This window comes from Vibrio anguillarum (assembly GCF_001989995.2).
Lineage (GTDB): Bacteria > Pseudomonadota > Gammaproteobacteria > Enterobacterales > Vibrionaceae > Vibrio > Vibrio anguillarum.
Genome location: NZ_JAHGUP010000102.1, coordinates 1 through 42,134 on the forward strand (window position 1 = coordinate 1; position 42,134 = coordinate 42,134).

Annotated in this window: 38 protein-coding genes; 25 read left to right on the forward strand and 13 right to left on the reverse strand. The window is 45.8% G+C overall.

Annotation, left to right across the window (positions count from 1 at the left end; genetic code table 11):
• The first annotated feature begins 393 nt into the window (after positions 1 to 393).
• The 8 genes from PL85_RS16715 (at position 394) to luxS (ending at position 10,236) form a co-directional block, all read left to right on the forward strand.
• Positions 394 to 648: an oxaloacetate decarboxylase subunit gamma gene (locus PL85_RS16715; protein ID WP_029388148.1), complete on the forward strand. Its 255-nt coding sequence runs from the start codon at positions 394 to 396 to the stop codon at positions 646 to 648.
• A gap of 30 nt (positions 649 to 678) precedes the next feature.
• Complete coding sequence (gene oadA, locus PL85_RS16720; RefSeq protein WP_115339505.1) at positions 679 to 2,457, forward strand: sodium-extruding oxaloacetate decarboxylase subunit alpha; 1,779 nt, start codon at positions 679 to 681, stop codon at positions 2,455 to 2,457.
• Between the two features lie 9 nt (positions 2,458 to 2,466).
• The gene (locus PL85_RS16725) at positions 2,467 to 3,597 is read left to right on the forward strand and encodes a sodium ion-translocating decarboxylase subunit beta (protein WP_013857700.1); all 1,131 of its coding nucleotides are present in this window, start codon (positions 2,467 to 2,469) and stop codon (positions 3,595 to 3,597) included.
• 117 nt (positions 3,598 to 3,714) lie between these two features.
• On the forward strand, positions 3,715 to 4,665 hold the full coding sequence (locus PL85_RS16730; RefSeq protein WP_115339506.1) for an NADP-dependent oxidoreductase: 951 nt from the start codon (positions 3,715 to 3,717) through the stop codon (positions 4,663 to 4,665).
• Complete coding sequence (locus tag PL85_RS16735) at positions 4,659 to 5,120, forward strand: YqaA family protein (protein ID WP_115339507.1); 462 nt, start codon at positions 4,659 to 4,661, stop codon at positions 5,118 to 5,120. The genes PL85_RS16730 and PL85_RS16735 overlap by 7 nt, the downstream gene beginning before the upstream one ends.
• 9 nt (positions 5,121 to 5,129) lie before the next feature.
• On the forward strand, positions 5,130 to 7,985 hold the full coding sequence (locus PL85_RS16740; RefSeq protein ID WP_115339508.1) for a M16 family metallopeptidase: 2,856 nt from the start codon (positions 5,130 to 5,132) through the stop codon (positions 7,983 to 7,985).
• Positions 7,986 to 8,087: 102 nt separating this feature from the next.
• Positions 8,088 to 9,653: a glutamate--cysteine ligase gene (gene gshA / locus PL85_RS16745; protein WP_115339906.1), complete on the forward strand. Its 1,566-nt coding sequence runs from the start codon at positions 8,088 to 8,090 to the stop codon at positions 9,651 to 9,653.
• A 64-nt stretch (positions 9,654 to 9,717) separates the two neighbouring features.
• Complete coding sequence (luxS, locus tag PL85_RS16750; RefSeq protein ID WP_010319518.1) at positions 9,718 to 10,236, forward strand: S-ribosylhomocysteine lyase; 519 nt, start codon at positions 9,718 to 9,720, stop codon at positions 10,234 to 10,236.
• 83 nt (positions 10,237 to 10,319) lie between these two features.
• On the opposite strand, the gene PL85_RS16755 is transcribed toward luxS, so the two are convergent.
• Positions 10,320 to 11,594: an HlyC/CorC family transporter gene (locus PL85_RS16755; protein WP_017046996.1), complete on the reverse strand. Its 1,275-nt coding sequence runs from the start codon at positions 11,592 to 11,594 to the stop codon at positions 10,320 to 10,322.
• 84 nt (positions 11,595 to 11,678) lie between these two features.
• Positions 11,679 to 12,473 (reverse strand): cytochrome C assembly family protein, encoded by a 795-nt coding sequence (locus PL85_RS16760; protein ID WP_026027563.1) that lies wholly within the window; start codon positions 12,471 to 12,473, stop codon positions 11,679 to 11,681.
• 305 nt (positions 12,474 to 12,778) lie between these two features.
• Between PL85_RS16760 and ffh the strand changes: the two genes are divergently transcribed.
• The 5 genes from ffh to rplS all read left to right on the forward strand — a co-directional run bounded on the left by ffh (position 12,779) and on the right by rplS (position 16,377).
• Entirely contained in the window at positions 12,779 to 14,161 is a 1,383-nt protein-coding gene (gene ffh / locus PL85_RS16765) for a signal recognition particle protein (RefSeq protein WP_019281904.1), read from the forward strand.
• 214 nt (positions 14,162 to 14,375) lie between these two features.
• Entirely contained in the window at positions 14,376 to 14,624 is a 249-nt protein-coding gene (gene rpsP / locus PL85_RS16770) for a 30S ribosomal protein S16 (protein ID WP_010319522.1), read from the forward strand.
• A gap of 29 nt (positions 14,625 to 14,653) precedes the next feature.
• Positions 14,654 to 15,208, forward strand: a complete 555-nt coding sequence (gene rimM / locus PL85_RS16775; protein ID WP_013857691.1) for a ribosome maturation factor RimM — start codon at positions 14,654 to 14,656, stop codon at positions 15,206 to 15,208.
• Positions 15,209 to 15,235: 27 nt separating this feature from the next.
• Complete coding sequence (gene trmD, locus PL85_RS16780; RefSeq protein ID WP_010319524.1) at positions 15,236 to 15,982, forward strand: tRNA (guanosine(37)-N1)-methyltransferase TrmD; 747 nt, start codon at positions 15,236 to 15,238, stop codon at positions 15,980 to 15,982.
• 41 nt (positions 15,983 to 16,023) lie between these two features.
• Entirely contained in the window at positions 16,024 to 16,377 is a 354-nt protein-coding gene (rplS, locus tag PL85_RS16785) for a 50S ribosomal protein L19 (RefSeq protein WP_010319525.1), read from the forward strand.
• A 69-nt stretch (positions 16,378 to 16,446) separates the two neighbouring features.
• On the opposite strand, the gene yacG is transcribed toward rplS, so the two are convergent.
• The 8 genes from yacG to nadC all read right to left on the reverse strand — a co-directional run bounded on the left by yacG (position 16,447) and on the right by nadC (position 23,591).
• Positions 16,447 to 16,644, reverse strand: a complete 198-nt coding sequence (yacG, locus tag PL85_RS16790) for a DNA gyrase inhibitor YacG (RefSeq protein WP_010319526.1) — start codon at positions 16,642 to 16,644, stop codon at positions 16,447 to 16,449.
• Between the two features lie 89 nt (positions 16,645 to 16,733).
• A complete protein-coding gene (gene zapD, locus PL85_RS16795; protein WP_013857689.1) occupies positions 16,734 to 17,474 on the reverse strand; it encodes a cell division protein ZapD in 741 nt (246 codons plus the stop codon).
• Positions 17,475 to 17,506: 32 nt separating this feature from the next.
• The gene (gene coaE / locus PL85_RS16800; RefSeq protein ID WP_115339509.1) at positions 17,507 to 18,115 is read right to left on the reverse strand and encodes a dephospho-CoA kinase; all 609 of its coding nucleotides are present in this window, start codon (positions 18,113 to 18,115) and stop codon (positions 17,507 to 17,509) included.
• A complete protein-coding gene (locus PL85_RS16805; protein ID WP_019281902.1) occupies positions 18,106 to 18,987 on the reverse strand; it encodes a prepilin peptidase in 882 nt (293 codons plus the stop codon). The genes coaE and PL85_RS16805 overlap by 10 nt, the downstream gene beginning before the upstream one ends.
• A 38-nt stretch (positions 18,988 to 19,025) precedes the next feature.
• Positions 19,026 to 20,252, reverse strand: a complete 1,227-nt coding sequence (locus PL85_RS16810) for a type II secretion system F family protein (protein ID WP_115339510.1) — start codon at positions 20,250 to 20,252, stop codon at positions 19,026 to 19,028.
• Between the two features lie 42 nt (positions 20,253 to 20,294).
• Positions 20,295 to 21,983: a type IV-A pilus assembly ATPase PilB gene (pilB, locus tag PL85_RS16815; RefSeq protein WP_115339511.1), complete on the reverse strand. Its 1,689-nt coding sequence runs from the start codon at positions 21,981 to 21,983 to the stop codon at positions 20,295 to 20,297.
• A complete protein-coding gene (locus tag PL85_RS16820) occupies positions 21,984 to 22,445 on the reverse strand; it encodes a pilin (protein WP_115339512.1) in 462 nt (153 codons plus the stop codon). It abuts the gene before it with no gap.
• A 258-nt stretch (positions 22,446 to 22,703) separates the two neighbouring features.
• Positions 22,704 to 23,591, reverse strand: a complete 888-nt coding sequence (gene nadC, locus PL85_RS16825) for a carboxylating nicotinate-nucleotide diphosphorylase (RefSeq protein WP_115339513.1) — start codon at positions 23,589 to 23,591, stop codon at positions 22,704 to 22,706.
• Positions 23,592 to 23,715: 124 nt separating this feature from the next.
• On the opposite strand from nadC, the gene ampD reads away from it, so the two are divergent.
• Positions 23,716 to 24,267: a 1,6-anhydro-N-acetylmuramyl-L-alanine amidase AmpD gene (gene ampD / locus PL85_RS16830; protein ID WP_234826552.1), complete on the forward strand. Its 552-nt coding sequence runs from the start codon at positions 23,716 to 23,718 to the stop codon at positions 24,265 to 24,267.
• 7 nt (positions 24,268 to 24,274) lie between these two features.
• On the opposite strand, the gene fldB is transcribed toward ampD, so the two are convergent.
• Positions 24,275 to 24,793, reverse strand: a complete 519-nt coding sequence (gene fldB / locus PL85_RS16835) for a flavodoxin FldB (RefSeq protein ID WP_115339514.1) — start codon at positions 24,791 to 24,793, stop codon at positions 24,275 to 24,277.
• Positions 24,794 to 24,945: 152 nt separating this feature from the next.
• Between fldB and xerD the strand changes: the two genes are divergently transcribed.
• The 7 genes from xerD to lpdA all read left to right on the forward strand — a co-directional run bounded on the left by xerD (position 24,946) and on the right by lpdA (position 35,932).
• Positions 24,946 to 25,854: a site-specific tyrosine recombinase XerD gene (gene xerD / locus PL85_RS16840; RefSeq protein ID WP_013857679.1), complete on the forward strand. Its 909-nt coding sequence runs from the start codon at positions 24,946 to 24,948 to the stop codon at positions 25,852 to 25,854.
• 13 nt (positions 25,855 to 25,867) lie between these two features.
• The gene (locus PL85_RS16845) at positions 25,868 to 26,641 is read left to right on the forward strand and encodes a thioredoxin fold domain-containing protein (RefSeq protein ID WP_013857678.1); all 774 of its coding nucleotides are present in this window, start codon (positions 25,868 to 25,870) and stop codon (positions 26,639 to 26,641) included.
• Positions 26,642 to 26,682: 41 nt separating this feature from the next.
• The gene (gene recJ / locus PL85_RS16850) at positions 26,683 to 28,422 is read left to right on the forward strand and encodes a single-stranded-DNA-specific exonuclease RecJ (protein WP_115339515.1); all 1,740 of its coding nucleotides are present in this window, start codon (positions 26,683 to 26,685) and stop codon (positions 28,420 to 28,422) included.
• A 383-nt stretch (positions 28,423 to 28,805) separates the two neighbouring features.
• Positions 28,806 to 29,573 (forward strand): pyruvate dehydrogenase complex transcriptional repressor PdhR, encoded by a 768-nt coding sequence (gene pdhR / locus PL85_RS16855; RefSeq protein WP_115339516.1) that lies wholly within the window; start codon positions 28,806 to 28,808, stop codon positions 29,571 to 29,573.
• A gap of 53 nt (positions 29,574 to 29,626) precedes the next feature.
• Entirely contained in the window at positions 29,627 to 32,302 is a 2,676-nt protein-coding gene (aceE, locus tag PL85_RS16860; protein WP_013857675.1) for a pyruvate dehydrogenase (acetyl-transferring), homodimeric type, read from the forward strand.
• Positions 32,303 to 32,320: 18 nt separating this feature from the next.
• The gene (aceF, locus tag PL85_RS16865) at positions 32,321 to 34,204 is read left to right on the forward strand and encodes a pyruvate dehydrogenase complex dihydrolipoyllysine-residue acetyltransferase (RefSeq protein WP_088731724.1); all 1,884 of its coding nucleotides are present in this window, start codon (positions 32,321 to 32,323) and stop codon (positions 34,202 to 34,204) included.
• 300 nt (positions 34,205 to 34,504) lie between these two features.
• On the forward strand, positions 34,505 to 35,932 hold the full coding sequence (gene lpdA / locus PL85_RS16870; RefSeq protein WP_013857673.1) for a dihydrolipoyl dehydrogenase: 1,428 nt from the start codon (positions 34,505 to 34,507) through the stop codon (positions 35,930 to 35,932).
• 117 nt (positions 35,933 to 36,049) lie between these two features.
• Here lpdA and PL85_RS16875 read toward each other — a convergent pair whose 3' ends face one another.
• Positions 36,050 to 36,667: a LuxR/HapR/OpaR family quorum-sensing transcriptional regulator gene (locus tag PL85_RS16875; RefSeq protein WP_115339517.1), complete on the reverse strand. Its 618-nt coding sequence runs from the start codon at positions 36,665 to 36,667 to the stop codon at positions 36,050 to 36,052.
• A 371-nt stretch (positions 36,668 to 37,038) separates the two neighbouring features.
• Here PL85_RS16875 and hpt point away from each other — a divergent pair, with 371 nt between their 5' ends.
• Positions 37,039 to 37,569 carry a hypoxanthine phosphoribosyltransferase gene (hpt, locus tag PL85_RS16880; RefSeq protein ID WP_010319544.1) on the forward strand — a complete coding sequence of 177 codons (531 nt, stop codon included), beginning with the start codon at positions 37,039 to 37,041 and terminating at the stop codon, positions 37,567 to 37,569.
• 84 nt (positions 37,570 to 37,653) lie between these two features.
• Here hpt and can read toward each other — a convergent pair whose 3' ends face one another.
• Positions 37,654 to 38,322 carry a carbonate dehydratase gene (gene can / locus PL85_RS16885; protein WP_013857670.1) on the reverse strand — a complete coding sequence of 223 codons (669 nt, stop codon included), beginning with the start codon at positions 38,320 to 38,322 and terminating at the stop codon, positions 37,654 to 37,656.
• 250 nt (positions 38,323 to 38,572) lie between these two features.
• Here can and PL85_RS16890 point away from each other — a divergent pair, with 250 nt between their 5' ends.
• The 3 genes from PL85_RS16890 (at position 38,573) to PL85_RS16900 (ending at position 42,078) form a co-directional block, all read left to right on the forward strand.
• The gene (locus PL85_RS16890) at positions 38,573 to 40,240 is read left to right on the forward strand and encodes a SulP family inorganic anion transporter (RefSeq protein WP_115339518.1); all 1,668 of its coding nucleotides are present in this window, start codon (positions 38,573 to 38,575) and stop codon (positions 40,238 to 40,240) included.
• 141 nt (positions 40,241 to 40,381) lie between these two features.
• Entirely contained in the window at positions 40,382 to 41,302 is a 921-nt protein-coding gene (locus PL85_RS16895; protein WP_026027559.1) for an ABC transporter ATP-binding protein, read from the forward strand.
• Positions 41,303 to 41,307: 5 nt separating this feature from the next.
• Positions 41,308 to 42,078, forward strand: coding sequence for an ABC transporter permease (locus PL85_RS16900; protein WP_010319547.1), 771 nt, complete (start codon positions 41,308 to 41,310; stop codon positions 42,076 to 42,078).
• Positions 42,079 to 42,134: the final 56 nt, after the last annotated feature.

The window sequence follows — 42,134 nt, forward strand, 5'->3', positions numbered from 1 at the left end:
GAATCCTCCTGAGCGCGCCATTTATTAAGAAGCCTCGCATTGTGCGGGGCTTTTTTTATGTTGGTTTTTTGTTGCTATTTTGTTAAATTGAAAATGGCAACTATTTGTTTTATCTTGTTAATCTGCAATGTTTTAACTCCCTCTCAGTATCTGCATCATTTTTTGATTAACGTAGCCGTATTGGCTAGTTAAATGCCCTTCTTAATAGAGAAAATTCAGAGTTTTGTGATTTGTGTGAGTAATTGTTCGCCGATTTTGTGTGTTATCTACAAGAGTCCCTTAAACAAAATTGACAATTATTAACCAATCGAGATAATCCTAGTCCACTTGCCAAGATCGCACTTGTAAAAATGCGTAGCAATTGTTGTCAGGATGACACAGAAAGGAAGCAACATGACTACTATTGGAAGCCTATTAGTTGACGCCGCCACCCTTATGATTACGGGGATGGCTGTAGTCTTTATTTTTCTAACTATTCTCGTTTATCTCGTTCGGTTAATGTCAACCTTGGTACCGGAAGAAGTACCACAACCGATCGCAGCGCCGATTCAACATCGAAAAGTTCAACCAAACCCTTCAGCTGTGAGCCCGCAAATTGTGGCGGCAATTTCTGCAGCAGTGCATCAGCACCGCGCATTAGCTAAATAGCATAGAAAGGATGAAAAGGAGTTTATGAGCATGTCTAACCCACTAGCTATTACGGATGTGGTCCTTCGTGATGCCCATCAGTCACTATTTGCCACGCGCATGCGTATCGAAGACATGCTGCCTATTGCAGCAGAGCTCGATAAGATCGGTTATTGGTCACTGGAAACTTGGGGAGGAGCAACGTTTGATGCTTGCATCCGTTTTCTCGGTGAAGATCCATGGGAGCGTTTACGTTCGCTTAAGCAAGCGATGCCCAACACCCCAATGCAAATGTTGCTACGCGGCCAGAATTTACTAGGCTATCGCCACTATGCCGATGATGTTGTTGAAAAGTTTGTCGAACGAGCTCACGCGAATGGGATGGATGTTTTCCGTATTTTTGATGCGATGAATGATGTTCGCAATTTTGAAAAAGCGGTCAAAGCGACAATTGATGTTGGCGCACACGCGCAGGGCACACTGTCTTACACCACTAGCCCTGTTCATAATTCAGATACTTGGGTTGATCTTGCCAAGCGGTTGGAAGATCTCGGTTGCCACTCTTTGTGTATTAAAGATATGTCAGGGTTGCTCAAGCCGTATGAAGCTGAAGATCTGATCACCCGTATTAAATCCTCTTGTGCCGTACCTTTAGCACTGCACAGCCATGCAACGACTGGTCTTTCAGCGGCAACAGCCGTTAAAGCGGTAGAAGCTGGTATCGATATTTTGGATACTGCTATCTCTTCAATGAGCCAAACTTATGGCCACACACCAACCGAAACAGTGGTCGCTATGCTTGAAGGAACCGAGCGTGATACGGGCTTGAGCCTGACACAGCTTGAACCGATTGCCACTTATTTTCGTGAAGTGCGTAAGAAATACGCTAAATGGGAAGGACAGTTAAAAGGTGTCGATTCTCGTATTCTTATTGCGCAGGTTCCTGGTGGTATGTTGACTAATATGGAAGGTCAACTAAAAGAACAAGGAGCGGCCGATCGCCTTGATGAGGTTCTTGAAGAGATCCCTCGTGTGCGAAAAGATTTAGGTTTCATTCCCCTTGTGACTCCAACATCTCAAATCGTGGGAACACAAGCGGTGATCAACGTTCTGACTGGTGAGCGCTATAAGAGCATCACGAAAGAAACTGCAGGGGTATTAAAAGGTGAATACGGTGCCACGCCTGCGCCAGTGAATACTGAGTTGCAAGCCAAGGTGTTGGGTAATCTTACGCCGATCACTTGCCGTCCAGCCGATTTGTTGGATGCAGAAATGGCCGTGTTGACCACTGAATTGCTTGAAAAGGCAAAAGCAGAGGGAATTTCATTAGCTACAGATACGGTGGATGATGTTCTGACTTATGCATTGTTTCCACAAGTCGGTTTGAAGTTCTTGAAAAATCGTCACAATCCGGATGCATTTGAGCCTGCGCCAACCTTGGAGTCAGCCAAACCTACACCTGCCACCGTTGTGACAAAAGGTGGTATTGAAACCTACAGTGTTAAAGTGGATGGGCAAATTTACACGGTTGAAGTGGGACCACAAGGCCAGCTTAGCTCAATTGCTGCCAGCCAGTCTCAAGCAGCACAGTCATCAAGCGTGCCGGCAAGTAACAATGCAGAAGCGGTTCCTTCACCACTCGCTGGCAACATTTTTAAAGTGAATGTTCAAGCCGGTTCTGAGGTGTTAGAAGGGGATGTGTTAGTGATTCTGGAAGCGATGAAGATGGAAACTGAGATCCGTGCGGCACGTGGCGGTATTGTTCAAGATCTTCATGTCAAAGAGGGTGATGCTGTGACTGTTGGTGCACCATTGCTGAGCTTAGCGTAAGGGAGAACCATGGACGGATTATTGACCTTATGGTCTGAAACAGGGATCGCTAATTTTCAGCTAGGCCAAATCTGCATGATTTTGGTCGGTTGTTTACTGCTGTTTTTGGCTATTCGCAAAGGCTTTGAGCCACTGCTGTTATTGCCGATCGGCTTTGGTGCGATTTTAGCGAATATTCCGAATGCGGGTTTTACCGAACCCGGCGGTCTGCTTTATTACGTTTATCATGTTGGTATTGAGACGGGCGTTTTTCCACTGCTGATTTTTATGGGCGTGGGCGCGATGACCGATTTCGGGGCGCTGATTGCAAACCCTAAAACGTTATGGCTAGGTGCGGCCGCTCAGTTTGGTATTTTCGCCACCCTGTTTGGTGCGATATTACTCAACTATGTACCGGGTATGGAATTTACCATGGCCGATGCTGCGTCCATCGCCATCATTGGTGGAGCCGATGGCCCAACCGCTATTTTCCTTGCCAGTAAATTATCGCCGGATTTATTAGGTGCAATCGCTGTGGCGGCTTATAGCTATATGGCATTAGTTCCTATCATTCAGCCACCAATTATGAAGGCACTTACAACACCTGAAGAGCGAAAAATCAAAATGGCTCAGCTACGCCACGTTGGGAAGACAGAAAAAATACTGTTTCCTTTGGCGGTGCTATTGATGACGATTCTATTTTTACCGTCAGCAACGCCATTAGTGGGTATGTTCTGTCTAGGTAATTTAATGCGTGAATCGGGTGTGGTTGAGCGTCTATCCAAGACAGCGCAAAATGAACTGATCAACATCGTTACTATCTTCTTAGGCTTAGGCGTTGGTTCTAAACTGCAGGCTGATAAGTTTTTGAACTTGGAAACATTAGGTATTTTGGCGCTCGGTGCTATTGCTTTCAGTATTGGTACGGCTGGTGGTGTGTTGATGGCGAAAGTGCTTAATAAATTCTCGAAAGAGGATATTAACCCTCTTATTGGTGCTGCTGGTGTGTCTGCGGTACCGATGGCGGCGCGAGTAGTGAACAAAGTGGGGCTTGAAGCTAATCCACAGAACTTCTTACTGATGCACGCCATGGGGCCAAATGTAGCAGGTGTACTGGGCTCTGCTGTTGCAGCAGGCGTTTTGCTTGCTCTTGTTGGCTAAGCCTAGACGAGCCGATGGTTATTTTGCGAGCTAAAGATTAACTAGAAGCAATAAAATGGTATATATTCAAAGGGATGCTGAGGCATCCCTTTCTTTTTATCAATAGGGAAGTTTGACATGGATAATAAACAGATCGCAATTACTGAGTTTGGTGGACCAGAGGTGCTCGTTATTCAAACCAGTGACGTTCCTCAACCTAAAGCTGGCGAAGTGTTAATAAAAGTGGCGTTTGCTGGTGTAAACCCTATTGATGTAAAAACTCGGGCTGGTCTGGGGTGGGCTGCAGCGCAAAACAAAGATAAACTGCCATGGGTGCCAGGTTACGATATTTCTGGACAAGTTGTTGAGGTAGGGGAAGATAATCGCCGCTTTCAAATTGGAGATAATGTGGCGGGCTTTGTTGGGTTTCCGTTGCGTGGCGGCGGTTACAGCCAATACCTGTGTGTGGCAGAAAGCGAACTCAGCCTTGTTCCTGATGCTGTGACCTTAGAAGCAGCAGCAGTGCTGCCACTGGCAGGGCAAACGGCGGCGCAAGCCCTAAATAAAGCGCAAGTGAAAGAGGGGGATCGCGTATTGATCCTCGCGGGCGCTGGTGGTGTCGGGCACTTAGCGGTACAAATTGCTTTAGCAGCAAAAGCCGAAGTGTATACCACGTGCAGCGAACAAAATTTGGATTATTTAGCGACTCTTGGTGCTCATGCGATTAATTACAATTTTGCTCCTGCTTCACAGCGTTTAGAAGAAGTGGATGTGCTGATTGATTTAGTCGGGGGTGATGCGGCTCTCGATGCTTTGAAATGCTTGAAAGATCATGCGCGTGTCGTTACTGTTCCTACTCTAAGTGCTGAGCTTATTTGTGAAAAAGCAAAATTACTTGGTTTTGAAGCCACAGGCATGTTGGTTGATCCTAATCCTGAACAGCTTGATACCATGCTTTATATGGTCAGCGTTGGCTTATTGAAAACGGAAATTCAAGCTGTTTATCCGATGGCGGAAGTGGCTGCGGCTCATCAACAGATTGAAACAGGCCATACTCGAGGCAAAGTTCTTCTTGATATGAAATGTTAGACATTTTTAGCACCTATTTGGAACCGCTCTCATATTGGTTTGCTGGCTCTGCGCTGTGGGTGCTTTTTTTTAGTGGTTTTCTCAGTGCTACCTTATTACCGGGAAGCTCAGAAGCGAGTTTATTCGCCACATTAAGCCTGAATCAATTTCCCGTATTTTGGGTTATCGCCGTTGCAAGCGCTGGCAATACCCTCGGCGGTCTGACCAACTATTGGCTCGGTATCTGCTTGCCTAATCGAACTGAAAGCGAAAAGCACGGTCATAAAGCGTTAGCTTGGCTCAATAAATATGGTTATTGGGTCCTCTTATTCAGTTGGCTACCTGTGGTGGGTGATGTGCTTTGTTTGGCCGCAGGTTGGCTACGCATGAAATTTTTACCTACTTTTGTCATTATTTTGATCGGCAAAGCACTGCGTTACATCATGCTTGCCGCTGTATTCTATGGTTTTTTCTAAGGAGCTGTTATGAGAAAAATTTGGCTAGGTGCCCTTTCTCTTATTGCCATTTATGGCTGTTCATCAACGGTCGCACCTATCGCTTTTTTTTCATCATTACCGAAAGGGGTTACGCTGATTGAGCAAGTGGATGCTCAACCAGAAAAAGTGATGATCCCTTATGCAAAATATCAGCTCGATAATGGTCTTACTGTCGTGCTATCACCGGATCACTCAGATCCTTTAGTGCATGTCGATGTCACTTATCATGTGGGTTCGGCACGTGAAGAGGTTGGAAAATCAGGGTTTGCTCATTTCTTTGAACACATGATGTTTCAAGGAACGGAGCACGTTGGCGATCAAGAACATTTTCGTTTGATCACCGAAGCGGGAGGAACCATGAATGGGAGTACTAACCGTGACCGTACTAATTATTACCAAACAGTGCCTTCAAATCAGCTAGAAAAAGTGTTGTGGCTCGAATCTGATCGGATGGGATTTTTACTCAACGCGGTTTCTCAACGTAAATTTGAGATCCAACGTGACACAGTAAAAAACGAACGTGCACAAAACTACGACAACCGCCCCTATGGCTTGATGTGGGAAAAAATGGCGGAGGCGATGTATGCCGAAGGACACCCTTATTCATGGCAAACCATTGGTTATGTCGAAGATCTTGACCGAGTGGACGTCAACGATCTTAAAGCGTTTTTCTTACGTTGGTATGGGCCGAATAATGCGGTGCTGACCATTGGTGGCGATATTGATGTTCAGCAAACACTTGAATGGGTTAATCAATATTTTGGCACCATACCGGCAGGCCCAGCCGTTGATAACGCACCTAAACAGCCGGCCCAGTTGGCGCAGGATCGTTTCATTACCTTGGAAGATCGCATTCAGCAACCCATGGTTGTGGTGGGCTGGCCGACAGAATATCGCGGTGCTCAAAGTCAAGCCTCGTTAGATGCGCTTGCCAAAGTGTTAGGCAGCGGTACCAATAGTTATCTCTACCAAGCGTTGGTCAAAACTCAAAAAGCCGTCAATGCGGGTGCATTCCAAGATTGCGCCGAATTGGCTTGTACCTTCTATGTTTATGCCATGGCCCCTTCGGGTGAAAAGGCTCAGCTTGCTCCTTTGTATCGAGAGTTAATGCAAACGCTCAGTCAGTTTGAACAGCAAGGGGTAGATCAGAGTCGACTTGATCAAATTACCGGTATGGCGGAAGCGAATGCGGTCTTTGCGCTGCAAAGCGTATCTGGAAAAGTGACGCAGCTTGCGTCCAACGAAACGTTTTATGGGCAGCCTGATCGCCTAGAGCAGCAATTAGCTCAGATTCATGCGGTCACCCCAGAGTCAATTCAACAGGCTTATCAGCGCTTCATTGCTCATCAACATAAGGTTACCTTAAGTGTTGTGCCTAAACATAAAGCCGATCTTGCCGTTCAAAAAGCCAATTTCGTACCCCCTAAAAGAGTGCTGCCCGAGCATCAAACGATAACCGAAGATCAATTGGCTTATCGCCAGGTTGAAGATCAATTTGATCGCTCAATCATGCCTTCTGTAGCAAAAGGTGTGAAAGCACAAATGCCGACACTGTATGAACTCTATTTTGATAACGGTATTGAGTTATTAGCCACACAAACCAGCGAAACGCCGACCGTGCTAATTAATATCAATTTACCAGCAGGAGAGCGACATGCCGCGCGTGGCAAAGAAGGGTTAGCTAATTTAACCGCGGCGCTACTTGAAGAAGGCTCAACTCGACGCTCAGTGGAAGCGATTCAAGCTCAACTCGACACGTTAGGTTCGACTATCAGTGTTACTGCCAATGAGTATTCGACCAGTATTATGGTCTCTAGTTTGAAGAAGAATGTTGCAGCAACATTGGATGTGGTTGAAGAAGTTTTATTTCATCCTGCTTTCAAAGAGAGTGATTTTACACGGCTGAAGCAGCAGATGCTGGAAGGGTTGGTTTATCAGCATCAAACACCGGGATGGCTTGCTTCACAAGCTACTCGTCAAGTACTGTTTGGCAACTCTATTTTTGCGCGTTCAAGTGAAGGCACTGAGCAATCACTAAACGATTTAACATTAGAAGATGTAAAACGCTTTTATGCGAAACATTACACGCCACATGGTACGCAAATCGTTGTCGTTGGCGACATTTCCAAAAAAGAGGTCGCTAAACAGTTAACCTTTTTAGGGCAGTGGCGCGGTGAAGCTTCTCCTTTGTTACGTCCCCAAGTGGTGAACTCACTGACAGAGCGGAAGATATATCTGGTTGATAAGCCTGATGCGCCGCAGAGCATCGTCCGTTTTGTGCGAAAAGGGTTGCCTTTCGATGCCACTGGCGAGCTTTTTCTCAGCCAACTGGCTAACTTCAATTTAGCGGGCAACTTTAACAGCCGCATTAATCAGAATTTGCGTGAAGATAAAGGCTACACCTATGGCGCTGGGAGTTATTTCGCGAGCAATCGAGAAGTGGGCGCTATCGTTTTCAATGCTCAAGTGCGTGCTGATGCCACTGTAGCTTCAATCGTTGAAATAGAAAAAGAGATGGCAACATTCAGTCAAAGTGGCTTAACCGACCAAGAGCTAAAATTTATGCGCCTTGCTGTCGGCCAACAAGATGCACTGACGTATGAAACACCATCACAAAAAGCGCAGTTGCTTAGTAATATTTTGACCTATAGTTTGGATGAAGATTACCTACAGCAACGAAATGAACTGGTAGAAAACGTAAAAAAATCAACGCTCAATAAACTCGCCGCTAAATGGTTTGCACCACAAGAGTATCAAATTATCGTGGTGGGTGATGCGAAAACGTTGAAGCTACAACTTGAAAAATTAGATATTCCCGTAGAAGAGCTTGAAATCATCCGCTAGAGTACACATTTATAGGGGGCAGATTGTTTGCCTCCATTCTACTCTCTTGTTGAGTTAGAGCCGCTTTCATTCGGATCATTCACCTATAAGCGAATCATTATTTTGACTAATTTTGCCGCACGACTTGAACAAGTCACTAAAAAATCAGAAGTGTTTAAGCAGTTTGGCCGAGGCGTTGAGCGTGAAACGTTACGCTATACCCCAGAAGGCTCGTTAGCTCTGACTCCTCATCCAGAAGCACTCGGCAGCGCATTAACCAACCGTTGGATCACCACTGATTTTGCGGAGTCATTGCTTGAATTTATTACACCAGTCTCTCATGACGTGCCGACTTTACTCTCACAACTGGCGGATATTCACCATTTTGCTCAAACCAAATTGGGTGACGAAAAACTGTGGCCGCTTTCTATGCCTTGTTATGTTGGCAGCGAAGATGATATCGAACTGGCGCAATATGGTTCATCGAATACGGGTAAAATGAAAACCCTTTATCGAGAAGGCTTAAAGCGTCGTTACGGCAGCTTAATGCAGATCATTTCTGGCGTGCATTTCAATTTTTCATTTCCAGAATCATTTTGGGATGCCTTGCATGGCGAGCAAACTGAATCCCAGCGTACTGAGACAAAATCTGAAGCCTATTTTGGTGTGATTCGTAATTACTACCGTTTTGGCTGGCTTATTCCCTATTTCTTTGGCGCATCACCTGCGTTATGTTCATCGTTTGTGCGCGGACGTGAAAGCCATCTGCCATTTGAAAATATTGGTAAAACGCTTTATTTGCCTCATGCTACCTCGTTGCGCCTCAGTGATTTGGGTTATACCAATAGCGCGCAAAGTGGCTTGCAAATTGGTTTTAATAGCTTGGATCAATATTTAGAAGGGTTGAATCAGGCGATCCGCACTCCATCAAAAGAGTTTGCAGAACTAGGCGTGTATGTCGATGGTGAACATCGCCAGCTCAACAGCAATGTTTTGCAGATAGAAAACGAACTCTATGCGCCGATCCGTCCTAAACGTGTGGCCAAAAATGACGAAAAGCCGTCACAAGCGTTAGAGAGAGGTGGAGTCGAATACATCGAAGTGCGTTCGTTAGACGTAAACCCGTTTAGCCCGATTGGTATTACTGAAGATCAAGTGCGTTTTCTCGATCTGTTCCTCACTTGGACAGCTCTTTCAGATTCAGATCCGATGGACAATTGTGAGCTGGCATGTTGGCGAGATAACTGGAACAAAGTGATTTTAGAAGGTCGTAAACCGGGTTTAGAGTTACAAATTGGCTGTCGCGGTGAGAAACTGACGCTGCAAGCGTGGGCGCATAATGTATTCGATGACTTACGCAAAATAGCGCAAGTAATGGATAGCGCTTGTGGTGGCAACGCATACCAAGCCGTATGCGAGAAACTAAGCTCGTGGATTGATAATCCAGAATTAACCTTTTCCGCTCAACTACTTGAACAGACTAAACAGTTTGGCGGACTCGGTAAGGTAGGTTGTGCATTAGGAACCGAATACCGACAAGCCAACCTGGCGCATCACTATCAAACTTATTCTGAGTCTGTGATGGAAGAGGAAGTGCTGCGTTCCCGAGCCGCTCAGCAACAGATAGAACAACACGATACTCAAAGTTTTGAAGAATTTCTTGAAAGCTATTTTTCGTACCTAAAATGATCTCTCGATCATAATCTAACATTGATAGGCAGAGCATCGCTCTTTGCCAAATAAGGAGAAAGCAATGCCATTACTCGACAGTTTTACGGTAGATCACACTCGTATGCATGCGCCTGCGGTACGTGTGGCAAAAAATATGCAGACGCCTAAAGGGGATACAATCACCGTATTTGATCTCCGTTTTACTGCTCCAAACAAAGATATTCTTTCAGAAAAAGGGATCCACACTTTAGAGCATTTATACGCTGGCTTTATGCGCGCGCACTTAAATGGCCATGATGTAGAAATCATCGACATCTCACCTATGGGCTGCCGCACAGGTTTTTACATGAGTTTGATTGGCGCGCCAACAGAAGCGCAAGTGGCACAAGCGTGGTTAGCGGCGATGCATGATGTGCTAAAAGTAGAGAGCCAAGATCAGATCCCTGAACTAAACGAATACCAATGTGGTACAGCCTCAATGCACTCGTTAACAGAAGCTAAAGAGATTGCTCAAGCGATTATCACGGCAGGTATTGCGGTGAATAAAAATGATGAGCTTGCTTTACCTGAGTCGATGCTCAAAGAGCTGAAAGTGGATTAAAGATCGCCAGATCTGGCCCTTTAAAAACAAAAAGCTTGGCAGTGACCAAGCTTTTTTTCTTTCTTTTATGCAGTGGCTGGCGATTAATGTTTTTTGGTTTTGCGTGGAAAGACTTTAACCTGCTTAATGCGGTTTTCTTCTACATCCACAATCTCCATCGCATGGCCAGAAACTTTGACACTTAAATGGCTACTTGGAATATCTTCAAGGTGCTCCAAAAGTAAACCGTTTAAGGTTCTTGGGCCCGTCGTTGGCAGTTTCCACTTCAGCCCTTTGTTAATGTCACGGATATTCGCGCTGCCATCAATCAAGAAGCTGCCATCACTTTGTGGTGTAATTTCATCAGCTAAGCTTGGTGCCATCGAGGTGGTGAATTCCCCCACAATCTCTTCGAGAATATCTTCAACAGTGATCAAGCCATTGATATCACCGTATTCATCAACGATCAGGCCAATCCGTTCTTTGTTGCGTTGGAATTTAAGTAATTGTACGTTGAGCGGTGTGCCTTCCGGGATGAAGTAGACTTCATCAGCGGCACGTAAAATCATCTCTTTATTGAACTCTTTTTTTTCCAACATCAAACGAGAAGCATCACGAAGGCGCAATATGCCCACCGCTTCATCAATTTTGTCTCGGTAAAGCACCACGCGTCCGTGTGGCGAGTGAGTTAACTGACGCACGATAGATTTCCAATCATCATTAATATTGATACCAGTAATTTCGTTACGTGGGATCATGATGTCGTTCACTGTGACATGTTCAAGGTCGAGAATGGAAAGCAGCATATCTTGGTGGCGACGAGGAATAAGACCACCCGCTTCGTTGACGACGGTTCTCAACTCTTCAGAGCTTAGATGATCCTCCGCCCCATGCTTGGCTTTAAGGCCTAGTAAGCGGATGAAACCATTGGTGATGAAGTTAATGAACATCACCAATGGTGACAATATCTTCATTAAGAAGGTCAGTAAGATGCTGCTGGCGTAAGAGACGCGTTCAGGGTAAAGCGCTGCTAATGTTTTTGGCGTCACTTCAGCAAAAACCAGAACGACCAACGTCAGCGCACCAGTGGCAATGGCCACTCCTAGATCCCCATAAAGGCGCATACCAATAATAGTGGCAATTGCAGAAGCTAAAATATTGACTAGGTTGTTGCCAATGAGGATCAAACCAATGAGGCGATCTGGACGATCAAGCAGTTTTTCAACACGCTTTGCACCTTTGTGGCCGGTATTGGCCAAGTGCTTTAAGCGGTAGCGGTTCAAAGACATCATGCCGGTTTCTGAACCTGAAAAATAAGCCGAAATTACGATGAGACCCGCGAGTAGTGCAAACAATATACCCGTTGAAATGTCGTCCAAAACGTGGTGTTTCCTTATAAAATAGTGTGATTAAGTAATGATCTAATTAAATGAATGTGTCAATACGCTATCAAACGTGTTGAGTTAGCTCAAAATGATTTCTTTTACAAAACGGCTACCAAAGTAGGCCAGTGTGAGTAAGGTTGCACCAGCGACAGCAAACCAAGTCACTTTTCTACCGCGCCAACCTTTTCGGTAATGTCCCCACAACAATACAGAATAGACAACCCAAGCAATGAAAGACAAAATGCCTTTATGCGCTTTGCCTTGAGCAAACATATCACCGACAAAATCAAAACCAGTAATCAAGGTACCAGTAAGTAATACGTTACCTATCAAGATGATTTTAAACAGTTGCCTTTCTACCATCAGTAGTGGTGGCAAATTGGGGTTGATGGTTAGCATCTTCTTTTTCTTTAGCTTGTAGTCCAGCCAAGCCAATTGCAAAGCGTAGAGTGCGCCAATCGAAAGGGTTGAATACGAAAATAGTGCTAGAGAAATATGCAACAACAGTGGCGGATTGTTTTCTAAGTGAGTCATGAACATGCTGGGAAGAAATGAGGCGGCGCTGACGTTGATCGCGGCGAAGCTATACACCACCGGCAACAGAAACCACAAGCGCGTTTTTAACATCGCAATGCTCATCACCAGTGAGATAATAAAGCTTATCAATGATGCCACATTGAGCATACTGAGGTTTTGCCCATTAGCGTTGAAGATTAAATCACTCAGTAACCACGCATGAAAAGCCAGCGCCAGTGCTGAACTGAACAATACTGTCTGCGCACGAATCCCAGTTTGATTAACTAAGCCTGGAATAATGGTCGCTATGGATAAAAAATACAAAATAGTGGCGACTATTGCGATTAAGTTTTCCATACTTCTTACAAAATGGTGGCTGAATTGGCGAATTATACCTTGCATCACGATAATGAGCTACGTTGGATACCGATTGATTTGACATATACCCACCTTAGTTGAGGTCATGGTGCAAATAATTAACAGGGTGAAGGCTTTTATTCGATAAATCGCAGAGATAACTCTTTTTGACGCCCCCGTTTTGGGGACCCAATGTTACGTTTACGGGTTTAAGTCGCTTATCGCGAAGCGTCAATGGGTATGACTATTAGATTGGCTAAGGTATACTGACCCCAATTAATCGCCGAACTAGCGAAGAGACAACGATGTTTGAAAATTTAACGGATCGACTATCCAAGACGCTGAAAAATATCAGCGGCAAAGGCCGTCTCACCGAAGACAATATTAAAGAAACCCTACGCGAAGTGCGCATGGCGCTGCTTGAAGCGGACGTGGCACTGCCTGTAGTGCGTGATTTTGTCGCGCGCGTTAAAGAGGGCGCAGTAGGTGTTGAGGTGTCTAAATCGCTGACACCGGGACAAGAGTTCATCAAGATTGTTCAAGCGCAGCTTGAAGCGGTAATGGGCGAATCCAACGAAGCGCTGAACCTTGCCGCCCAGCCGCCAGCAGTGATTTTAATGGCGGGTTTACAAGGCGCGGGTAAAACCACCAGTGTTGGTAAGCTTGCTAAGCTGCTTAAAGAACGCGATAAAAAGAAAGTACTGGTGGTTTCGGCTGACGTTTATCGCCCAGCGGCGATAAAACAGCTTGAAACGCTAGCTAACGATCTGGACGTTGAATTTTTTCCTTCTTCAGCCGACCAAAAACCGATTGATATCGCCAATGCGGCCATTGACCATGCGAAGAAGAAATTCTTCGATGTGCTGATTGTCGACACAGCAGGCCGTCTTGCTATTGATGAACTGATGATGGCAGAGATCCAAGATCTGCATGCGGCGATTAATCCGATTGAAACATTGTTCGTTGTGGATGCCATGACGGGGCAAGATGCCGCGAACACCGCAAAAGCCTTTGGTGATGCGCTGCCGTTAACGGGGGTTATCTTAACCAAAGTTGATGGTGATGCTCGAGGTGGTGCCGCACTTTCCGTTCGTCATATCACCGGTAAACCGATTAAATTCTTAGGGGTCGGTGAAAAAACTGACGCGCTCGAGCCTTTCCATCCTGATCGTATTGCATCACGCATATTGGGAATGGGCGATGTTCTCTCATTAATTGAAGATCTACAACGTAATGTTGATCACGAGCAAGCAGAACGCCTAGCTAAAAAATTCAAGGAAAAGAAAGGATTTGATTTAGAAGATTTCCGCGAACAGCTCGGGCAAATGCAGAATATGGGCGGCATGATGGGCATGCTCGATAAACTGCCTGGCATGGCAAACCTACCTGCCAACGTGAAAGATAAGGTCGATGATAAGATGTTCAAGCAGATGGAAGCGATCATCTGTTCGATGACCATGCACGAGCGTCAGCACCCAGACATGATAAAAGGTTCACGTAAAAAACGTATCGCGACGGGTTCTGGCACCCAAGTACAAGATGTTAACCGCTTACTGAAACAGTTCACCCAAATGCAGAAAATGATGAAAAAAATGCAGAAAGGTGGCATGAAAGGCATGATGCGTAATATGCAAGGCATGATGGGCGGAATGGGTGGCATGGGCGGCGGCGGTTTCTTTGGTCGTTAACCTAACTCATTGCGATGCTTAAAATTTACTAAAGCGTGATGCTCATCACTGCAAAAGCATAATGCTTCTGCTGGTGAAAAAATAGCTAAACCCCTTGCAAAGCCTCGGAATAAGAGTAAAATTCCGAGGCTTTATTTTGGCACGAGACCCCAGACTGTTTTTCGTAAATGGTTTTTGGGGTTAATTTTATTATTGAGAAAGCAAAGAGGACGACATGGTAACCATTCGTTTGGCACGTCACGGCGCTAAAAAGCGTCCATTTTATCAAATCGTAGTTGCGGATAGCCGTAACGCAGTAACTGGCCGTTTCATCGAGAAAGTAGGTTTCTTTAATCCTACGGCTACTGGCCAAGAAGAAGGCCTACGTGTTGATCTAGATCGCGTTAACCATTGGGTTGGTCAAGGCGCATCTCTATCTGATCGCGTAGCTAAGCTAGTAAAAGACGCTCAAAAAGCGGCTTAATTCTTACTTTTATAGAAGAACATTAGCTTATGTCGATGAAAGGTAAAGAAACAATGAGCAAAGAAAACGAAAAGATTGTTATGGGCAAGTTTGGTGCTACCTATGGCATTCGTGGCTGGCTCAAAGTTTTTTCCTACACAGACGAAGCTGAAAGTATTTTTGATTACAGCCCTTGGTTTATTAACCAAAAAGGCCAGTGGATCGAGTACAAAGTAGAGAGTTGGAAGCGCCATGGTAAGAGTATGGTGGTAAAACTTGAAGGTTTAGATGTTCGAGAAGACGCACATCTACTCACCAACTTTGAAATTGCTATTGATCCCGCATCATTACCAGAATTGTCAGCAGATGAATTCTACTGGCGTGAATTGTTCGGTATGCAAGTTATTACCACTAAGGGATATAACCTTGGTGAGGTCACTGACCTATTAGAAACTGGCTCCAACGATGTTCTGGTTGTGAAAGCGAATTTGAAAGATGCTTTTGGCCAAAAGGAACGGTTGGTACCGTACCTTGAAGAGCAAGTGATCAAGAATGTTGATCGCGAAGCTCGACGGATCGAAGTTGACTGGGATCCGGCATTCTAACTCTAAAACGTCAGAGCGAGAGAACACATGTGGGTTGGCGTTATAAGCCTATTTCCTGAAATGTTCCGTTCTGTTACTGATTTTGGAGTAACAGGTCAAGCGGTTAAAAAAGGTTTGCTGTCTATTGAAGCTTGGAATCCTCGAGATTTCACTCATGACAAACATCGCACCGTCGATGACAGACCTTACGGTGGTGGTCCTGGAATGCTCATGATGGTTCAGCCTTTGCGCGATGCCATTCATGCAGCAAAACAAGCCGCACCGGGAAAGACGAAAGTCATTTACCTTTCTCCTCAAGGTCGAAAACTCGACCAAAAAGGAGTCGAAGAGCTGGCGACGAATGAGAACCTAGTTCTTATTTGCGGACGCTATGAAGGGGTAGATGAGCGTATCATCCAATCAGAAGTTGACGAAGAATGGTCGATTGGTGATTTTGTGATGACAGGCGGTGAACTGCCAGCCATGACGTTGATTGATTCTGTCTCTCGGTTTGTTCCGGGAGTATTAGGAGATTTCGCATCAGCAGAAGAAGATTCTTTTGCCAATGGTTTGCTAGATTGCCCGCACTATACGCGTCCTGAAGTGTTAGATGGAAAAGAAGTACCTGCGGTACTGAAATCCGGTAATCACGAGGATATTCGTCGCTGGCGGCTGAAACAGTCGTTGGGCCGAACTTGGCATAGAAGGCCAGAGCTCCTGGAAAACCTAGCTCTGACTGACGAACAGGAACTATTACTGGTTGAGTTCATTAAAGAAACTCAAATACATCAGTAACCTATTTAATTTAGTATCAGTTTATTCTAGGAATTTTTAAAATGAGTAACATCATCAAGGCTCTTGAAGAAGAGCAAATGAAACAAGGCCTACCTAAATTCGCACCAGGTGACACTGTTGTTGTTCAAGTTAAGGTAAAAGAAGGTGATCGTGAGCGTCTACAGGCTTTTGAAGGCGTTGTAATCGCAATCCGTAACCGTGGCCTACACTCTGCATTCACTGTTCGTAAGATCTCTAACGGTGAAGGTGTTGAGCGTACGTTCCAAACTCACTCTCCAGTGGTTGATAGCATTGAAGTTAAACGCCGCGGTGCAGTACGTCGTGCCAAACTGTACTACCTACGTGAGCGTTCTGGTAAGTCAGCTCGTATCAAAGAGAAACTTGCTAAGAAGTAATGCTATAAACTAGCGTTCTCATAGTAATAAACAGGGGTCGAGTAATCGACTCCTGTTTTTATATGTACGCTAATATTGATCTTCTGACCAACCATCACTGTCTGACATATCCGGTGCACCGGGAATACTTTTTTCCTCATCGGCCCACTCGCCAAAATCGATCATCTGACACTGTTTGGAACAAAAAGGACGATAAGGGCTCTGTTCTCCCCATTCGACATCGGCTTTGCACTGCGGGCATTTTACAATGGTAATTTTCTTTGACATAACGGACTTCAAGTAACGATGGATAGGCGTAAGTGTATTACCTAACGCAATGGAAAGTAAGAGTCAGTCGGGAATTGAAGCGGAATTGATTAACAGCAGACGGCGAGATCAAACTCGATATCGCGCCCTGTTGCTTGGCCTGATTGGAATTCGATAAACTTAATCGCGAAGCGATTTTTATGGCCTGAGATCATGGGGTATACCCCATACTCAAGTGGGATCGACAAGCGCAAGATATTGGCGTCTTCTGCATCGCTTTGATAAAAACCTAATCGTGCTAGGCGTGCTTTAAAATGACCCGTTTCGCGGGTTAACTTCAACCAAAGTTGCAACGCATCTGATAACGGTCGCAGCGTTTCCATCCATTGGTGCGCATCTTGGGTCTTCTTTTCTATCGGAATGTGTAGCCAGTAGTGCAGGGCTGGCAGGTCAAAACAGCACGACCCGCCCGGCAAATTAAAGCGTTGGCGAATCGTGCTTAAGAAACGATCTTCTTTGAGTGATTGACCAAAGCGTTCAGCGCTCATTAAATTACGATGCACCTCGTCGATCTCTTCAAGGAGCGATAGCAACATTTCTTGATCAACACCATCCACATTGAGCCAGCTACGGTAGTTCAAACGCTGTTTTTCAATATCTTTAGCCAACTCGCTTTTGAGTTGGATCTGTTCGAAGATTTCGAGTAAATCAAACAATGAACGAAAGAAGAGTTGGTGTTGAATACCGTCACGAAACTGAGCGGAATGCATCAACTGGTTAAGCAGCGCTTCGACTCTTAAATAGATACGAGTTTTTTCGTTCAGTGGGTGTTCAAACTTATGCGTGGTCATCTAGCTAGCCTTAGGTCCGGTCTGGGTTATTCTTACAGACTTAGGCTGCATATGGCTAGATACTTTTTGTGTAATTCTGTGATTTGAGGCAAAAGTTTTTGGTTTTCTGCGCTATTTTTAATCACATCGTCAGCGTATTGCAATCTTTGCTCACGGCTCGCTTGAGCGGCTAAGATCGAACGGACTTGTTGCTCTGATACCTTGTCTCTTGCCATAGTGCGAGCGATTTGGGTTTTTAGATCAACATCAACCACTAAGATGCGATCGACTAAGGTTTGTAGGTTATTTTCTATCAATAATGGCACAACCAATAAAGCATAAGGCGAGGTGGTTTTTGCTAAATCAGCAATCATTTTTGCACGGATCATTGGGTGAAGAAGCTGATTAAGCCAAGCCTTTTCTTGTTCATCAGCAAAGATCTTTTCTCTTAACGCGGCGCGATCCAATTGTCCATCGGGCTTTAATATGGATAGGCCAAAGTGCGCGCAAATCGTCGTTAATCCTTCACTACCGGGTTCGACGACTTCTCGAGCGATGATGTCAGCATCCACGACATCTATCGAGAAATGCTGCTGAAATAAATGAGCAACGGTGCTTTTTCCGCTGGCAATCCCGCCGGTTAAACCCACCACTAACCCCATGACGATAACCCCATAATTGAACCTAAATACCAACTCATAATATCGTTACCCCACAACAAGGTTAGCCAGCCAGCAATGGCGAGATAGGGGCCAAAAGGAAAGGCTTTGTCGATCCCTTTTTTTTGCAAGCGCAATTGAATTAGGCCAAAGACAATGCCAACCACAGATGACATGAGAATGATGATGGGCAGATATTGCCAGCCCAACCAAGCGCCGAGAGCAGCCAGCAGTTTGAAATCGCCATAACCCATTCCTTCTTTGCCTGTGACGAGTTTAAACAGCCAATAGACCGACCATAAGCTCAGATAGCCAGCAATGGCGCCGATCACCGCATCTTGCAAACTGACTGGGCTAATGTGCATCAATGATAAGCTGAGGCCCGCCCACAGTAGTGGCAGTGTCAGCTTGTCGGGTAACAGCATGGTATCGAAATCGATAAACGTCGCCGCGATGAGCACAAAAGTGAAAAACAATAGCGCTAGTGAAAAATAACTAAAACCGAAGTGGCTAGCCACGACAAAGCTCATACTGGCGGTGAGCAGTTCAATCAAAGGATAGCGTGCACTGATCGGACCTTGGCAACGGGAACATTTCCCTTTTAAAAAGAGCCAACTGAGTAGCGGAATATTGTCAATAATACGGATTGGCGTATCACAGTGTGGGCAGCTAGAACGGGGGAGACTGAGCGTGAGTTGCCCTTCCGGTGGCGCAATGTGATATTCGGGAAAGCAGTCAGCGCACTCTTGTCGCCATTCTCGCTCCATGATTTTGGGTAGACGATAAATGACCACATTGAGAAAACTCCCCACGATTAAGCCAAACAACGCTGCAAAAAGTGGAAAGAGCCAAGGGTAATAAATAAAAACTTCCATGCACAGACTCGATAAGTAAAAGATTAGCAGTGCTAATACTATCCTAATACACTCATTAAGTTAAAGATGGGCAAGTACATTGCCACCACTAAACCGCCGACCACCGTACCCAAAAAGACAATGATCAATGGTTCGAGAATTTTGCCTAAGTTATCGACGGTATTATCGACTTCAAATTCGTAAATGGTGGCGACTTTATTGAGCATGTCATCCAATCGGCCTGATTCTTCACCAATCATCACCATTTGCAGCACCATTTCAGGAAAGGCTTCGGTATTACGCATCGCAATATACATTGGCATACCGGCTGCCGTATCACGATAGACCTCATTAATCGCCGTCTCAAAATGGACATTGCCAGCGGTTTTAGCGGTGGTTTTTAAGCTGGCTAAAATCGGAATGCCTGCACTAAAACTGGTGGCGAGTGTGCGACTGAATTTAGCAATAGAGGCTTTGCCTATCACCCCGCCAAGAATGGGAAACTTTAATCCTAATCGGCTGGTTTTTAAGCGTATTAAAAAAGATTTTTGCCGTACTGCTTTCACGGCAATTGTGGTGAGGATTATGATGATGATTACCCACAAACTGTAACTTTGCACCCAATGAGAGAGTTTCAATACTTGCTGTGTAAACCAAGGTAATTCGGCTCCGAATCCTTTGAACATGCTTTCAAACTCAGGGATCACCATAGTAAGCATTAAGTAAGAAACACCTAACGCGACCAACACCACCATGGTTGGGTAGATGAGTGCTTTAATGACTTTAGCGCGCAGTTGTTCACTTTTTTCTCGATAAGTCGCTAGCCGCTCAAACACTTCAGCCAAGTTACCTGACTGTTCACCTGTGTGAATGAGATCAATATACAAGGTATCGAAATGGGTGCTGGCGGTACGCATCGCTTTGGAAATTGGCGTTCCGGCTTCAACCCCTTTGGTGACTTGCGACAAAATGGATTTCATTTCGGCTTTGCGATGGTTATCTCCGACCAGTTTTAAGGCTTGCACGATGGGCACGCCCGTGGTCAGCATGGTCGCCAATTGGCGTGTCAGAATGGTGATGTCTCTGGCCTTCACGCGATGAGTCAAGCGGGTGATAAAAGAGACGCCCCCTTTTTTGATTTTTTTGATTTGAATGTGCTGTTCTTTAAGTTTGTCACGCACTTCCAGTTCGGTTAAAGCGAGAGTTTGGCCAGATACTTTTTTGCCCGAACTATTGATGCCTTTCCAACGATAATTTTTGAGTTCTGATTTGATTTTTGTGTTCATACAATAGAGTCACCCAATGGCTAGCTAAGAGGGATCAAAGCGTTAGAAATAGAGCACGCGTTGCAGCTCTTTGAAGCTGGTTACGCCGTTTTTGAGCTTTTCAATGCCTGATTCTTGTAGTGTCTGCATTCCGTTGGCTTTCGCGATCTGCTCTATTTGATGAATGCTTGCTTTTTGCATAATCGCTTCGGCCAGCTGTGGGTTAAACGCCATCACTTCATAAATGCCGACTCGACCTGAATAGCCCCCTGTGCATTCGTTGCAACCATGCGGGTTCGCTTCATAAATGGTTTCTGTCGCTAGCAGCTGAAAATGTTGCTGCAACTGCATTGAGGGCACGACGGCAATTTTGCAGTGCCGACAAAGGCGACGAGCTAAACGCTGGGCAATAATTAAACTGAGTGAAGAGGCTAAGTTAAACGCTTCAATTCCCATATTACTCAAGCGAATTACCGTTTCGGCGGCGGAGTTAGTATGCAAGGTAGAAAGAACTAAATGCCCGGTTTGTGCCGCTTTCACGGCGATTTCGGCAGTTTCTAAATCGCGGATTTCGCCAACCATTACAATGTCGGGATCTTGCCGTAAGAAGGAGCGTAATGCTTGCGCAAAGCCAAAGCCAATTTTTGGCTGCACTTGAACTTGGTTGATACCGGATAAGTTAATTTCAACCGGATCTTCAGCGGTGGAAATGTTCACTTCAGCAGTATTTAAAATGCGTAGCCCCGTATAGAGCGAGACGGTTTTTCCGCTACCCGTCGGGCCCGTCATTAAAATCATCCCTTGTGGTTTTTTCAGCGCAGCTAAGTAGAGTTGTTTTTGCTGGTCGTTATAACCCAACTTGTCGATATCTAAGTTAGCAGCACTGCTATCAAGTAGGCGCAGTACGATTTTTTCACCCCATAAAGTAGGGAGGCTGGAAACGCGCATATCGATGGCGGTGTCTTGATTCAACCGCAGTTTAATTCGTCCATCTTGTGGTAAGCGCCGCTCGGCAATATCGAGTTTGGATAAAATTTTAAGCCGCGCGGCAAGCCGGCGACTTAAGTTGCTTGAGGGACGCTGCGTTTCCAGCAAAATACCATCACAGCGCAATCGTACTCGGTAAAGCGCTTCGTACGGTTCGAAATGGATATCGGATGCGCCTTTACGCACCGCATCAAGCAGAATTTGGTTAATAAAGCGACTGACTGGGGCGTCATCTTGGCTGAGGTCTTCAATCGATTGAATCTCATCATCAGACAGCTTAACTAAGTTCGCCAGTTCATCTTGGCTGATCTCTTTCCCTGAAGGAGAGGATCCTTGAATTGTTCGGCCATACAAGCGCCGGATGGCTGCTTGCAGCGCTTTGTAGTCGGCTAAAACCAGTTCAACTTGTAAGCCTGTCGCGAAGCGAAAATCATCTTCCACTTGTAAATGGGTCGGGTCGGAAACCGCGATGGTCAGGGTTTGGCCATTATTGGCAATCGGCAGTGCTTGGTAACGGGTGATGAGATCACGCAAACCAAGCTGTTGGCAGAGCTGTGGGTAGTCGTAGCGGGTTAAGTCGGTGTCCGGTAGGCCGAAAAGGGTACTTAACTGCTCAGTCAGATCATGAGGATGGAAAAAATCCAAAGCGAGCAAAGCTTCTGGCACACTCGCACCAGACGCTTTGATATGTTCAATAACTGCGTGTTCTTGCGTCGGGCTCAATATCTGAGCCTGACGCAGAATCGCAGGTAGGTTGGTTAGCATTTATGGAATTGTCGCACCTGAGGTACAACCTTTTGGAGAAAATTCACTTAGGGCTGTCGTGTCACATGTCCACAGGCCATTTGCGTCTCGAATTAATCTGACTTTGTGAGTATTTGCCACACCAGCCTCAAAGGTATATTTAATTGTGCCAGTTAATGAGCCGGCAGACGTTGGAGTGACCAATACTTTCCCATCGCCCATATCTTCAACGGTTCCTAATCTAGTAAATCCTGTTGCTGTCCCAGCAGTAGTGGTAGGGAAGCTGCCTTCAGTTGCAATAAAATCTTCAACATTTGTTTTTAATGCCGTGATATTTGCCAAACCGACCGCTACAGATGATTTTTTTACGTAATTTTGGTATTGAGGCACTGCAATCGCAGCTAATACACCGATTACTGCTACAACAATCATCAATTCAATTAAGGTAAAACCACTTTGTTTCGTTGTCTTATTTGTGTTCATTATTTGATTTGCTCCGTTTGAACGCATAAGGATGGGCAGAGCATAAGAAGCTTGTGGGTTGGTGTGAATGAGATAAAGAGCAGTGCGCGAGTGATTTGGATTTTTTACCTGTTTAGTTGCATATATCAATCACTAAAATACGACTGACTTAAAAATGCCGTCTTGCTTTTGATACGCAAGCAATAAAAAAGGAAGCTCGTCTGGCTTCCTTAACTATTTGAAATTTTTGATCTTTATTCCAATAATTGATGTAATTAATTACTGAAAGCGCATTGAGAGATCGAGTGCTTTAATGTGCTTAGTCAGCGCGCCGACTGAGATGTAATCGACACCGGTTCGCGCGTAATCGCCAATGGTTTCTAATGTGACGTTACCAGAATTTTCTAAAGCTGCGCGGCCTGCGTTAATTGCTACCGCTTCGCGCATCATCTCAATACTAAAATTATCCAGCATAATGATGTCAGCGCCCGCTTGAATCGCCTCTTCTAACTCTTGCAAGCTTTCGGTTTCGACTTCGACAGGTTTACCGGGGTTGAGCTGTTTAGCGGTGCTGATGGCTTGGGTAATACCGCCACAAGCAATGATATGATTTTCTTTAATTAAATAAGCATCAAACACGCCAATACGATGGTTAAAGCCGCCGCCACACGCGACAGCATATTTCAGTGCGCTGCGCAGGCCAGGGATAGTTTTGCGTGTATCAAGTAGTCGGCATTCGGTGCCTTCTAGCTGTTTGGCATACTGAGCAGTAATGCTGGCGCAACCTGACAAGGTTTGAATGAAGTTCATCGCATTGCGTTCACCAGTCAGCAGCGCGCGAGCTGGACCTTCAAGAGTGCACAAAATTTGGTTTGGCTTAACTTGATCACCATCTTGGACATGCCAGTCAATTTTCACTTCACCACCAAGTTGTTTGAAGACTTCCTCTGCCCATGCTTGGCCACAAAATACGCCATGTTCACGGGTGATGAGAGTCGCGGTATTACGCGCATCCGCTGGAATAAGGTTTGCGGTGATATCAGCAGTCGCATCCAAGCTGCCACCGAGATCTTCTCTGAGTGCATCGCTAACGGCACGAGTAATTTCCAATGGGAGTTGCTGTTTCAGATAATCAAGGCGTTGTCGGCTGTTGTGTGTATTTTTCATCGCAAATCTAATATGGTGTTGAACAGAGTGAGAATGATACGCTGAGTTTTACTCAAATTCAGCCACTAATCTCGCATTTCCTCTGGCTAAGGTTCATTTTTGTTTGAGTGTAAGGGGTCAACTGATGATCGATAAAAAGGGTTGGTATCAAAGCGCACGTCGAGTGCCATCGCCGTTTTATGATCAGCGAAGCGATGCGCAAGATATTTCATTGCTGGTGGTACATAATATCAGCTTGCCTCCGGGCCAGTTCGGCGGCCCATATATTGAGCAGTTTTTCACTGGCACGCTTGACCCGAATCAACACCCTTTTTTTCAAACCATCCACCAGATGCGCGTCTCGGCTCACTGCCTCATTCGGCGAGAGGGAGAAGTAGTGCAATTTGTGCCATTTAATGCCAGAGCTTGGCATGCGGGCCAGTCAAGCTTCGCTGGCCGTGCAAAATGCAATGATTATTCGATTGGGATTGAATTGGAAGGGAGCGATGAGACGGCTTATACACCTGCGCAATATCAAGCCTTAGCGACTTTGACGTGTGCATTGCAGCGGCGTTATCCGCTCATCACCAATCAACGCATTACCGGGCATCAATACATTGCACCACTACGCAAAACTGACCCCGGTTTGGTGTTTGATTGGCGTTGCTATCGAGCCTTGTTGGCAGCAAATGACTAACAACAAATTAAATCGAATCGTGATATTCCACTAAAATTTGCTCAACCCAGCATTGAATGCGTTCGTCGCTTTGCTCGTATTGCGAATCTTCATCGAGTGCGAGGCCAACAAAGTGGCGGCCATCTGCCGTTAAGGCTTTTGACGCTTCAAAATGGTAGCCTTGGTTGGGCCAGTAGCCAATCAATTGAGCGCCAATTTGTTTTAGTTCATCATGCAGCATCCCCATCGCATCGAGGTACCATTCGCCATAACCTTCTTGATCGCCTAAGCCGAACAATGCGACGTACTTGCCGTTTAGCGACACGCCACCGATTTGATCCCATATTGCGCTCCAATCTTCTTGGATTTCGCCAAAGTCCCAAGTTGAGATGCCCAGTATTAAAAGATCATAGTTGCTCATCAAAGAGAGTGGCGTTTCTTTCACATTGTGAATATCCACCAAATCCTCACCGATGAGCGCACGGATCTTCTCTGCTGCCATTTCGGTATAACAAGTTGTTGAGCCGTAAAAAAGACCGATCTTCATAATTTTGTGTTCGTTTTAAATCAAGAATAGTGAATTCTAACCATAAAATGACGCGCTTTGCAGCGATTATCCTGCCGATGATGTTTTTTTATGGTATTAAATCAGTGGCTCACATAACCTGAGCAACTCGATTTTCACCACAGAGGTTTGATGTGTCTGAATATATTTCTCCTGATCAAGGGGTTGTGGAACAGTTTTTAGATGCGATGTGGATGGAGCGTGGTTTAGCTGAAAACACGCTCTCATCGTATCGCAATGATCTGACGAAATTGTTGCAATGGATGCAGCACAATAATTATCGCCTCGATTTTATTAGTGTCACTGGTTTGCAGCAGTACCAAGCGTGGCTCGCTGATCAAGACTATAAGCAAACCTCGCGGGCGCGTATGTTGTCGGCGATTCGTCGTTTATTTCAATATCTGCACCGTGAGAAACTCCGCGGCGATGATCCGAGCGCACTCTTAATTAGCCCTAAATTGCCACAGCGTTTGCCTAAAGATTTATCTGAGCAGCAAGTGGAAGATCTATTGAATGCTCCCGATACCAATAATCCTCTAGAATTACGTGACAGAGCGATGTTGGAACTCTTGTATGCAACAGGGCTACGGGTGACCGAATTGGTTTCACTGACCATGGAAAATATCAGTTTACGTCAAGGCGTAGTAAGAGTGATTGGTAAAGGTGGCAAAGAGCGTCTTGTACCGATGGGCGAAAATGCCGTTGATTGGATTGAAACTTTTCTTGAACAAGGGCGGTCTACTCTGCTGGGCGAACAAACGTCGGATGTGGTTTTCCCTAGCCGACGCGCAAGGCAGATGACTCGTCAAACCTTTTGGCACCGAATTAAACACTACGCAGTGATCGCACAAATCGATGTGGAAAAACTCTCTCCACACGTATTAAGGCATGCTTTTGCCACGCATCTACTCAATTACGGTGCCGATTTGCGTGTAGTGCAAATGCTGCTCGGTCATAGTGACTTATCGACCACGCAAATTTATACTCATGTTGCGACTGAGCGACTTAAACAATTACATAGCGAGCACCATCCAAGGGCTTGAAAAGGTGAATTTAATGAGCGTATTACGCCAACTGACTCTTCTTACATTGCCACTTTTTGCTGTGGCGTGTAACGCTGAAACCACAGAGCAAGTGACGTCAACGGCTGTGCAAGCAGCTGCGCTTGATAAAACGGTTTTTGAACAACGTTTTTCTAAACTCGGATTGGAAGTGCTGAGTGTTCAAGCCTCTGATATTCCGGGAGTGATTGAAGTGCAAACTTCCGGTGGCGTGCTGTTTTCTGCGCCTGACGCGAGCCATTTTATCGCCGGAACCTTGTATGAATTAGATAAGAATGGTGGTTATGTCGATGTGTTAGCCAAACGCCAAGCGCCCGTTAATGCGGCGAAGATCGCGCAGTTTGAATCGAGTATGATCGAATACAAAGCCGCCAATGAAAAATACGTGGTGACTGTTTTTACTGATATTACCTGTGGTTATTGCACTCGCCTGCATAGTCAAATGAAAGGGTATAACGACCTAGGGATCACCGTGCGCTACATGGCTTACCCGCGTCAAGGCGTTACGGGGCAGGTAGCTGATCAGATGGCCGCTATCTGGAATGCAGATGATAAAATGGCAGCGATGAATGAGGCAAAAACCAATCATAAGTTGCCAGAAGCAGGGCAGAACATCCAACAAGCTAAGCAGTTGATTACCAAGCACTATCAGCTCGGGCGTGAGTTAGGCATCAACGGCACGCCTGCGATTTTCCTACCGAATGGCGAAATGGTTGGCGGTTATTTACCACCAGAGCAATTGTTGCAACGCCTTCAGCAGATTCAATAACTTTAGGAGTCGGGCTTGAGTGTTCTTGAGCCCGCTGATTTATGATTGAAATAAAACAAAGACCAGCCCCCGATCTTTCGCAACTCCCTGACACGATTCCTACACTGCTTAAACGTATCTATATCAACCGTGGTATCACGGACCTTGAACAACTCGACAAGGCTGCGAAAGCACTGCATTCCTACCAACAATTAGGTGGCATAGAGCAAGCGGTACAACTACTTTTTCACGCCATCGAGCATCAGCAGCGTATCATAGTCGTCGGGGATTTTGATGCTGATGGCGCAACCAGTTGCGCCTTATCTGTTTTGGCGTTGCGAATGTTGGGATCGCACAATGTGGACTATCTCGTGCCTAACCGTTTTGAAGATGGTTATGGCTTAAGCCCTGAAGTGGTCGATCAAGCAATTGAGCTTGGCGCGCAGATGATCATGACGGTCGATAACGGCGTCTCCTCTATCGACGGGGTGCGTTATGCCAAGCAGCAAGGGCTGACCGTCTTGGTGACCGATCACCATTTACCGGGACACGAGTTGCCAGAGGTTGATGCGATGGTGAATCCCAATTTGGCTAACTGCCCGTTTCCCTCGAAGGCATTAGCCGGCGTAGGGGTGGCTTTCTATTTGATGATGGCGCTGTGCGTGCATATGCGAAAAAACGGCTGGTTTACTCGACAAGGCATGAGTGAACCCAAGTTGATGGAGCTGATTGACTTAGTCGCACTGGGTACTGTCGCTGATGTTGTGCCGCTCGATGAAAACAACCGCATTTTAGTGCATCAAGGTTTGCAACGCATTCGCGCCGGGCATGCAAGGCCGGGTATTCAAGCTTTGATTGAGGTTGCTAAACGTGACGCGAGGCGTTTAGTTGCCTCGGATTTTGGCTTTGCGTTAGGGCCACGCATCAATGCGGCAGGGCGCTTGGATGATATGTCATTTGGCGTTGAGCTGCTAATGTGCAATGACATTCACGCTGCGCGTAGAATGGCCAGTGAGCTGGATGGCCTTAACCAAACTCGTAAAGAGATTGAAGAGGGGATGAAGCAAGAGGCGCTGGCTTTTTGTGAGCGCTTACAACTGAGTGAAAATAGCGAATTGCCGCACGGTTTAGTGCTGTTTCAACGCGATTGGCACCAAGGTGTAATTGGTATTTTAGCCTCACGTATTAAAGATAAATATCATCGCCCTGTGATTGCGTTTGCCGATGGTGGCGATGGCAGTATCAAAGGGTCATGCCGCTCTGTTGCTGGGTTACACATGCGCGATGTGCTGGATCGCATTGATACACAAAACCCCGGTTTAATCGCCAAATTTGGCGGTCACGCGATGGCGGCAGGTCTAACTATTGCCGAAAAAGAGTTTGAGCGTTTTGCTGAGCTGTTTGATCAAGCTGTACGTCGCGAGTTAGATGAAAGCGCGCTCAAGGGCGTGATTTTATCCGATGGAGAGTTAACACCTGAAGAGTTCTCGATGCACACCGCTGAAACCTTGCGTTCCGGTGGTCCGTGGGGGCAGGCGTTTCCTGAGCCTCTCTTTGACGGTGAGTTCAAACTATTGCACCAAAAGCTGGTGGGAGAAAAGCATTTGAAACTGATGCTTGAGCCGTTATTTAAAGGCCACCCAACCAACATTATGATCGATGGTATCGCTTTTAATGTCGATTTAAGACGCTGGCCAGATGCGTCGGTGAAAACGGTGCGTCTTGCGTATAAGCTTGATATTAATGAGTTTCGCGGCAATCAGTCATTGCAATTGATGATTGATCACCTCGAAGCGAAGTAACGGCTTGATATTTCTCTTCCTTCGATGCGTGACATGATCTCCCTCCCCTAGAAAGGGGAGGTCCCAACCAATGTTTGCTCTTACATTCCCTCCCCCTAGAAGGGGGAGGAGCCAAAGAATGTTTCCTCTTGAAAGGGTAGATATCAAAGAATGTTTCCCCATTTCTAGCCCATCATTTCCCCATCTGTATTCATTTTGTAATTGGTCTGACCAATAATATTGCTGTTTTAATCGACTATTGTTATCAAGGTGTTTAAGCGTGGGCTGTTCTATGATTTAGGTCAACTTTTGGCTGGACAGCTACGTTTTAATTATGTTAATTTCTGCACCAACTTGAAATTGGTATTACCAATTGACTGCAAAGAGTAGAAGAATAATAAATTATGGCTTATCAAAGGATTCGTCAGCCAAAACTCTCTGATGTAATTGAACAGGAGTTAGAAAGGCTGATAGTGGAAGGAACACTCTCTCCGGGGCAACAATTTCCTCCAGAACGAGAACTGGCAAAACAGTTCGAGGTGTCTCGTCCATCCATTCGTGAAGCCATTCAACGCCTCGAAGCCAAGCGTTTATTAACCCGCCGTCAAGGTGGAGGTACGTTTGTCAGTGAGAACATTTGGCAGAGTTTTTCTGATCCTCTGCTAAATTTATTGTCTAGCCACTCTGAAACCCAGCTCGATCTATTGGAATCGCGCCACGCGATGGAAGGTATTTCAGCTTATTTCGCAGCATTGCGTGGTACTGAGGAAGATTTTGCTCGCATTCAAGCCTGTTTGGCGAGAATTGGTGAACAACAAGCGAAAAAAGAGGTCGAAGCAGAGGCGTCTGCGGTGGTCGCGTTTTTAGTCGCTCTCACTGAAGCGGCCCACAACGTGGTGCTTTTGCATATTGTTCGCAGCCTCGCTCCTTTGCTTGAGCAAAATGTTCTACAGAATTTAAAACTATTACACCGCCGCCATGAAGTGGTGGAGAAAGTAAGTAGACACCGAGCTAATATCGTGGATGCGATCGTTTCTGGTCAGCCGGAAAAGGCGCGCGAAATGTCCCATTCTCACTTAGCTTATATCGAAGAAACATTGTTGGATTTGACCAAAGAAGAGTCTCGTCGTGAGCGTTCGTTGCGCCGAATTCAGCAGGGTAATGAGTCGTAACCTACGACGAATTGCTTGTTTTATAGATCCAACCAATAGAAGGATAGATCGCCATGTCTGACATGAAGCATGACGTAGATGCACTGGAAACTCAGGAATGGCTAGCCGCCCTTGAGTCAGTTGTACGTGAAGAAGGTGTAGAACGCGCTCAGTTCTTACTTGAGCAAATTCTAGATAAAGCACGTCTAGACGGTGTTGATATGCCAACCGGTATTACCACGAACTACATCAACACCATTCCAGCTGCGCAAGAACCAGCATACCCAGGTGACACAACGCTTGAGCGTCGCATTCGCTCAATCATCCGTTGGAACGCGATTATGATCGTTCTACGTGCATCGAAAAAAGACCTCGATCTTGGCGGCCACATGGCGTCATTCCAGTCTTCTGCTTCGTTCTACGAAACATGTTTTAACCACTTCTTCCGTGCGCCTAATGAAAAAGATGGCGGTGACTTGGTTTATTATCAAGGTCACATCTCTCCAGGGATCTACGCACGTGCGTTCGTTGAAGGCCGCCTAACGGCTGAGCAACTTGACAACTTCCGCCAAGAAGTGGATGGCAAAGGTATTCCTTCCTACCCACACCCGAAATTGATGCCTGAATTCTGGCAATTCCCGACCGTATCTATGGGTCTGGGGCCAATTTCTGCAATCTATCAAGCGCGTTTCCTCAAATATCTTGATGGTCGTGGTATGAAAGACACTTCTGAACAGCGTGTATACGCGTTCCTAGGTGATGGCGAGATGGATGAGCCAGAATCACGCGGTGCGATTTCATTCGCCGCTCGTGAGAAGCTTGATAACCTATGTTTCCTTATCAACTGTAACTTGCAACGTCTAGACGGCCCGGTCATGGGTAACGGTAAGATCATCCAAGAACTTGAAGGCCTATTTAAAGGTGCAGGTTGGAACGTTGTTAAAGTGATTTGGGGTAACAACTGGGATTCTCTACTGGCGAAAGACACCACAGGTAAGCTGCTTCAGTTGATGAACGAAACCATCGATGGTGACTACCAAACATTTAAAGCGAAAGATGGTGCTTACGTGCGTAAACACTTCTTTGGTAAATACCCAGAAACAGCGGCGCTTGTTGCTGATATGACTGACGATCAAATTTTCGCGCTCAAGCGTGGTGGTCACGAGTCTTCTAAACTGTACGCAGCCTTTACTAATGCTCAAGACACGAAAGGCAAGCCAACCGTGATTCTGGCGAAGACCGTTAAAGGTTACGGCATGGGTGAAGCGGCAGAAGGTAAGAACATCGCTCACCAAGTGAAGAAAATGGACATGACTCACGTGCTGCAACTGCGTGATCGTCTTGGTCTACAAGATCTTCTAACAGATGAAGCTGTGAAAGAGTTGCCATACCTAACATTGGCAGAAGGCTCGAAAGAGCACGAATACTTACACGCTCGCCGTAAAGCGCTAAAAGGTTACACACCTCAACGCTTGCCTAAGTTCACTCAAGAACTTGTGATTCCAGCGGTTGAAGAGTTCAAGCCTCTGCTTGAAGAGCAAAAACGTGAAATCTCAACCACAATGGCGTTTGTCCGTGCGTTGAACATTTTGCTCAAAGATAAGAGCATTGGTAAAAATATTGTGCCAATCATTGCAGATGAAGCACGTACTTTCGGTATGGAAGGTCTGTTCCGTCAAATCGGTATCTATAACCCACACGGTCAGAACTACACTCCTCAAGACCGCGACATCGTTTCTTACTATAAAGAAGCGACTTCAGGTCAGGTACTGCAAGAAGGGATCAACGAGCTGGGTGCTATGTCTTCATGGGTTGCTGCTGCAACTTCATACTCGACAAACGATCTGCCAATGATTCCGTTCTACATCTACTACTCTATGTTTGGTTTCCAACGCGTTGGCGACATGGCATGGATGGCAGGTGACCAACAAGCACGTGGTTTCCTATTGGGCGCTACCGCTGGTCGTACGACGCTGAACGGTGAAGGTCTACAGCACGAAGATGGTCACTCGCACATATTGGCGGCAACGGTTCCTAACTGTCTTTCTTACGATCCAACATTTGCTTACGAAGTTGCAGTCATCATGCAAGACGGTATTCGCCGCATGTATGGCGATCAAGAGAACGTGTTCTACTACCTAACGCTGATGAACGAGAACTACGCAATGCCTGAAATGCCACAAGGCGCTGAAGAAGGTATTCGTAAAGGTATCTACAAATTAGAAAGCTACGCTCCACAAGGAACGACTGGCTCTAAAGGTAAAGTTCAGTTAATGAGCTCAGGTACGATCATGAACGAAGTACGCAAAGCGGCTCAAATCTTAAGTGATGAGTACGGCGTGGCTTCAGATGTTTACTCAGTAACATCATTCAATGAAGTGACTCGTGATGGCCAAGCATGTGAGCGTTACAACATGCTTCACCCTGAAGCGCAGCCGCAAGTACCTTACATTCAAACGGTAATGGGCAGCGAGCCTGCCATCGCAGCAACTGACTACATGAAGAACTACGCTGAGCAAGCACGTGCGTTTATCCCGGCTGAATCATACAAAGTACTAGGTACTGATGGTTTTGGTCGTTCTGATAGCCGTGAAAACCTACGTCGTCACTTCGAAGTGAACGCAGGTTACGTGGTGGTTGCCGCGCTAAGCGAACTAGCGAAACGTGGTGATGTTGAGAAATCAGTTGTGGTTGAAGCGATTAAGAAATTCAACATCGATACTGAAAAAACAAACCCGCTATACGCTTAATTAAGGTAGGAAAGAATAATGGCAATCGAAATTAATGTACCGGATATTGGTGCGGATGAGGTTGAAGTTACTGAGATTCTTGTCAGCGTTGGCGACAAGGTTGAAGAAGAGCAATCTCTTATTACTGTAGAAGGTGATAAGGCTTCTATGGAAGTACCGGCTTCTCAAGCGGGTATTGTAAAAGAAATCAAAGTAGTCGCTGGCGATAAAGTATCGACCGGTTCACTTATCATGATTTTTGAAGCAGAAGGCGCAGCGGTCGCAGCTCCAGCAGTGGAAGCTGCACCAGTTGCGGCTCCTGCTGCCGCGGCTGTCGCTGAGCTTAAAGAAGTTCACGTGCCAGATATCGGCGGTGATGAAGTGGAAGTCACTGAAATCATGGTCGCAGTCGGCGATTCAATCGCAGAAGAGCAATCTCTACTGACGGTTGAAGGTGACAAAGCCTCAATGGAAGTACCTGCTCCATTTGCTGGTGTACTGAAAGAGATCAAAGTGGCCGCTGGCGATAAAGTATCGACAGGCTCACTGGTGATGATCTTTGAAGTGGCGGGTTCTGCTCCGGCGGCAGCCTCTGCTCAAGTGGCAGCACCTGTAGCTGCAGCACCAGCCGCTTCGGCAGCAAAAGAGATCCACGTACCGGATATCGGTGGTGATGAAGTCGAAGTGACGGAAATCATGGTGGCGGTTGGCGATACCGTGAGTGAAGAGCAGTCTCTTATCACCGTTGAAGGCGATAAAGCATCAATGGAAGTTCCTGCGCCGTTTGCTGGTGTTGTGAAAGAAATCAAAGTTGCAGCTGGCGATAAAGTGTCAACAGGCTCTCTTATCATGGTGTTTGAAGTTGCCGGTGCAGCGCCCGTTGCCGTAGCGGCCCCTGCGCAAGCAGCGGCTCCAGCCGCATCAGCGCCAAAAGCGGAAGCGGTAAAATCAGCGGTGGCAGCACCTGCCGAGTTTGAAGAGAACAATGAGTACTCTCACGCATCACCGGTTGTACGCCGTATTGCGCGTGAATTTGGTGTTAACCTAGCGAAAGTCAAAGGTTCTGGCCGTAAGAGCCGCATCCTAAAAGAAGACGTGCAAAACTACGTGAAAGAAGCGCTGAAGCGTCTTGAATCGGGTTCTGCCGCAGTGGCTTCTGGTAAAGGTGATGGCGCCGCGCTTGGCTTGCTACCTTGGCCAAAAGTGGACTTCAGCAAGTTTGGTGACACAGAAGTAAAACCGCTTTCACGTATTAAGAAGATCTCTGGTGCTAACTTGCATCGTAACTGGGTGATGATCCCACACGTTACCCAATGGGATAATGCGGATATCACCGAGCTTGAGAACTTCCGTAAAGAGCAAAATGCGATTGAAGCGAAGAACGACACAGGCATGAAGATCACCCCACTGGTGTTCATCATGAAAGCGGTAGCGAAAGCACTAGAAGCATTCCCATCGTTTAACTCTTCACTTTCTGAAGATGGCGAAAGCTTGATTCTGAAGAAGTACGTGAACGTGGGTATTGCTGTTGATACGCCAAATGGTCTTGTTGTTCCTGTCTTCAAAGATGTGAACAAAAAAGGTATTTATGAGCTATCAAGAGAGCTGGCTGAAGTATCGAAGAAAGCCCGTGCAGGTAAACTGACCGCTGCAGACATGCAAGGTGGCTGTTTCACTATCTCTAGCTTAGGTGGTATCGGCGGTACAGCGTTTACGCCTATCGTTAACGCGCCAGAAGTCGGTATTCTTGGGGTATCTAAGTCTGAGTTTAAGCCAGTGTGGAACGGTAAAGAGTTCGAACCACGCCTACAACTGCCACTATCACTGTCATACGATCACCGTGTGATTGATGGTGCGGAAGGTGCGCGTTTCATCACATTCCTAAATGGCGCGCTATCAGACATTCGTCGTCTGGTTCTGTAAGCCAAGTTTAGTGAAAGAGAGGGCGGCCGTTAAAGCCGCCCTTGTTAACACGAATAATTGAACAATTGGATTACGAAGGGTTTTTTCTTAATCGAATTGTCGTCTAGCTCACAGGCTAAATGGATTTACTTTTCACACCATTAACATCTCTGTAAACTGTTGCGGTCTGAAAATAATTCGTTTTAATTCATTTGTTTTAAGTAATTGGCTCAGTCATGGGTTTAATTCATTGGATTAAACACTAAAAACAACGAGAACATCCACTCAGCCTGTTAGGGATAATGACTACAAGAGGTCAAAATGAGCAAAGAAATCAAAGCCCAAGTCGTCGTACTTGGTGCCGGTCCTGCTGGTTACTCCGCTGCATTCCGCTGTGCAGACTTAGGTCTTGAAACAGTACTTGTTGAACGCTACAGCACCCTTGGCGGTGTGTGTTTGAACGTGGGTTGTATCCCATCAAAAGCGTTGCTGCACGTTGCAAAAGTTATCGAAGAAGCGAAAGCATTGGCCCAGCACGGTATTGTGTTTGGTGAACCACAAACGGACATCGATAAAATCCGCCTTTGGAAAGAAAAAGTTATCAACCAGTTAACGGGCGGTCTTGGCGGCATGGCGAAGATGCGCAAAGTGACGGTCGTGAACGGTTTCGGCAAATTTACTGGCCCTAACGCCATTGAAGTTGAAGGTGAAGACGGTAAAACCGTGGTTAACTTTGATAACGCCATCGTTGCAGCTGGTTCTCGTCCAATTAAACTGCCATTCATTCCTCATGAAGACCCACGCATTTGGGATTCAACGGATGCTCTTGAACTGAAAGAAGTTCCTGGAAAACTGTTGATCATGGGTGGTGGTATCATCGGTCTAGAAATGGCGACGGTTTACCACTCGCTAGGTTCTAAGATTGATGTGGTTGAGATGTTTGACCAACTTATCCCAGCGGCGGATAAAGACATGGTTAAAGTCTACACCAAACGTATCAAAGACAAATTTAACCTGATGCTTGAAACCAAAGTAACCGCTGTTGAAGCAAAAGAAGATGGTATCTACGTTTCAATGGAAGGCAAAAAAGCACCAGCGCAAGCTGAGCGTTATGATGCCGTTCTTGTTGCTATCGGCCGTGTACCAAACGGTAAGCTGATGGATGCTGAAAAAGCAGGTATTGAAGTGGATGAGCGCGGCTTTATCAATGTTGATAAGCAAATGCGTACTAACGTTCCTCATATCTTCGCGATCGGTGATATCGTTGGTCAACCAATGTTGGCGCACAAAGGTGTGCATGAAGGCCACGTAGCGGCAGAAGTAATTTCTGGTAAGAAGCACTACTTCGATCCTAAAGTTATCCCTTCAATTGCGTACACTGAGCCAGAAGTGGCTTGGGTTGGTAAAACTGAAAAAGAAGCCAAAGCCGAAGGCATTAACTACGAAGTCGCGACATTCCCATGGGCAGCTTCTGGCCGTGCTATCGCTTCTGATTGTGCTGACGGTATGACTAAGCTTATCTTTGATAAAGAGACTCACCGCGTGATTGGTGGCGCTATTGTTGGTACTAACGGCGGCGAACTGCTTGGTGAAATCGGTTTGGCTATCGAGATGGGTTGTGATGCAGAAGATATCGCTTTGACGATTCATGCTCACCCAACGTTACATGAATCGGTAGGCCTTGCTGCGGAAGTATTTGAAGGCACGATTACTGATCTGCCAAACGCAAAAGCGAAAAAGAAAAAGTAACTTCAACGCTGATGCGTTAAATTGCTGGTTAGTTAAATTGCCGGTTCGTAACATAGTAAAAAACCGCTGAATTCAGCGGTTTTTTATGCTCATAATTCAGAGACTAGGAAGTTAAGCCTAGTGATCTTTTTTATAGATGCAGAGCATGCTGAGGTAGCTTTTCACGAGTACACCCATGCTGGCTTCGTCTTGTATGCGATTTGCTTGTACAAATAGTGAGTAGAAGATACCAAGAAAGAGCGTAGCAAGATGTTCTGGTTCATGCCGATCGCACACTTCGCCACGTTCAATGGCTTTGATAAACATATTTTGTACCAAAAGTTGATTAGTACGGTTGGTGGAGAAAAAAAGTGGCCACACTTCTTCGCGCGTTGAAGCGCTCCATTCAAACCATACTTTTAACCAGTGACAATCTTCAATCACAAGAGAAATCATCTTAGTGGTGATGTTGGTTAAGTTATCTTTCGCATGCAAATCAAGATCAATATTATCTGCGAGGAAGTTTGAAAACTGACGTACAACATGAGTGAGTACGTCGTCGACTAAATCTTCTCGGGTTGGAAAGTAGTTAAAGACAGTAGCGACTGAAACTTGGGCGATTTCAGCAATATCTGCGTGGCCACCTCGGCCTATTCCCCGTGTTGCAAACACTTCAAGGGCGATTTCCATCAGTTGAAGTTTGCGTTTTTGTGGTGATAAGCGAGTTCTGGGGCGTTTTTCTATCGATGTTTCCATGAGTTGTTAATCCTTGCCAATGACTGTTGAATTGAGCTTTTCGCTCTAATGATTATTTTGTTAGTTGCTTTAAAGCTTTATGAGTGTACTGCTGCATATGGTTGAGGTCAACGTTTCGAGTTTGTTTTTTGTGCGATCGTGTTAAATCCCATCGGATTCAACGTGTTTTATTGTATCTTTTATTGATGTGGCGTATTTGTGGTGAGCGTGTCTGCGGCAGCGTAGGAGCTTTATTTCATCATATCCAGAGTTTTGCTAATTATTTAACTATCCTGTGTGGCAGTGGTACTATACGCGCCAAGCTAGTTACGCGACGCCATCATTAAACTGCGATGATCGTAGCGTGTCGCATCACCAGAAAAGAGAACAGTATGAAACATACAGTTGAAGTGATGATTTCTGAGCAAGTGGTTCAGGAACGAATTCGTGAATTAGGCAAACAAATCACAGAGCATTACCAAGGTAGTGAAGATCTGGTGCTGGTGGGCTTGTTGCGCGGCTCATTTGTCTTCATGGCAGACTTAGCTCGCGCGATCGACTTAGTTCATCAAGTCGATTTTATGACCGCGTCAAGTTATGGCAACACGATGCAAAGCTCACGTGATGTGCGCATTCTGAAAGATCTGGATGATGACATTAAAGGTAAAGATGTGTTGCTGGTAGAAGACATTATTGATACGGGTAATACACTAAATAAAGTAAAAGAAATTTTGTCTTTGCGTGAACCTAAATCGATTCACATCTGTACTTTACTGGATAAACCTTCACGCCGTGAAGTACCTGTAGAGGTCAAGTGGATCGGTTTTGAAATCCCAGATGAATTTGTCGTGGGCGTAGGTATCGACTACGCGCAAAAATATCGTCACCTACCTTACATTGGTAAAGTTGTGCCGCAAGCGTAATTTTGCCAGCGATAATAGAATGCCCACTAAATAGTGGGCATTCTGTATTTTTAACTATCAGTTTTAACGGCAATTAACACGCTGTTATCGACACAGCAAGTTATGTTGCGCATTAAGAATTTTTTCCATCGCTTTTTGATAGGTGTCGTTGACTCGCTCACGTGAATCGCAGCGAACGCCTAAGTATTCCAAACGTCCATCTTCAATACCGTAGACCACGCCATGCAGCTCGACATCTTGGCCGCGCTCCCATGCGTTTTGCAGTACGGTTGAGTTACCTAAATTATACACTTGCTCGGCAACGTTGATTTCGCACAATTTGTCGGCTTTATCTTGTTCTGGCATTGCATCTAAGTAGGTACGGTGCTTAAGGTATAAGTCACGCACGTGCAGTAACCAGTTGTTGATCAAGCCCAGCGGTGGGTTATCAATCGCTGCGTTGACGCCACCGCAGTCATAGTGTCCACAGATGATGATGTGCTTGACCTTCAGTACGTCAACCGCGTACTGCACCACAGAAAGGCAGTTAAGGTCAGTGTGAATCACTTGGTTTGCAACGTTGCGGTGTACAAACAGCTCACCAGAATAAAGCCCAGTCAAACGCTCGGCCGGAACTCGGCTATCAGAACAACCAATCCATAGAAAATCTGGGTCTTGCCCGCGAGCGAGTTTTGCAAAGTACTCAGGACGTTCAGCCTTAATCGATTCAGACCAACGTGAGTTATTTTCAAAAAGCTGTTTCAGTTCTGGCATCTCACTTCCCTTAAAAATAGTTCAATCGCATCAATGGTAATGCGCAAGAATAGGCCTGACTATACACAATGTTACAATTCCGTTCTCTTATAAAATGACAAAACACTCACTCATCTGACGAGTTTTCCTAGTAAAAAAATTAAACTGCTTCCATCGCTATTTGTATAGTCAACAGAGAATCAATCACATGTAAAATAATGATTAATTATTAGAATGATGATTTGTTAGAGTGAGACAACCTATTTTGAGTATGAGGAAAAGCATTGTGTTTAGAGGCCGTTTTGCCGATATCGACCTAAAAGGAGACGTCTTTGGTGGCGTCACGACCGCGATTATTTCACTGCCACTTGCCTTGGCTTTTGGTGTGGCCTCTGGTGCGGGTGCAGAAGCAGGGCTTTGGGGAGCAATATTGGTGGGGCTGTTTGCTGCCTTGTTTGGTGGTTCATCTACATTAATTTCTGAACCCACAGGGCCAATGACGGTCATTATGACGGCCATTTTAACCAGCATGGTGGCGCGTTATCCTGAAACGGGGCTTGCAGTTAGCTTCACGGTTGTCATGATGGCAGGCGCTTTTCAGATTGTACTTGGCACTTTAAAACTCGGGAAATACATCACCTTAATGCCCTATAGCGTGATCTCCGGCTTTATGTCAGGAATTGGGGTGATTTTGATTATCCTGCAGTTGTCACCGCTGCTTGGTCAGGCGGCCCCCGCAGGGGGAGTGATGGGAACGTTAATCGCGTTGCCCGAGATCATTAGTCAGATGAAGTTCAGTGAGCTCTTTCTTGGTTTGTTAACCTTAGGCATTTTATTTTTTCTCCCGGCTCAATATCGCAAACAAGTGCCCGTTCAATTGGTCGCTTTAGTCGGCGTGACGCTTGTTTCGGTACTGTTATTTGATAGCGAAGAGATCCGCCGTATTGGTGTGATCCCTGCTGGCTTACCCTCTTTTGTTATTCCAACCTTCAATGCCGAGATGTTCACCACCATGGTGATTGACGCTTTAGTACTCGGTACGCTCGGCTGCATTGATACGTTGCTCACCGCGGTAATTGGCGATTCTCTAACGCGTAAAGAGCATGATTCCGATAAAGAACTGCGAGGGCAAGGGCTGGCTAATATGATCGCGGGCTTATTGGGTGCGTTGCCAGGTGCAGGCGCAACCATGGGTACGGTGACCAATATTCAGGTCGGCGCGCGTTCTCCTCTGTCTGGTGTAGTCCGTGCCTTAGTATTAGCCTTAGTGGTATTGGTGGCGGGAGGCTTAACCGAACCGATTCCAATGGCTGTATTGGCAGGGATTGCGGTGTATGTTGGTTTTAATATTCTTGATTGGAGCTTTATCCAACGCGCGCATAAAGTGAGTGTGCAGGGGATGGCCATCATGTATGGCGTGATGCTGTTAACTGTCTTTGTCGATTTGATTGTTGCGGTTGGCTTGGGCGTTTTTATCTCAAATATTTTGATCATAGAACGCTTGAGCCGCGAGCAAGCTCGCCAAGTGAAAGCCATTAGTGATGCTGATGAAAACGATGTGCCATTGACTGATAGCGAACGAGCTTTATTGGATCAAGCCAATGGTAAGGTGCTGTTTTTTTATCTCTCAGGGCCGATGATTTTTAGTGTATCTAAAGCGATCGCTCGCCAGCACAATCACATTAGTGACTATGAAGCGATGATTTTAGATCTTACTGATGTACCTATGATTGATGTGACGGTTGGGCTTGCTTTAGAAAATGCGATTAATGATGCCTTAGATGCCCACTGCGCGGTCTACTTACTTTGCCCAAATGTGCACACCAAACAGCAACTGGAAAAGTTTCATATTTTGGATCTGGTGCCAACCGAGCAGACTTTTTCGTTTCGTTATGAAGCGCTCAATGCTGCGGTTAAGCAGGTAGCCCAAAATCGTTAAGCGTTAAGGTTGTGCAAGAATGAATTACGCAGATCGCTGGATCTGCGTTTTTTTATTTTATCAATTTCTAATATTGGGTTGAAAAACGCGAGCCTTAGCAGCACATTGGATAGGTTAACATCACAAAGAGTGATCCGTGGAATGTACGCATTAGAAATAGAACAATTACGAAAAACTTACGCTGGTGGGTTTGAGGCCCTAAAAGGGGTGAGTTTACAGGTTGAAAAAGGCGATTTTTACGCACTGCTTGGGCCCAATGGAGCCGGGAAATCAACCACCATTGGCATTATCTCTTCGCTGGTCAATAAAACCTCTGGCACCGTTAAAGTGTTTGGTTTTGATATTGATAAAGATCTTGAGCTTGCCAAACAACACATTGGTTTAGTGCCGCAGGAATTTAACTTCAACCAGTTTGAAACGGTTGAGCAAATTGTGTTGCAGCAAGCTGGGTATTACGGCGTGACGAAAGCGTTAGCGAAAGAGAGGGCAGAGAAGTACCTCTCAAAACTCGATTTGTGGGAAAAACGTAAAGAGCGTGCGCGTAATCTTTCTGGTGGTATGAAACGCCGTTTGATGATTGCTCGAGCCTTAATGCATGAGCCTAAGTTACTGATTTTAGATGAACCCACCGCCGGTGTGGATATTGAACTGCGCCGTTCGATGTGGGAGTTCTTAACCGAGATTAACGCGCAAGGGATCACCATTATCTTAACCACGCACTATTTAGAAGAAGCGGAGATGCTGTGCCGCAATATCGGCATTATTAACCGAGGTGAGCTTATTGAAAATACCTCGATGAAGGATTTGCTGGCCAAATTACAGCTCGAAACCTTTATTTTAGATATCGCAGAGAATTCTCCGCCAGCGCCACAACTCAGTGGTGTGATCTCGCAGACCATGCTCAACGGTTCGTTACAAATTGAGTTGGAGAAAACGAAAGGGCTAAATTCAGTCTTTTCACAGTTAACAGAACAGGGAATTACGGTACTTTCGATGCGCAACAAAGCGAACCGCCTTGAAGAGCTGTTTGTCAGTATTGTTCAACAGCAAAGCCGAGGATAATTATGATGTATCGTTTATATTGGACGGCTTTTTGCAGTTTGCTGACTAAAGAAATCAACCGTTTTACGCGTATTTGGGTGCAAACCTTAGTACCGCCAGCCATCACCATGACGCTCTATTTCATTATTTTTGGCAACCTAATTGGTTCGCGTATTGGCCAGATGAACGGCTTTAGCTATATGGAATATATTGTCCCGGGCTTAATCATGATGTCGGTGATCACTAACTCATACTCGAACGTCGCCTCTTCTTTCTTTAGTGCGAAGTTTCAGAAAAACATCGAAGAGTTGTTAGTTGCGCCTGTCCCTAACTACGTCATTATCGCTGGATTTGTGATGGGCGGGGTAGTGCGTGGCTTGCTGGTGGGCACGATAGTAACCCTTGTGTCGCTGTTCTTTGTTGATCTCAAGGTCGATCATTGGGGGATCATTGCGGCGACGGTTTTTCTCACCTCTGTTGTGTTCGCTTTAGGCGGCATGATTAACGCCATTTTTGCTAAAACCTTTGATGACATTTCGATTATTCCTACCTTTGTATTGACGCCATTAACCTACTTGGGTGGGGTATTTTATTCGATCAGCCTATTGCCTGACTTTTGGCAAGCGGTATCGAAAATCAACCCAATCGTCTACATGGTTAATGCCTTCCGCTACGGTTTTCTTGGCGTGTCAGATGTGGGAATTGTTACTTCGTTCAGTGTGCTTGGTATTTTTGTAGTGGCCCTGTATGGAGTTGCGCATTATCTGGTTTCGCGTGGTATCGGGTTAAGGACTTAATAGTGCCTCCCCCTTTTAGGGGGAGGCTAGGAGGGGGTTCACCCCACCCTAACCCT

Bases quoted from the DNA above. Each gene is read 5' to 3' on its own strand.
- rplS (WP_010319525.1), top strand. From the start codon at position 16,024: ATGAGTAACATCATCAAGGCTCTTGAAGAAGAGCAAATGAAACAAGGC.
- PL85_RS16760 (WP_026027563.1), bottom strand. From the start codon at position 12,473: ATGGAAAACTTAATCGCAATAGTCGCCACTATTTTGTATTTTTTATCC.
- nadC (WP_115339513.1), bottom strand. From the start codon at position 23,591: ATGAAAAATACACACAACAGCCGACAACGCCTTGATTATCTGAAACAG.
- PL85_RS16890 (WP_115339518.1), top strand. From the start codon at position 38,573: ATGAGGAAAAGCATTGTGTTTAGAGGCCGTTTTGCCGATATCGACCTA.
- yacG (WP_010319526.1), bottom strand. From the start codon at position 16,644: ATGTCAAAGAAAATTACCATTGTAAAATGCCCGCAGTGCAAAGCCGAT.
- PL85_RS16740 (WP_115339508.1), top strand. From the start codon at position 5,130: ATGAGAAAAATTTGGCTAGGTGCCCTTTCTCTTATTGCCATTTATGGC.
- aceF (WP_088731724.1), top strand. From the start codon at position 32,321: ATGGCAATCGAAATTAATGTACCGGATATTGGTGCGGATGAGGTTGAA.
- pdhR (WP_115339516.1), top strand. From the start codon at position 28,806: ATGGCTTATCAAAGGATTCGTCAGCCAAAACTCTCTGATGTAATTGAA.
- rpsP (WP_010319522.1), top strand. From the start codon at position 14,376: ATGGTAACCATTCGTTTGGCACGTCACGGCGCTAAAAAGCGTCCATTT.
- pilB (WP_115339511.1), bottom strand. From the start codon at position 21,983: ATGCTAACCAACCTACCTGCGATTCTGCGTCAGGCTCAGATATTGAGC.
- trmD (WP_010319524.1), top strand. From the start codon at position 15,236: ATGTGGGTTGGCGTTATAAGCCTATTTCCTGAAATGTTCCGTTCTGTT.
- fldB (WP_115339514.1), bottom strand. From the start codon at position 24,793: ATGAAGATCGGTCTTTTTTACGGCTCAACAACTTGTTATACCGAAATG.
- PL85_RS16820 (WP_115339512.1), bottom strand. From the start codon at position 22,445: ATGAACACAAATAAGACAACGAAACAAAGTGGTTTTACCTTAATTGAA.
- hpt (WP_010319544.1), top strand. From the start codon at position 37,039: ATGAAACATACAGTTGAAGTGATGATTTCTGAGCAAGTGGTTCAGGAA.
- coaE (WP_115339509.1), bottom strand. From the start codon at position 18,115: ATGGGGTTAGTGGTGGGTTTAACCGGCGGGATTGCCAGCGGAAAAAGC.
- PL85_RS16805 (WP_019281902.1), bottom strand. From the start codon at position 18,987: ATGGAAGTTTTTATTTATTACCCTTGGCTCTTTCCACTTTTTGCAGCG.
- PL85_RS16895 (WP_026027559.1), top strand. From the start codon at position 40,382: ATGTACGCATTAGAAATAGAACAATTACGAAAAACTTACGCTGGTGGG.
- PL85_RS16845 (WP_013857678.1), top strand. From the start codon at position 25,868: ATGAGCGTATTACGCCAACTGACTCTTCTTACATTGCCACTTTTTGCT.
- PL85_RS16900 (WP_010319547.1), top strand. From the start codon at position 41,308: ATGTATCGTTTATATTGGACGGCTTTTTGCAGTTTGCTGACTAAAGAA.
- luxS (WP_010319518.1), top strand. From the start codon at position 9,718: ATGCCATTACTCGACAGTTTTACGGTAGATCACACTCGTATGCATGCG.
- oadA (WP_115339505.1), top strand. From the start codon at position 679: ATGTCTAACCCACTAGCTATTACGGATGTGGTCCTTCGTGATGCCCAT.
- lpdA (WP_013857673.1), top strand. From the start codon at position 34,505: ATGAGCAAAGAAATCAAAGCCCAAGTCGTCGTACTTGGTGCCGGTCCT.
- zapD (WP_013857689.1), bottom strand. From the start codon at position 17,474: ATGACCACGCATAAGTTTGAACACCCACTGAACGAAAAAACTCGTATC.
- aceE (WP_013857675.1), top strand. From the start codon at position 29,627: ATGTCTGACATGAAGCATGACGTAGATGCACTGGAAACTCAGGAATGG.
- rimM (WP_013857691.1), top strand. From the start codon at position 14,654: ATGTCGATGAAAGGTAAAGAAACAATGAGCAAAGAAAACGAAAAGATT.
- PL85_RS16725 (WP_013857700.1), top strand. From the start codon at position 2,467: ATGGACGGATTATTGACCTTATGGTCTGAAACAGGGATCGCTAATTTT.
- PL85_RS16715 (WP_029388148.1), top strand. From the start codon at position 394: ATGACTACTATTGGAAGCCTATTAGTTGACGCCGCCACCCTTATGATT.
- ffh (WP_019281904.1), top strand. From the start codon at position 12,779: ATGTTTGAAAATTTAACGGATCGACTATCCAAGACGCTGAAAAATATC.
- recJ (WP_115339515.1), top strand. From the start codon at position 26,683: ATGATTGAAATAAAACAAAGACCAGCCCCCGATCTTTCGCAACTCCCT.
- PL85_RS16810 (WP_115339510.1), bottom strand. From the start codon at position 20,252: ATGAACACAAAAATCAAATCAGAACTCAAAAATTATCGTTGGAAAGGC.
- ampD (WP_234826552.1), top strand. From the start codon at position 23,716: ATGATCGATAAAAAGGGTTGGTATCAAAGCGCACGTCGAGTGCCATCG.
- PL85_RS16730 (WP_115339506.1), top strand. From the start codon at position 3,715: ATGGATAATAAACAGATCGCAATTACTGAGTTTGGTGGACCAGAGGTG.
- can (WP_013857670.1), bottom strand. From the start codon at position 38,322: ATGCCAGAACTGAAACAGCTTTTTGAAAATAACTCACGTTGGTCTGAA.
- PL85_RS16735 (WP_115339507.1), top strand. From the start codon at position 4,659: ATGTTAGACATTTTTAGCACCTATTTGGAACCGCTCTCATATTGGTTT.
- PL85_RS16875 (WP_115339517.1), bottom strand. From the start codon at position 36,667: ATGGAAACATCGATAGAAAAACGCCCCAGAACTCGCTTATCACCACAA.